Here is a 57671-nt window from a genome sequence, read left to right as displayed (position 1 = left end):
CCAGTTACACGCCCTGGACAGCACCGTGGGCAAACCCAAGGTCGAAGTGATGGCCGAACGCCTGCGCGCGATCAACCCGGAGTGCACGGTGCATGCGGTGGCGGATTTCGTCACACGCGACACCATGGCCGAGTACATCACCCCCACCATCGACTGCGTGATCGACTGCATCGACGCCGTCAACGCCAAGGCCGCGCTGATTGCCTGGTGCAAGCGCCGCAAGATCCAGATCATCACCACCGGCGGCGCGGGCGGGCAGATCGACCCGACGCTGATCCAGGTCTGTGACCTGAACCGCACCTTTAACGACCCGCTGGCCTCGAAAGTACGCTCCACCTTGCGCCGCGATTACGGTTTCTCGCGCACGGTGACCCGTCATTACAGCGTGCCGTGTGTGTTTTCCACCGAGCAACTGCGCTATCCCAAGCCGGACGGAAGCATCTGTTTGCAGAAGAGTTTTGTGGGCGATGGGGTAAAGCTGGACTGCGCCGGTGGGTTTGGCGCGGTGATGATGGTGACGGCCACGTTCGGTATGGTCGCGGCGACCAAGGCGGTGGACAAGATTGTGGCCGGGGTGCGCAGGCCGTCGGAGCGGGTTAAACCGACTTAGCGTTAACTGCCAAACATAGATCGAAATGTGGGAGCGGGCTTGCTCGCGAATGCGGTGGTTCAGTCAATGATGTATCGACTGACACTACGCTTTCGCGAGCAAGCCCGCTCCCACAGTTAGTTTTGAGCATGGCTCAGGTCTCGCATGCGCTGCAAGACTGCATTCAAGCCGTTGCTGCGCGATGGCGACAACTGGCGGGAAAGCCCCAGCTGGCTGAACCACTCCGGCAGGTCAACCGCCTGCAACTCAGCCGCCGACAGCCCATTGACCCGCGCCAGCAGCAACGCCACCAACCCGCGAATCATCCGCGCATCGCTGCTCGCGGCGAACTGCCAATGGCCGTTCTCCAAACGGCCGACCAGCCACACCAGGCTTTCACAGCCCTGCACCAGGTTGGCGTCGACCTTTTCCTCGTCCGCCAGGGCCGGCAGCCGCTCACCCCATTGCATCAGCATGCGGGCGCGTTGCTCCCAGCTGCCGACCGCCTGAAAGGCTTCCAGCGCAGCCACTGCCTCTGTCGGCAAGCTCATCGCAGCATATCCAGCGCCTGGTCCAATGCTTCAAAGAAGCGCTCCAGGTCCTCCGAATCGTTGTACAGCGCCAGGGACACGCGGATCGCCCCCGACAGGTGCATGCCCTTGAGCAGGGGCATTGCGCAATGGTGCCCGGCCCGCACGGCGATGCCCTGTTCGGTCAACAGGTGTGCGAGGTCAGCGTTGTGCACGCCCTCGACCACAAAGCTGACCAGCGCCACCTGCGGTGCGCCCAATACGCGCACGCCGTTGCGCGCTTTGAGGCCGCGCAGCAGGTACTCGTGCAGCGCGGCTTCGTGGGCGATCACGGCGCTTTGATCCAGCGAACTCAGGTAATCCAGGCTGGCGCCCAGGCCGATCACTCCGGCAATTGGCGGCGTGCCTGCTTCAAAACCCAGCGGCGCGGGGCGGAAGCTGGCGCTGTGGTAGTCCGCCTGCTGCACCATCTCCCCGCCGAACTGCCAGTGGCGCAGGTGATGCAGGGCCTCATTGCGGCCAAACAACACGCCCACGCCGTCCGGGCCGTAGAGCTTGTGGCTGGAAAATACATAAAAATCGCAGCCCAGCGCCTGCACATCGTGGCGGCCATGGACGATACCCTGGGCGCCATCGACTACGGTCAGCGCGCCGTGTGCCTTGGCGAGTGTCAGCAAGGCTTCCAGCGGTTGCCAGGCGCCAAGGACGTTGGACAGCTGGCTCACCGCCAGCAGGCGTGTGCGCGGGCCGATCAATTCGGCGGCGGCTTGCAGGTCGATCACGCCATCATCACCCAGCGGCAATACCACCAGCGTGAGTGCGCGACGCTTGGCCAGTTGCTGCCAGGGCAGCAGGTTGGCGTGGTGTTCCAGGGCGCTGATGACCAGCTCATCGCCCGCATTGAATAAGTGCTCAAGGCCATAGGCCAAGAGGTTCAGCGCAGAGGTTGCGCCGTGGGTAAACACAATTTGCCCGCTGTCACCTGCATTCAACCACTGCGCGACCTTGCTGCGACTGTCTTCAAAGGCCTGGGTCGCGTGGGCGCCCGGCAAATGCTGGGCACGGTGCACATTGGCTGCGCCATTGGCGTAGTAATGGCTGATCGCATCCAGCAGCGCTTGAGGTTTTTGCGTGGTAGCGGCGTTGTCCAGGTAGGTCTGGTCTTGCCGTTGCAGGGTGGCGATGGCCGGAAAATCCGCGCGCCAGGGGGAGGGCACAAGCATGGTAATCAAGACTCGTATAAGCGAGCCCCGGGGTCGGGGCCCGCTAGTGGCATCGAGTGGCTGCTTAGTTGTGAGCGTGCAGCGCTTCGTTCAGTTCGATGGCCGATTTGTGGGTTTTGCACTCCACGGCACCGGTCTCGGAGTTGCGGCGGAACAGCAGGTCCGGTTGGCCGGCCAGTTCACGCGCCTTGACCACTTTGACCAGCTGATTGTTCTCGTCCAGCAGCGCAACCTTGGTCCCGGCCGTCACGTACAGGCCCGACTCCACGGTGTTGCGGTCGCCCAACGGGATACCGATACCGGCGTTGGCGCCGATCAGGCAGCCTTCGCCGACCTTGATCACAATGTTGCCGCCGCCCGACAGGGTGCCCATGGTGGAGCAACCGCCGCCCAGGTCCGAACCCTTGCCGACGAATACGCCGGCCGATACGCGGCCTTCGATCATGCCCGGGCCTTCGGTGCCGGCATTGAAGTTGACGAAACCTTCGTGCATTACGGTGGTGCCTTCGCCCACGTAGGCACCCAGGCGGATACGTGCGGCGTCAGCGATACGCACGCCGCTCGGCACCACGTAGTCGGTCATTTTCGGGAACTTGTCCACCGAGAACACTTCCAGCAGCTCCCCACGCAGGCGGGCTTCCAGTTGGCGTTCGGCCAGTTCGTTGATGTCGATCGCGCCCTGGCTGGTCCACGCCACGTTCGGCAGTTGCGGGAACACGCCGGCCAGGCTCAGGCCGTGCGGCTTGACCAGGCGATGGGACAGCAGATGCAGCTTGAGGTAGGCCTCCGGCGTGGAGGTCAGTGCGGCGTCTTCGGCCAGCAGGGTGGCGACCAGCGGGGTGTGGCTTTCAGCCAGACGGCTGAGCAGCGCGGCCTGGGCGGTATCGACGCCTTTGAGCGCGTCCGCCAGTTGCAGGGCCTGGGTCACGGTGAAGGTGATGGCCTGGTTGCCTTCGCTGTAGCCGAGGATCGGTGCGATGGCCGCAACGATTTCAGCCGACGGGTTGAGCAAAGGTTGTGCGTAAAACACTTCCAGCCAAGCACCTTGGCGGTTCTGAGTGCCGACGCCGAAGCCCAGGCTGAACAGGGAATTGGACATGCTGTTACCTCTACAAAAATGGAAAGGCTGGCCTACTTGAGGGCCGCCGAATAACTATCTGGCTTGAAGCCAATCAGGGTTCTGTCACCGAGATCAAGCACCGGGCGCTTGATCATCGAAGGTTGTGCGAGCATCAATTCAATGGCTTTCGACTGATCGAGATCGGCTTTGCGTTCGTCTTCGAGTTTGCGAAAGGTGGTGCCCGCACGGTTCAAAACCACCTGCCAACCGTGCTCTTCGCACCATTGGGTCAAGTGTTCGCGGTCGATACCGGCCGTTTTGTAATCGTGGAACTCATAGCTCACGCCATGCTCATCGAGCCAGGTGCGCGCTTTTTTCATGGTGTCGCAGGCTTTGATGCCGAAAAGGTGCAACGTTTTGCTTGAAGCGGTCAAGGAATTGCCCCCTTTTGGATGAACAGGAAATGAAAGGTCACGGATTATGCCACGCCCAGAGATTTTGGGTGCCGCTCGTCAATACCGTGCGACTTTTGTGCAAAAGCCAGTGCGTAACATAGCCGGGTAATATGGCACTTCAACGGCCAGTTGTTGCCTGATGTGTGTCGTTGCAAGTCGATTGTCCGGGAAAACCGCGTTATGCAAACCGCCTACACCGTTCTTATCCTGCTGATGCTGGTCAGCGTGTCGCGTCTTGTCGGGCGTGTTATTCCTCTGCCGTTACCGTTGGTACAGATCGCCGCCGGTGCCCTGCTGGCCTGGCCGACATTGGGGTTGCACGTGGCGTTGGACCCGGAGTTGTTTCTGTTTCTGTTCCTGCCGCCTCTGTTGTTCTCCGATGGCTGGCGCATGCCCAAGCGCGAGTTGTGGCGCCTGCGCGGGCCGATCCTGACGTTGGCGGTGGGGTTGGTGCTGTTCACGGTGGTCGGCGCCGGCTACTTCATTCATTGGTTATTGCCTACGATCCCGCTGCCGGTGGCCTTCGCCCTGGCGGCTGTTTTATCACCGACGGACGCGGTGGCGGTGTCAGCCATTTCCCAGAATCGTTTGCCAACACCGCTGATGCATATGCTCCAGGGCGAAGCGTTGATGAATGATGCGTCGGGCCTGGTGACGTTCAAGTTTGCCCTGGCTGCGGCGCTGACCGGGGTGTTTTCGCTGGCAGATGCCAGCCTGACCTTTGTGCTGGTAGCCGTGGGTGGCCTGGCGGTGGGCGTGGCGCTGAGCTGGCTGGTTGGCCGCCTGCGCGCGTGGATGATCGACCGGGGTTGGGACGACCCGGCGACCCATGTGGTGTTCATGTTGCTGCTGCCGTTTGCCGCGTATGTACTGGCTGAACGCTTGGGCGCCTCGGGCATTTTGTCGGCCGTGGCCGCAGGCATGATGCAAAGCTGGCTCGATCTGTTGCCACGCCAGACCAGCACGCGCTTGCTCAATCGCAGTGTGTGGTCGCTGCTGGAATTTGCCTTCAATGGCCTGATCTTCTTGCTGCTGGGGCTGCAACTGCCGGACATCATCAAGGCCGTGGTCAGTCATGAGCCGACGCTTTGGCCAACTCTGTTGTATCGCTGCCTGGATGTGATCGCGATCTTCCTGGTGCTGGTGGTATTGCGCTTTATCTGGGTGCAGAGCATCTGGCGGCTGTCGGGCCTATTACGCAGGATTCGTGGGAAAAGTGAACTGACCATGGTACCGACGGCGCGCTCCTGCTGGCTGTTGACCGTCGGCGGTGTGCGCGGAGCGGTGACGCTGGCAGGTGTGATGTCGGTGCCGTTGCTGCTGGCGCCGGGGCAGGATTTCCCCGAGCGTGACCTGCTGATTTTCATCGCGGCCGGGGTGATCCTGTTGTCATTGATTTCGGCGTGTGTCGCCTTGCCATTGCTGTTGCGCGGTATCGAAAAGAGCCCTGACGAGAAACGCTACAACGAAGTGCGCGAAGCCTGGAAGAAGACCGCCGTGGCTGCCATCCATGCGCTTGAAGCGCAGGAGCCTGCTGAACTCGAGACCCAGGATGCGGCCCAGGCCGCACTGGCCACTGAGCTGAAGGCGCGGTTGATGTCGGAATATCGTCATCAGTTGGAAGTCTTCAACGACTCGGCCGAAGCCCAGGCGCTGGCGCAGCAGATGGACCTGCTTGAACGCAAACTGCGGCTCAAGGCCCTGCGCGCACAGCGCTTGGAGTTGTACAGCTTGAGCCGCCATCACCAGATCGGTGATGACGTGTTGCGGGAAGTATTGGCGGAGCTGGATATGAGTGAGGCTGGCTTGGGAAAAGCCAATTAGTGGCGGATGTACTCCTATGACTTTTCGAAAAGCACACCCGTTCCTGGGCGCGCCACTCTGAGTTTTTCGAATGTTATAAACTGCCAAGTTAGCGCTTAGGTAGAGGCCTTAGGAAGGGTTACGTTGGTAAAACCTAGCGCCTTGGCAAACATGTGTTTGATATCGCGTGCCGTGTTCTTTCTATTCGGGTCCCAGTGAATACCCATGGTCGGACTCGCCGGTTGCATATTTTTTGCATCTGTTCCTATTTCGGACCAGGACTTGCCATTGTCGGTTGGTGAAATTCGGATATCCCCGTCTGCCTCGTCGGTAAATTTAATAGATATGTTTATATGCGGTTGCAGTTTTTCGACGTTATGTTTTACAAACTTCTTTTGATCGTCATTCATGCCGAGCAGCGAGACGGTAACGGTTGATAGATCTGGCCAAAGTTTGGTTTTGGCTGCGGTAGCTTTTAGCTGCTCAATGCTCTGCTCCAGAGAAGGAAGGGGGCGTGGTGGATACATTTTTCGAAGTAGCGCTATATCACCTTCTGAAAGCTCATTGTTTTTTGGAATGGCAGGCGCACCGTCTAATTCTTTCGATGTGAATTCATAATGCATAATTGACTTGCTATCGTAATCAGTTATGAGTGGGCCTTTTTTATGCCGTTTTACTGTGTCCAGTACGGAAGTTTTCATGGCTGCTTGTGGGTCGCTAGCTCCTTCGAAACGCTTTATGAGTTCTTCTTCGTTGAATTTTATATCGCGGTCGGGGTGTTGATGCTCGTGAAGTACGCCGATTGCGTGCATGGCTTCGTGTGTGGCGGTAGCGATTACTTTTTCGGCGGAACGGTTGAAGTCCATGAAAAAAGTCGGCTGATCAGCGGGGGCGCGTAGTGCGTCCTTACCTACATATGACGCACCATTTTGACCTTTTACTGCAATAGGCCCTACGCGAATGTCTGCATCCGGTCCTGGGACATATTTGAACTTCAGGTTTACGTACGGGGCGACCTTGCTGAACCCTTTTTTTATAAGCGCCATCTGGTCTTCAGTGGCGCCTTGAAAAGCGATGGTCACGGTTGAGTTTTGTGGCCATTGTCGATAAGTTGCTCCTATGCCGCGCGCGCGTCTTTCACTGGGAGTGGAATCCGCTTGTGTATCTTCATTGGCAATGGGGTCGATTGACGTTGCCGGGTAAGCATTTTCTGGCAAGTGACCATTGTGAATGGGGTTCATTTAACGTGACTCCTGAATTGATGGGCGCGGGATGATATGTTTGCGGTTGTTGAGAACAAACACTATTAAGACGAAGAATTTATGATTTAATCTTCAGAGTGAGCGTATAAATTCTTACGTTGAGTGGTCCGCGCGTCTTGCAAGTTCCAGGGTTTAATTGACTAAGTGTTGCATTATTTGTCATGCGTGAAGCGGCGCTCAGGTTCAGTTTTTTGCTGAACAATCTGCAGGGCTGGAGTGGTACGGCTTAAGCCGCCATCATCAGGTCGATGATGACGTATTGCGGCAAGTATTGGCTGAGGCGAATCTGGAGGGCGTGAGGGGGAGTCGATGGCGCAGGGGTGGGAAGTCAGTCATGGCCTTGAAATCGGCCACGGGTGTATAGCTTGCGAGTGAACGCCTTATCGCCTTTGGACAATGAGTAGTTGACCGGGACCGATCTTCCGTCTTTTGTTTCGTCTGGGGTGATGAAGTAATGCATGACGGATTGGCTGTCGTAGTTTGTTACCAGTAGTTCCGCGCCTGTCGGCAGGTCAAAATAGTTGTCGTATGCATTTTTCTTGTCTTCGTGTTGGGCATAGATGGCTTCCTTATTCCAATTGATATCGTGTTCCGGATGTTGATGTTCATGCTCAAGACCTAGTGCATGGCCGAATTCGTGCAGCGCCGTTTGACGAAATGCTTTTGAGTCATCAGTTCTGTCCAGATGCATTGTTGGTTGACCCTGCGGTATTTTTCTGGCGGAGGAGCCGATCATGGACCAGTTCCCATGCAGGCCTTCGTCATCGGATATTCGGATATCGCCTTTTTTGCCGCTGACAATTCGAAATAGAAGCCCGGGGGTGTTATGAGCCCATTCCCTGATCACATCTATTACCAATGCTTTGCTTTTTTGATCGCCTAAGTCCAGAGCAACCGTAAGGGTGCCGTCTGGCCATCGATTGCGGGCATCTGCGATACCTCTTTTTCCTCGCGCTGCGCCGGCGGAGGCAGATGTTTCGCTATCGAAGGGGGACGGGAGAAGGGGGGGAGTTGCCAGTGGGGGAGTCAGTTTCATGCGCTTTACTCTGGGGGGAAGTGCCAGGTAGTGGCGAGCGCTATGGAGTTGGTTCCGGGTTCAAGCCAGCAAGGCACCTGCACTGCGTTGCACAGTGCGGGTGCCGAAGTGTTTACTGCCTGCGCTGAATGAAATCGCGAATCCGCTCAGCCGCTTCTACGCACTCGGCCAGCGGCGCAACCAGCGCCAGGCGCACACGCCCAGCTCCAGGATTTACGCCATCGGCTTCCCGCGACAGGTACGAACCCGGCACCACGGTCACGTGCTCTTCCACGAACAGATCACGGCAGAAGGCTGCATCGTCGCCCTTCACGTTCGGCCACAGGTAGAAGCCGCCGTCCGGGGCTTGTACATCGAGCACCGGCTTGAGAATGGCCAGCACCGCGTCGAATTTCTCGCGGTACAGGTCACGGTTGGCCTGCACGTGGGCCTCGTCCTGCCAGGCAGCAATGCTCGCCAGCTGGGTTTGCACCGGCATCGCGCAGCCGTGGTAGGTGCGGTACAGCAGAAAGCCCTTGAGGATGTCGGCATCGCCGGCCACAAAGCCCGAGCGCAGGCCCGGCAGGTTGGAACGCTTGGACAGGCTGTGGAACACCACGCAGCGCTTGAAGTCCTGGCGGCCGAGTTCGACGCAGGCGCTGAGCAAGCCTGGTGGCGGGGTTTGTTCGTCGAAGTAGAGTTCGCTGTAGCACTCGTCGGCGGCGATCACGAAGTCGTATTCGTCGGCCAGGGCGATCAGTTTTTTCAGGGTGTCGACCGGGATCAGCGCGCCGGTCGGGTTGCCTGGGGAGCACAGGAACAGGATCTGGCAGCGTTTCCAGATGTCCGGCGACACGGCGTCGAAGTCCGGGTTGAAGCCGTTTTCATCCAGGCACGGCAGGTAATGCGGCTTGGCCCCGGCCAGGAATGCGGCGCCTTCGTAGATCTGGTAGAACGGGTTCGGGCTGACCACCAGTGCATCGTCGCCCCGGTTGACCACGGTCTGGGTGAAGGCGAACAGCGCTTCACGGGTGCCGTTGACCGGCAGGATATTGCGCGCCGGGTCGAGCCAGCCCTTGGGCACATTGAAGCGGTGTTCGCACCAGGCGCCAATGGCCTCGCGCAGGGCCGGGATGCCCAGGGTGGTTGGGTACACCGCCATCTGGTCGAGGTTGTTGCTCAGCGCCTCGGCCACAAACTGCGGCGACGTGTGCTTGGGCTCGCCGATGGACAGCGCGATCGGGCGTTTGCTCGGGTTGGGCGTGACGCTGCCGAGCAGGGCGCGCAGTTTCTCGAATGGGTAGGGCTGCAGCTGGTTCAGGGCGTTGTTCATCGAAAGTCTCGTCAAATTCGGTTGAAAGCATTCGGTCTGCTAGGCAAAGCAATTCAAATGTGGGAGCGGGCTTGCTCGCGAAGACGGTTTGTCAGTTACACATACATTGACTGGCCCATCGCATTCGCGAGCAAGCCCGCTCCCACACAAGCCCGGCTCCACGGGAGGCGCCGGGTGTTCATCAAATGGTCAGGCGCGTCAGCTCGGGTTCCTGGCTCACGCTCAATTGCTGGACGATGGCTTCCTGCAAGCGGCGGCACAGTTCCGGGTCGGACAGCGGCTGGTTGTCCGCATCGGTAATAAAGAACACGTCTTCCACGCGCTCGCCGAGGGTCGCGATCTTGGCGTTCTGCAATGAGAGGTCGAACTCCAGGAAAATCCCGCCGATGCGTGCCAGCAGGCCCGGGCGGTCGGGGGCGCTGAGCTCCAGCACGGTCACCGGGCGCTGGGCGTCGTTGGAAATGGTCACCTGGGGCGCAAAGGCAAAGTGCTTGAGCTGGCGTGGTACGCGGCGCTGGATGATGGTCGGGTAGTCGTCGGGGTTGCGCAGGGCCTCGGTGAGCCCTTCGCGGATCTTTTTCACCCGCGCCGGGTTATCGCCGATGGACTCACCCTCGGTGTCGAGCACGATATAGGTGTCGAGGGTGAACTGGCTGCTGGAGGTAATCACCCGGGCGTCATGAATGTTCAGGTTGAGCTGGTCCATGGCCGCTACGGTCACGGCGAAGAAGTCGTGCTGGTCCGGCGCGTAGATGAAGATCTGCGTGCCGCCCTCGAATTCGCGCTGGGTGGTTTCCTTGATCAGCACCAACGGGCCACCATCGGCGGGCTGCTGCAGGATCGCGTCACTGTGCCAGGCCACGTCGCCGGCGGTATGGCGCAGGAAGTAGTCATCGCCCAGTTGCGACCACAGTTGCTCCACATCGTCCGGATCGTTGCCGCCGCGCACCAGGATATCCAGGGCCGCGCTTTGGGTGCGGCGGATCTGTTCTTCGCGGTCCACCGGGTTCTCCAGGCCACGGCGCAGGGCGCGCTTGGTCTCGGTATAGAGCTGGCGCAACAGGCTGGCACGCCAGGAGTTCCACAGCGTCGGGTTGGTGGCGTTGATGTCGGAGACGGTCAGCACGTAGAGATAGTCGAGGCGGGTTTCATCCTCCACGATCCCGGCGAAGTCATGGATCACCTGCGGGTCGGACAAGTCCTTGCGCTGGGCGGTGGTCGACATCACCAGGTGATTCTGTACCAGCCAGACGATCAGGCGGCTGTCCCACAGCGGCAACTGGTGGCGCTGGCAGAAGGCTTCGGCATCCACCGCGCCGATTTCCGAGTGGTCGCCATGGCGGCCCTTGCCGATGTCGTGGTACAGGCCGGCCAGGTAGATCAGCTCAGGCTTGGGCAGCTTGGCCATCAGCTTACTGGCCAGCGGGAATTTCTCTGACACCTGGGTGTACTGCAGCTTACGCAGGTGCTTGATCAGGTTCAGGGTGTGGGCGTCCACGGTATAGATGTGGAACAGGTCGTGCTGCATCTGCCCGACAATAAAGCCGAACTCCGGCAGGTAGCGCCCGAGGATGCCGTAACGGTTCATCCGCCGCAGGTTGCGGTGTATGCCGATCTTGCACTTGAACAGCTCGATAAACAGGCTGGTGTTACGGATGTCGTTGCGAAAGTCATCATCGATCAGGTGACGGTTTTCGCGCAGCAGGCGGATGGTGTCCGCGCGCACGCCTTTGATCTCCGGCTGTTGGGCCATCAACACGAAGATTTCCAGCATGGCGAACGGGGTACGGCGGAACACGTTGTCGTTGCGCGCCTCGATATAGCCGTCGTGCAGTTGGAAGCGCGAGTTGATCGGCTGGGGCGGCGCTTCGTCGTCGGGGGCCAGGATCACCTCTTCGAAGTGCTGGATGATCAGGTCGCTGAGCTGTGCAATGCTCATGACCACCCGGTAATACTGCTGCATGAAGCTTTCGATGCTGGTTTTCGCGTCTTCGCCTTCGAAACCCAGCAGGGTCGCGATGGAGCGCTGATGGTCGAACAGCAGGCGATCTTCGGAGCGCCCGGCGAGCATGTGCAGGGCGTAGCGCACCTTCCACAGAAACTCCTGGGACGAGGCCAGCAGGGCGTTTTCGCTCTCCACCAGGAAGCCCTCGCCAGCCAGGGCGCGCAGGTTCAGGGTGCCGTACTGGCGGCGCGCTACCCACAAAATCGTCTGGATGTCCCGCAGCCCGCCCGGCGAGCCTTTGACGTTGGGTTCCAGGTTGTATTCGGTGTCGTTGTACTTGTGGTGCCGGGCCTTCTGCTCGGCGCGCTTGGCCAGGAAGAACTCCTTGCTGGGCCACATGTGCGCGGTACTGGTGACCTCGAGCATGCGCTGGCGCAGGCGCTCGGGGCCGGCGATGGTGCGGCTTTCCATCAAGTTGGTGATCACGGTGAGGTCGGCGCGGGCCTCTTCGGCGCATTCGTCCACCGAGCGTACGCTCTGGCCGACTTCCAGGCCGATGTCCCACAGCAGCGTCAGAAAACGCTCGATGGAATCGCGAAAGATCTCATGATCGGCGCTGTCGAGCAGGATCAGCAGGTCGATGTCGGAGTAGGGGTGCAGCTCGCCGCGACCGTAGCCGCCGACCGCCACCAGGGCGATATCGGCGTCTTCACTCCAGCTGAATTGTTCCCAGGCCTTTTGCAGGATGTTATCGACGAACCAGGCGCGGTCCTCGATCAGCCGACGGATGTCCCGGCCACTGCGAAAGCGCTCATCGAGCACCTCGCGGGCCTGGCGGATCGCCTTCTTGAACGCGGCGATGGGGCTTGCCTTCAGGGCCAGTTCGGCCTGGAACTGGCCGCGGTCGAAGAGTTCGGGGTCCACCTGGGGCATCGATCGGCTTTCCTTCTATCTATCAGTCAGTCACAACACAGTGGGGGAAAACCTGGGTGATCCTTACGCGGAAACGCGGGGGATCGTGTCGTCCGCACGCAGGGTGAAGATCTCGTAGCCGGTGTCGGTGACCAGCAGGGTGTGTTCCCACTGGGCCGAGAGTTTGCGGTCCTTGGTGATGGCAGTCCAGCCGTCGCCCAGCACCTTGGTGTCGGCCTTGCCCTGGTTGATCATTGGCTCGATGGTGAAGGTCATGCCGGCCTTGAGTTCCATGCCGGTGCCGGCGCGGCCGTAGTGCAGGATCTGCGGTTCTTCGTGGAACACTGTGCCGATGCCATGGCCGCAGAATTCACGGACCACCGAGAAACCGTTCTTTTCGGCGTGTTTCTGGATCACTTCGCCGATGTCGCCCAGGCGGCAGCCGGGCTTGACTATTTCGATGGCCTTGTACATGCATTCCTGGGTGACTTGGGACAGGCGCTCGGCCCATACCGGCACGGTGCCGACGTGGAACATGCGGCTGGTGTCGCCGAAGTAGCCATCCTTGATCACGGTGACGTCGATGTTCAGGGTGTCGCCGTCCTTCAAAGGTTTGTCGCCCGGAATTCCGTGGCAGACCACGTGGTTGACCGAGGTGCAGATCGACTTGGGGAAGCCTTTGTAGTTCAGCGGGGCAGGGATGGCTTTTTGCACATCGACGATGTAGTCGTGGCAGATCTGGTTCAGGGTTTCGGTGGTGACGCCGGGCTTGACGTGTTCGGCGATCATTTCGAGCACGTCGGCAGCCAGTTTGCCGGCGATGCGCATGCCAGCGATGTCTTCGGCGGTTTTCAAGCTAACGGTCATACAGGCTCTCTCTAGCGCGACGCGCTGAAATCAATACGGTTTACGGGCGTGCGACAAAAGGTTATGGAATTCGCACAAGCCACAGAAAAACGCGATTCTAGCAGACGATGGGGGCAAGTCATGAGCTCCTGATCATCGCTTCTATCTATAGGGGCTTTAGGTGAGTGAGTGAATATCCGTTGCTGCGGTTATGGCGGCTTATGGTTCCGCTCTTACAGCGGGTCACTTTTGGAAAAGCGCCAAAAGTAACCAAAAACGCTTCGCCCCATCACTCGGCACCTCGCCTCCGGCTCGGTGTGCCCTCACTCCGGCTTTGGAGCGTGGGCCGCCGCGATGGGCCATCCATGGCCCAGCGCGGCTAACCCGGCGTCCTGCCGGGTTGCCCACGCTCCAAAGCCTGCGTTCGGCCATCGTGATTGACGGGGCGCCTGAGATCAAAAGCGCAGATCAAAAGATCGCTGACTTCGTCAGCGGTAAGGATGTAAGGGCCAGATCAAAAACAAAGCGAGGCGGCCTGACAGCCGACCTAATCATTAAAGCCTTCCTCGGTTCAAATGTGGGAGCTGGCTTGCCTGCGATGGCATCAACTCGGTATGCCTGATGTACCGAGGTGCCTGTATCGCAGCGATGCGGCGACCCGACAAGCCAGCTCTCACAGAAAAGCACCCCACTGCGCACGCCGAACCGCTTTTGATCTACACCACTCAGGTCGGCTACTAGGCCGCCGTGCTCTGCTTTTGATTTTGATCTTGATCCTAGGCGCCCCATTAACCACGCTGGCCGCACGCAGGCTTGAATCCGTGGGTAACCCGGCAGGACGCCGGGTTAGCCGCGCTGGGCCAAGGATGGCCCATCGCGGCGGCCCACGGATTCAAGTCTGCGTGCGGGCACACCGAGCCGGAGGCGAGGTGCCGAGTGGTGGGGCAAGAGCCCTTTGGTTACTTTGGGGCTCTTTTCCAAAGTGACTCGCTGTAAGAGCGAAACCAATATCCGCCGTGACCTAAACAACGGATATGTCCCCAGCAGACCAAACCCCCACGCCCCCCTACAAGCGAGCTTCTCAGCTCATTTCAACGGCTTACCCCACCCCACCCCACATCAACCGCGATTGCGTGTTTCGTTTTTCTCCTTCGTGTGGTATAAAATGCGCCGCTTTCCGGGGATACCCCGCAAAGCTTAAATCCACACACGTGTCGACACGATGACCTGGGTGCCGGAGGCGAATGCCGCTGGTTGGTCATTGGGATACGTGGAGGCCAAACCCGACTTATTAAGGAACTATCATGTCCCAAGTCAACATGCGCGATATGCTGAAGGCCGGTGTGCACTTCGGTCACCAGACCCGTTACTGGAACCCGAAAATGGGTAAATACATTTTCGGCGCGCGTAACAAGATCCACATCATCAACCTTGAAAAAACCCTGCCAATGTTCAACGAAGCTCTGACTTTCGTAGAGCGTCTGGCCCAGGGCAAAAACAAGATTCTGTTCGTCGGCACCAAGCGTTCCGCTGGCAAGATCGTTGCTGAAGAAGCAGCACGTTGCGGTTCGCCGTACGTCGATCACCGCTGGTTGGGCGGCATGCTGACCAACTTCAAAACCATCCGTGCTTCCATCAAGCGTCTGCGTGACCTTGAAGTGCAAGCCGAAGACGGTACTTTCGCCAAGCTGACCAAGAAAGAGGCGCTGATGCGCACTCGCGACCTGGAAAAGCTCGATCGTTCCCTGGGTGGTATCAAGGACATGGGCGGTCTGCCTGACGCACTGTTCGTTATCGACGTTGATCACGAGCGCATCGCGATCACCGAAGCCAACAAGCTGGGCATCCCTGTTATCGGCGTAGTCGATACCAACAGCAGCCCGGAAGGCGTTGACTACATCATCCCAGGCAACGATGACGCAATCCGCGCTATCCAGCTGTACATGGGTTCGATGGCTGACGCTGTAATCCGTGGTCGCAACCACGTTGCTGGTGGTACCGAGCAGTTCGTTGAAGAAGCTCCGGTAGCTGCCGCTGAGTAATTGACGCCCTGGCGTTGACTCAGTAAGCAAAAAGGGGGCTTGGCCCCCTTTTTGCCACCTCGAAAACCATTTGTTGGCGCCCGCTGTGGCAGCGCAACCTAGCGACTGTAACGTGCAGCAGCCTACAAGGGTGATTCGGGAAGAATTGATCGCCCGTTTGATCGGGTGGAATGGTTGAAAACCTATCCAAGAGGATTTTGAAATGGCAGAGATTACTGCAGCGTTGGTTAAAGAACTGCGTGAGCGCACCGGCGAAGGCATGATGGATTGCAAAAAGGCCTTGACCAAGGCCGGCGGCGACATCGAAAAAGCCATCGACGACATGCGTGCTTCGGGCGCCATCAAGGCTGCCAAGAAAGCAGGCAACGTGGCTGCTGAAGGCGCTATCGCTCTGGTTGAAGACGGCAAAGCCGCCGTTCTGCTGGAAGTGAACTCCCAGACCGACTTCCTGGCTCTGCAGGACGACTTCAAGGCGTTCGTTGCTGCCAGCGTCAAGAAAGCATTCGACGACAAGCTGACTACTGTTGAGCCGTTGATCGAAGCTCAAGAAGCTGCTCGCCTGGTACTGGTCGGCAAGGTTGGCGAAAACGTCAACATCCGTCGCCTGGCCCGCATCGAAGGTGATGTGGTTGGTGGCTACCTGCACGGCAACAAAATCGGCGTTGTGGTTGCCCTGAAAGGCGGCGACGTTGAACTGGCTAAAGACATCGCTATGCACGTAGCAGCCAGCAACCCTGAATTCCTGCTGCCATCTGAAGTCTCCGCTGACGCAATCGAACGCGAAAAAGCCGTGTTCCTGAGCCTCAACGCTGACAAGATCGCCGGCAAGCCGGAAAACATCGTTGAAAACATGATCAAAGGCCGTATCAGCAAGTTCCTGGCTGAAGCGAGCCTGGTTGAGCAGGCGTTCGTCAAGAACCCTGAAATCAAGGTTGGCGAACTGGCCAAGAAAGCCGGTGCTGAAATCGTTTCCTTCACCTACTACAAGGTAGGCGAAGGCATCGAGAAGCCGGTCGACAACTTCGCTGAAGAAGTTGCTGCCCAGCTGGCTGCCGCCAAGCAATAAGACAGTTTTTAACTGTCGCCCGAAAGAGGCTGCCCGCTCACGCGCGCAGCCTCTTTTCAAATGGGAAGGTCGATTTTATTTGGCTTCCCCTCGGAACTGGCTTACAAAGCCGTGTTCCGATGGCGCTGTGACAGCGTCCAGCTAGAGTGAACGCAAGCCGTAAACGGCTCGCCAAGAATTTTTAAAAAATACGCCGCAGGAGAGATTCGCAATGGCTCAGCAGGGCAGTGGTTATCAGGCTCGCTATAAACGCATTCTACTCAAGCTTAGCGGCGAGGCCCTGATGGGCTCGGAAGAGTTCGGGATCGATCCCAAGGTACTCGACCGCATGGCGCTGGAAGTCGGCCAACTGGTCGGTATCGGCGTACAGGTCGGCCTGGTGATTGGTGGTGGCAACCTGTTCCGCGGCGCGGCACTGAGTGCTGCCGGCATGGATCGGGTTACCGGCGACCACATGGGCATGCTGGCCACTGTGATGAACGCCCTGGCCATGCGCGACGCCCTGGAGCGTGCCAATATCTCGGCTATCGTGATGTCGGCTATTTCCATGGTTGGCGTGACCGATCACTATGATCGCCGCAAAGCCATGCGCCACTTGAACTCCAAAGAAGTGGTGATCTTCGCGGCCGGTACCGGTAACCCGTTCTTCACCACCGATTCGGCGGCTTGCCTGCGTGCCATCGAAATCGATGCCGACGTGGTGCTCAAGGCCACCAAGGTGGATGGCGTGTACACCGCTGACCCATTCAAAGACCCGCATGCCGAGAAGTTCGATCATCTGACCTACGATGAAGTGCTGGATCGCAAGCTGGGTGTGATGGACCTGACGGCTATTTGCCTGTGCCGCGACCACAAGATGCCGCTGCGCGTATTTAACATGAACAAGCCCGGCGCCCTGCTGAATATCGTACACGGCGGCGCGGAAGGGACTCTGATCGAGGAAGGCCAACAATGATCAACGAAATCAAGAAAGACGCCCAAGCGCGTATGCAAAAATCCCTGGAGTCTCTGAGCCATGCATTCGGCCAGATTCGTACCGGTAAAGCGCACCCGAGCATCCTGGGCAGCGTGATGGTGCCTTACTACGGCGCCGACACCCCGCTGAGCGGTGTGGCCAACGTCACCGTAAAAGACTCGCGCACCCTGCAAGTCGTGGCCTTCGAGCGCAATATGCTCGCCGCCGTCGACAAAGCCATCCAGAGCGCGGGCCTGAACCTCAACCCGACCAACCTGGGTGAGTTGCTGCTGATCTCCATGCCGGCCCTGACCGAAGAGACCCGCAAGGGCTTCACCAAGCAGGCGCGCAGCGCAGCTGAAGATGCGCGTGTTGCCGTGCGCAACATCCGTCGTGATGCCTTGGGTGACCTGAAGAAGCTGGTCAAGGACAAGGAAATCAGCGAAGACGAAGAGCGTCGTGCCGTCGCCGATATCGATAAGCTGACCAAAGACGCCGAGGCGCAGATCACCAAAGCGACCGAAGAAAAAGAAAAGGACCTGATGGCCGTATAAGGGGTCAGGACGCCTTCATGGAAAAGACCAAGCAGACTGTACCCTCTGTGGTGCCGCGCCATGTCGCGATCATCATGGATGGGAATAATCGCTGGGCGAAGAAACGCTTTATGCCGGGTGTCGCCGGGCATAAAGCGGGTGTCGATGCGGTGCGGGCTGTTATCGAGGTGTGCGCTGAGGCCAAGGTCGAGGTGTTGACCCTGTTCGCCTTTTCCAGTGAGAACTGGCAGCGTCCGGCCGAAGAAGTCAGTGCCCTGATGGACCTGTTCTTCAAGGCCCTGCGCCGTGAGGCCAAGCGCCTCAATGACAACAACATCAGCCTGCGAATCATTGGTGATCGCTCGCGGTTCCATCCGGAGCTGCAAGCGGCCATGCGCGAGGCCGAAGCCATCACCGCGGGCAGCGATCGTTTTGTGTTGCAGATTGCAGCCAACTACGGCGGCCAGTGGGATATCGCCCAGGCCGCACAGCGGCTGGCTCGCGAAGTACAGGCCGGCCATCTGCGCCCCGAAGACATCACGCCCGAACTGTTGCAAACCTGCCTGGTCACCGGCGACCTGCCGTTGCCGGACTTGTGCATCCGCACCGGTGGCGAGCACCGCATCAGCAATTTCCTGCTGTGGCAACTGGCCTATACCGAGTTGTACTTCTCCGACCTGTTCTGGCCGGACTTCAAACACGATGCCATGCGCACTGCGCTGGCCGATTTCGCTTCCCGTCAGCGTCGCTTCGGTAAAACGAGCGAGCAGATCGAAGCTGGAGCCCGGGTTTAAATGCTTAAACAACGAATCATCACCGCACTGATCCTGTTGCCGATCGCCTTGTGCGGGTTTTTCCTGCTCGAAGGTTCCGGCTTTGCGCTGTTTATTGGCCTGGTGGTGACCCTCGGCGCCTGGGAATGGGCGCGCCTGGCGGGCTTCAATGCGCAATTGCCACGTGTGGTGTATGCCGCTCTCGTGGCGCTGTTGCTGTTCCTGATGCATACCTTGTCCAGCATCGTAGTGCCATGGGTATTGGGCGCGGCGGTGCTGTGGTGGGCGCTTGCAACCTTCCTGGTGCTGACCTATCCGCGCACCAGCGGCCACTGGTCCAGCGTGGCCAGTAAATTGGTGATTGGTTTGTTGGTTCTGCTGCCGGCCTGGCAAGGCTTGGTAGAAATCAAAAACGCTCCGATGGGCAACTGGCTGATCATGGCGGTGATGGTGCTGGTCTGGGGGGCTGATATTGGCGCCTACTTCTCCGGTCGGGCCTTCGGCAAGCGCAAGCTGGCGCCGGCCGTGAGCCCGGGCAAGAGCTGGGAAGGTGTATACGGCGGCCTGGCGCTGACATTGCTGATCACCCTGGTGGTCGGTGTGGTGCGTGACTGGGCGGTGGCGGACATCCTCCTGGCCCTCTTGGGTACAGCCATCGTCGTATTTATTTCGGTAGTGGGTGACCTCACCGAAAGCATGTTCAAGCGCCAGGCCGGGATCAAGGACAGCAGCAACTTGCTGCCGGGCCATGGGGGCGTGCTGGATCGCATCGACAGCCTGACGGCGGCTATCCCGATCTTCGCCGTGCTGTTGTGGATGACCGCTCCGTGAGCCGCCTGCAACAAGTGACCGTGCTGGGCGCAACCGGCTCGGTAGGGCTGAGCGCCCTGGATGTGATCGCTCGCCACCCGGATCGCTACCAGGTGTTCGCCTTGACCGGCTTCAGCCGCCTGAGCGAGTTGCTGGCCTTGTGTGTGCGTCACACGCCGCGCTTTGCCGTGGTGCCTGAGGCCGGCGCGGCGCGGGGGCTGCAGGATGATCTGCGGGCTGCCGGGCTGGCCACTCAGGTGCTGGTGGGGGAGGAGGGGCTGTGTCAGGTCTCGGCCGATGCCGAAGTGGATACCGTGGTCGCCGCCATCGTCGGCGCCGCCGGCCTGCGCCCGACCTTGGCCGCCGTCGACGCCGGCAAGAAGATCCTGCTGGCCAATAAGGAAGCGCTGGTCATGTCCGGCGCGCTCTTTATGCAGGCAGTGCGCAAAAGCGGCGCCGTGCTGCTGCCTCTCGACAGTGAGCACAATGCAATTTTCCAGTGCATGCCCGGTGATTTTGCCCGTGGCCTGAGCCAGGTGGGCGTACGCAGGATTCTTCTCACGGCGTCCGGCGGCCCGTTCCGCCAAACTCCGCTGGCCGAGCTTGCACACGTGTCGCCTGACCAGGCCTGCGCGCATCCTAACTGGTCGATGGGGCGCAAGATCTCCGTCGACTCGGCGAGCATGATGAACAAAGGCCTGGAGCTGATCGAGGCGTGCTGGTTGTTCGACGCCCGGCCCGATCAGGTTGAGGTGGTGATTCACCCGCAAAGTGTGATTCATTCCCTGGTCGACTATGTGGATGGTTCGGTTTTGGCGCAGTTGGGCAATCCCGATATGCGCACCCCGATCGCCAATGCCCTGGCCTGGCCTGAGCGTATTGATTCCGGCGTGGCGCCACTGGACCTGTTCGCTATTGCGCGGCTGGACTTCGAGGCACCGGACGAGCAGCGTTTTCCCTGCCTGCGCCTGGCGCGGCAAGCGGCAGAAGCGGGCAACAGTGCGCCGGCGATGCTCAATGCGGCCAACGAAGTGGCGGTGGCGGCGTTTCTCGAGCGGCGTATTCGTTTTCCGCAGATCGCGAGTATCATCGAGGACGTCCTGGGTCTTGAGCCCGTAGTGGCGGTGAGTGATCTGGGGGCGGTATTCGAGGCGGATACCAAGGCTCGGGCCCTGGCCGAACAATGGTTGAGCCGCAACGCGCGTTAGCCTGACCTTCAGGCACTGGATTGGAATGCGGAGAAATTAGATGAGTGCGCTTTACATGATTGTCGGCACCCTGGTTGCTCTGGGTGTGCTGGTTACCTTCCACGAATTCGGCCACTTCTGGGTGGCGCGTCGTTGCGGCGTCAAGGTACTGCGCTTTTCCGTCGGTTTCGGCATGCCGCTGGTGCGCTGGCACGACCGTCGCGGCACCGAGTTCGTGATTGCGGCCATCCCGTTGGGTGGCTACGTCAAGATGCTGGATGAGCGCGAAGGCGAGGTTCCGGCAGATCAGCTCGACCAGTCGTTCAATCGCAAGACCGTTCGTCAGCGCATCGCGATTGTTGCCGCCGGTCCGATCGCCAACTTCCTGCTGGCGATGGTGTTCTTCTGGGTCCTGGCCATGCTGGGCAGCCAGCAGGTACGCCCGGTCATCGGCGCGGTCGAAGCGGACAGCATGGCGGCCAAGGCCGGTTTGGTTGCCGGGCAGGAAATTGTTTCCATTGATGGCGAGCCCACCACCGGCTGGGGCGCGGTCAACTTGCAGCTGGTTCGTCGCCTGGGCGAAAGCGGCACCGTCAATGTGGTGGTGCGCGAGCAGGACTCCAGCGCCGAAACGCCGCGAGAGCTGGCATTGGACCATTGGCTGAAGGGCGCCGACGAGCCTGATCCGATCAAGTCTCTGGGGATTCGTCCGTGGCGTCCTTCGCTGCCGCCGGTACTCGCCGAGCTGGATCCGAAGGGGCCGGCCCAGGCCGCAGGTCTGAAAACCGGCGACCGCCTACTGGCCCTTGATGGTCAGCCGTTGGGTGACTGGCAGCAAGTGGTCGACCTGGTGCGCGTACGTCCTGATACCAAAATTGTGCTGAAAGTTGAGCGCGACGGTGCTCAAATCGACGTCCCCGTGACCTTGTCGGTTCGGGGCGAAGCCAAGGCGGCCGGGGGTTACCTGGGGGCTGGCGTCAAGAGTCCCGAGTGGCCGCCGTCAATGGTGCGCGAGGTCAGCTTCGGGCCGTTGGCGGCAATTGGCGAGGGTGCAAAACGCACTTGGACCATGAGTGTGCTGACCCTCGAATCGCTCAAGAAAATGTTGTTCGGTGAGCTCTCGGTAAAAAACTTGAGTGGACCGATAACCATTGCTAAAGTGGCGGGCGCTTCTGCCCAGTCGGGTGTCGCGGATTTCCTGAATTTCCTGGCTTATCTGAGTATTAGCCTGGGTGTTCTGAATTTGCTGCCCATTCCAGTATTGGACGGGGGGCATCTGTTGTTTTATCTGGTCGAGTGGGTGCGTGGTCGCCCCTTGTCAGATCGGGTGCAGGGTTGGGGGATACAGATCGGTATCAGTTTGGTGGTCGGGGTGATGTTGTTAGCCCTTGTCAACGATCTGGGTCGACTGTAACGCTTCGCTGAATTGCGAATCTGCCGCATTTTGCGGCAGTTTGTTTATTGCCAGTTGGAATAAGAAAGGACTTCATGAAACGTCTGCTGCTAACTGCGGTTCTCACCGTATTGATGATCGCCGAAGTTCACGCCGAGTCCTTCACCATCTCCGATATTCGCGTCAACGGCCTCCAGCGGGTTTCCGCGGGTAGCGTCTTTGGTGCCTTGCCGTTGAACGTTGGGGAACAGGCTGATGACCGTCGCCTGGTGGAATCCACTCGTGCGCTGTTCAAAACCGGTTTCTTTCAAGACATCCAACTGGGTCGCGAAGGCAACGTCCTGGTCATCACGGTCGTCGAACGACCGTCCGTCGCCAGTATCGAGATCGAAGGTAACAAGGCGATCTCGACTGAAGACCTGATGAAAGGCTTGAAACAATCCGGCCTGGCCGAAGGCGAGATCTTCCAGCGCGCCACCCTTGAAGGTGTGCGTAACGAGCTGCAACGCCAGTACGTTGCCCAGGGCCGCTACTCCGCGACCGTGGAAACCGAAGTGGTACCGCAGCCTCGCAACCGTGTTGGCCTCAAGGTCAACATCAACGAAGGCACTGTGGCGGCGATTCAGCACATCAACGTGGTGGGCAATACCAAGTTCGCTGATGAAGACCTGATCGACCTGTTCGAACTCAAGACCACCAACTGGCTGTCGTTCTTCAAGAACGATGACAAGTACGCCCGTGAAAAACTCTCCGGTGACCTGGAACGTCTGCGTTCCTACTACCTGGACCGTGGCTACATCAACATGGATATCGCTTCGACCCAGGTGTCCATCACCCCGGACAAGAAGCACGTCTACATCACCGTCAACGTTAACGAAGGCGAGAAGTACAAGGTTCGCGACGTTAAGCTGAGCGGCGACCTGAAAGTACCTGAAGACCAGGTCAAGGCCTTGCTGCTGGTGCAGAAAGACCAGGTGTTCTCGCGCAAGCTGATGACCACCACCTCCGAGCTGATCACCCGCCGCCTGGGTAACGAGGGCTACACCTTCGCCAACGTCAACGGCGTGCCGACCCCGCATGATGATGACCACACTGTGGACATCACCTTTGTGGTCGACCCGGGCAAGCGTGCCTACGTGAACCGCATCAACTTCCGCGGCAACACCAAGTCTGCGGACGAAGTGCTGCGCCGTGAAATGCGCCAGATGGAAGGTGGCTGGGCGTCGACTTACCTGATCGACCAGTCCAAGACCCGTCTTGAGCGTCTGGGCTTCTTCAAGGAAGTCAACGTGGAAACTCCGGCCGTGCCGGGTGTGGATGACCAGGTTGACGTGAACTACGCCGTGGAAGAGCAAGCGTCGGGTTCGATCACCGCCAGCGTCGGTTTCGCACAGAGTGCCGGCCTGATCCTCGGTGGTTCGATCACCCAGAACAACTTCCTCGGTACCGGTAACCGTGTATCCATCGGCCTGACCCGAAGCGAATACCAGAGCCGATATAACTTCGGTTATACCGACCCCTACTGGACTGCAGACGGTGTGAGCCTGGGCTATAACGCCTTCTACCGCACCACCGACTACAAAGACCTCGACGTTGACGTTGCAAGCTATGCGATCGACAGCCTCGGTGCCGGTGTCAACATCGGTTACCCGATCAGCGAGACCTCGCGCCTGACGTTCGGCTTGACCGCGCAACAGGATGAGATCAAGACCGGTGTGTACACCGTGGATGAGATCTTCGACTTCACCCGTCGTGAAGGCGACAAGTTCCTGAACTTCAAGGCGTCTGCCGGCTGGTCCGAGTCGACCCTGAACAAAGGGGTACTGGCGACACGTGGCCATTCCCAGAGCCTGACCCTGGAAACCACCACGCCGGGCAGTGACCTGTCGTTCTTCAAGCTCGACTATCGTGGCCAGTTGTTCACGCCGTTGAGCGACAACTACACCATGCGTCTGCACACTGAGCTGGGCTATGGCGACGGTTATGGTTCGACCAACGGTCTGCCGTTCTACGAGAACTACTATGCGGGTGGCTTCAACTCCGTACGTGGCTTTAAAGACAGCACCTTGGGCCCGCGTGGTACGCCGAGCCGTGGTGTCGGTGTAACCGGTAACCAGGGTACTGTGGCTGACTCCGACAACGACCCGCTGCCATTCGGTGGTAACGTGTTGATCCAGGGTGGTGCGGAGATTCTGTTCCCGCTGCCGTTCGTCAAGGATCAGCGTTCGCTGCGTACCTCGGTATTCTGGGACGTGGGTAACGTGTTTGACTCCAAGTGCGAGCAGATCCGCAACCCGAGCGGCGTGAAGTCCGACACTCAGTGCAACGACGTGAGCCTCAGCAACCTGGCAAGCTCCGTGGGTGTGGGTGTGACTTGGGTGACTGCGCTTGGCCCATTGAGCTTTGCTCTGGCCATGCCGATCAAGAAACCGGATAACGCTGAAACCCAGATTTTCCAATTCTCCCTCGGCCAGACGTTCTAAGCGTCTGACCCAAGATAACGACAACGGATTCTGTAGGAGTGCATCGTGCGTAAGTTGACTCAATTGGTTCTGCTGGCAACTGTGCTGGTAACCACCCCGGCCTTCGCCGAAATGAAAATCGCCGTCCTGAACTATCAGATGGCGCTGTTGGAATCCGACGCGGCCAAGAAGTACGCGGTAGATGCCGAGAAGAAATTTGGTCCACAACTGACCAAACTCAAGACATTGGAAAGCAGCGCCAAGGGTATCCAGGACCGTCTGGTAGCCGGTGGCGACAAGATGCAGCAAGGCGAGCGCGAGCGTCTGGAGCTTGAATTCAAGCAAAAGGCCCGTGACTACCAGTTCCAGTCCAAAGAACTGAACGAAGCCAAGGCTGTTGCCGACCGTGAAATGCTGAAACAGCTGAAGCCGAAACTCGACAGCGCCGTGGAAGAAGTCATCAAGAAAGGTGCCTTTGACCTGGTGTTCGAGCGTGGCGCTGTAATCGACGTCAAGCCTCAATACGACATCACCCGTCAGGTGATCGAGCGCATGAACCAGCTGAAGTAAGCCATGACCGCGACTATCAAGCTCGGCGAGTTGGCCGAGTTCCTGGGGGCCACCTTGCGTGGCTCCAAGGAGAAAGAAATTACTGGGCTAGCCACCTTGCAGGAGGCTGGCCCAGCTCAGTTGAGCTTCCTCGCAAACCCCCAATACCGTAAATACCTCGTCGACAGCCAGGCTGCAGCCGTGTTGCTGAAAGCCGCTGATGCCGAAGGGTTTGCTGGGGATGCGCTGGTGGTGGCTGACCCGTACCTGGCGTATGCCCGGGTGTCTCACCTGTTCGATCCGAAACCCAAGGCAGCTGCGGGCATTCATCCCTCGGCGGTCATCGCCGATGATGCGCAGGTTGACCCTGCGGCCAGCATCGGTGCGTTTGCGGTGATCGAGAGCGGTGCGCGCATCGCGGCAGGTGTAACGGTCGGTGCGCATTGCTTTATCGGCGCACGCTGCGAAATCGGTGCCGGTGGTTGGTTGGCGCCCCGCGTGACCCTTTACCACGATGTGCGTATCGGTGAGCGTGTGGTCATTCAGTCAGGTGCCGTAATCGGCGGCGAAGGCTTCGGCTTTGCCAACGCCAAAGGTATCTGGAACAAGATTGCCCAGGTCGGCGGCGTATTGATCGGCAACGATGTGGAAATCGGTGTGAACACGGCAGTCGATCGCGGGGCCCTGGCCGATACCGTTATTGGCAATGGCGTGAAACTCGACAACCAGATCCAGATCGCCCACAACGTACAGATTGGCGATCACACCGCGATGGCTGCGTGCGTGGGGATCTCCGGCAGCACCAAAATCGGCAAGCATTGCATGCTCGCCGGTGGCGTAGGTCTGGTGGGGCATATCGATATTTGCGACAACGTATTTATCACCGGCATGACCATGGTGACCCACTCGATTACCGAGCCGGGTGCCTATTCTTCCGGTACCGCCATGCAGCCCGCAGCTGAATGGCGCAAGAGTGCAGCGCGGTTGAGGCAGCTCGACGACATGGCTCGACGCCTCAAACAGCTGGAAAAGCGTGTTGGAGACGTGACCCCTGGCGGTAATGCTTCATCAGAAGGCTGATACCATTTCCATATCAAGTGTGCACAGCCGCTAGACTGCCTCCTTGATTTGCTAGCGGGGCGTGCGTTTAGTTCGCCCGCCCCCAATCTTTATTACAGGCTTCCCCCCGAAATGATGGACATCAACGAGATTCGCGAATACCTGCCTCACCGTTACCCGTTCCTGCTGGTAGACCGCGTGGTGGACCTCAATGTTGAGGAAAAGCGCATTCGTGCCTACAAGAATGTCAGCATCAACGAACCGTTCTTCAATGGTCACTTTCCTGCGCATCCAATCATGCCGGGCGTGTTGATCATCGAAGCGATGGCCCAGGCTGCCGGTATCCTTGGTTTCAAAATGCTCGACCTCAAGCCTGCCGATGGCACGCTTTATTATTTCGTGGGCTCCGACAAGTTGCGTTTCCGCAACCCGGTCACCCCGGGTGACCAGTTGATCCTGGAAGCCAAGTTCATCAGCTGCAAACGCCAGATCTGGAAGTTCGAGTGCCAGGCTTCGGTAGACGGCAAGCCGGTGTGCTCCGCTGAGATCATCTGTGCGGAACGCAAACTATGAGTTTGATTGACCCTCGCGCAATCATCGATCCGTCGGCCGTTCTGGCCGCCGACGTTGAGGTCGGCCCCTGGTCGATCATCGGCGCAGGTGTTGAAATCGGCGAGGGGACTGTCATCGGGCCGCATGTGATCCTCAAAGGTCCGACCCGTATTGGCAAACACAATCGTATCTACCAGTTCTCCTCGGTAGGCGAAGACACCCCGGACATGAAGTACAAGGGTGAAGAAACACGCCTGGTCATCGGTGATCACAACATCATCCGTGAGGGCGTGACCATTCACCGCGGCACCGTGCAGGATCGTGCCGAGACCACCTTGGGTGATCACAACCTGGTCATGGCCTATGCCCATATCGGCCACGACAGTGTGATCGGCAACCACTGCATCCTGGTCAACAACACGGCGTTGGCCGGCCATGTGCACGTTGACGATTGGGCCATTCTGTCCGGGTTCACCCTGGTGCATCAGTATTGCCATATCGGCGCCCACAGCTTTTCCGGCATGGGCACGGCCATAGGCAAGGATGTTCCGGCGTTCGTCACGGTGTTCGGTAACCCTGCCGAAGCCCGTAGCATGAACTTCGAAGGCATGCGCCGGCGTGGTTTCAGCGAAGAGGCTATCCACGCCCTGCGCCGTGCCTACAAGGTGGTTTACCGTCAGGGGCTGACGGTTGACCAGGCATTGACCCAACTGGCCGAGCCGGCAGCGCTGTTCCCGGAAGTCGCGGTGTTCCGTGACTCTATCCAGGCGTCGACTCGCGGCATCACCCGCTGATCATGGCCACTGTGCGTATCGCGCTGGTGGCCGGAGAAGCTTCTGGCGATATTCTGGGCGCAGGGCTTATGCGGGCGCTCAAGGCCCAACACCCGGCGATAGAGTTTATCGGCGTGGGTGGCCCGCTGATGCAGGCCGAAGGCCTCACTTCCTACTTCCCCATGGAGCGTCTGTCGGTCATGGGGCTGGTTGAGGTGCTAGGCCGCCTGCGTGAGCTGTTGGCTCGCCGCAAGCTGCTGATTCAGACTCTTATCGAAGAAAAGCCTGACGTCTTTATCGGAATCGACGCGCCGGATTTCACCCTCAATATCGAACTCAAGTTGCGTCAGGCCGGGATCAAGACCGTGCACTATGTCAGCCCGTCCGTATGGGCCTGGCGGCAGAAGCGCGTGCTGAAGATCCGTGAAGGTTGCGACCTGATGTTGACCCTGCTGCCGTTCGAGGCCAGGTTCTACGAAGAGAAGGGCGTGCCGGTGCGGTTTGTCGGGCATACCCTGGCCGATACCATTCCGTTGCAGGCTGACCGCGCCGCTGCGCGTGCCGAGCTGGGCTTGCTCGATGGCCCGCTGGTTGCGTTGATGCCGGGCAGTCGAGGCGGTGAAGTCGGGCGTCTGGCCAGCGTGTTTTTCGACGCCGCCGAGCGCCTGCAGGCCTTGAAACCGGGTGTGCGTTTCGTGCTGCCGTGTGCCAGCCCGCAACGCCGCGCACAGATCGAAGCCCTGCTGGCAGGCCGCAACTTGCCGCTGACCCTGCTCGACGGCCAGTCGCACCTGGCGCTGGCGGCCTGTGACGCAGTGCTGATCGCGTCGGGCACTGCCACGCTGGAGGCGTTGCTCTACAAGCGCCCTATGGTCGTGGCCTATCGCTTGGCGCCGCTGACGTTCTGGATTCTCAAGCGCATGGTCAAAAGCCCTTATATCTCCTTGCCCAACCTGCTGGCCCAGCGCCTGTTGGTGCCGGAGTTGTTGCAGGACGATGCAACGCCCGAGGCTCTCGCGCAAACCCTACTACCCTTGATCGACGGCGGCGAAGAACAGACCCGCGGTTTTGACGACATCCACCGCACCCTGCGTCGCGATGCATCGAACCAGGCGGCTGACGCCGTATTGACCTTGATCGGCCACAAACAGGACGCTTTATGACCCTACAAATGGGCCTGGATTTCAGTCTGGTAGCCGAAGCCCACGCACTGGTGGCCGGCGTTGACGAGGTAGGGCGTGGCCCCTTGTGTGGCGCAGTCGTCACGGCGGCGGTGATCCTTGACCCGAACCGCCCGATCCTCGGCCTCAATGACTCGAAAAAACTCACCGAAGCCCGTCGCGAAAAGCTCTACGACGAGATTTGTGAAAAGGCCCTGAGCTGGCATATCGCCCGGGCCGAAGTCGAAGAAATCGACCAACTGAACATCCTGCACGCCACCATGCTGGCCATGCAGCGCGCAGTGGAGGGGCTGCACATCACCCCGAAACTGGCGATGATTGACGGCAACCGTTGCCCGAAACTGGCGATGCCGGCGGAAGCGGTGGTCAAGGGGGATAGCAAGGTGCCATCTATCGCCGCCGCCTCGATTCTGGCCAAGGTCAGCCGCGACCGTGAAATGGCCGCGTTCGAATTGATCTACCCCGGTTACGGTATTGGCGGGCATAAAGGCTACCCGACGCCCGTTCATCTGGAAGCGCTGGCTCGTCTTGGCCCGACGCCTATCCACCGTCGCTCGTTCGCCCCGGTGCGCCAGGCTTACGAGCTGCGCGAGAACCTCAGCGAGGTTTAGTCGCGAGGCTGATGTTTTTGCCAAGGCCCGGTACAATCCCGGGCCTTGTTGTTTCCATGTATCAAGACAGGATCACTATGCCGGCTTCATTCGTTCACCTGCGCCTGCACACTGAATACTCCTGGTCGACGGCCTGGTACGGATCAAACCGCTGGTCAAAACCCTGGTGGGCATGAATATGCCTGCGGTCGCGGTGACCGATCAGAACAACATGTGTTCCCTGGTCAAGTTCTACAAGAACGCCATGGGCGCCGGCATCAAGCCGATCTGCGGCGCCGACCTGTGGCTGTCCAACAAAGACCCGGATAACCCCCTGAGCCGTATCAGCCTGCTGGCGATGAATGGCGTGGGTTATCGCAACCTCACCGAACTGATTTCCCGTGGCTTTATCGACGGCCAGCGCAATGGCTCGATCATCATCGAGCGCGAATGGGTCGCCGAGGCGAGCGAAGGCTTGATCATGCTGTCGGCGGCCAAAGAGGGCGAGATCGGTATTGCGCTGCTTGGCGGTAACCCGCATGAGGCTGAAGTGCTGGCGAGCGAGTGGATGCAGGTCTTCCCGGGCCGCTTTTACCTTGAGGTCCAGCGCACCAACCGCCCCAACGACGAAGAGCATCTGCACGCCGCCGTGGCCCTGGCCGACAAGCTGGGCGCGCCGCTGGTCGCCACCAACGATGTGCGCTTTATCAAGAAAGAAGATTTCGAGGCCCACGAAACCCGCGTGTGCATCGGCGAAGGTCGGGCCCTGGATGACCCGCGCCGTTCCAAGAATTACAGCGAAGAGCAGTACCTCAAAAGTGCCGACGAGATGGCCGAGCTGTTCAGCGACCTGCCTGAGGCTCTGGAAAACTCTGTCGAGATCGCCAAGCGCTGCAATATCGAAGTGAAGCTGGGCAAGCACTTTTTGCCCAACTTCCCGATTCCCGATGGCATGACCATCGATGAGTATTTCCGCAAGGTCTCGTTCGATGGCCTGGAAGAACGCCTCAGCGTCCTGTTGCCCAAGGACACCACCGAAGACTACGACGCCAAGCGCCAGGTGTATGTCGACCGGCTGAATTTCGAGCTGGATATCATTATCCAGATGGGGTTCCCCGGTTACTTCCTGATCGTAATGGACTTTATCCAGTGGGCCAAAAGCAACGGCGTGCCGGTAGGTCCGGGCCGGGGGTCAGGTGCCGGTTCGCTGGTGGCCTATGTGCAGAAAATCACCGACCTCGACCCGCTGGAATATGACCTGCTGTTCGAACGGTTCCTGAACCCGGAACGGGTTTCCATGCCCGACTTCGACGTCGACTTCTGCATGGACGGTCGCGACCGCGTGATCGAATACGTGGCCGAGAAATACGGCCGCAACGCCGTGAGCCAGATCATCACCTTCGGTTCCATGGCGGCCAAGGCGGTAATCCGTGATGTGGCGCGGGTGCAGGGCAAGTCCTACGGCTTGGCGGATCGCCTGTCGAAGATGATCCCGTTCGAAGTCGGCATGACTCTTGAGAAGGCTTATGAGCAGGAAGAAATCCTGCGCGACTTCATCAAGGTGGATGAAGAAGCCGCCGAAATCTGGGACATGGCGCGCAAGCTTGAAGGCGTGGTGCGTAACGTCGGTAAACACGCCGGTGGGGTGGTCATTGCGCCGACCAAGCTGACCGACTTTTCGCCGATCTATTGCGATGAGGAAGGCGGCGGCCTGGTCACCCAGTTCGACAAGGACGACGTGGAGGCGGCCGGCCTGGTGAAGTTCGACTTCCTCGGCCTGCGGACCCTGACAATCATCGACTGGGCACTCAAGACGATTAACCGCGACCGCGCCAAGGTCGACGAAGCGCCACTGGATATCGCGTTTATCCCTCTGGACGATAAGCCGACCTACGCCTTGCTGCAAAAAGCCGAAACCACGGCGGTGTTCCAGCTTGAGTCACGTGGCATGAAAGAGCTGATCAAAAAGCTCAAGCCCGACTGCCTGGAAGACTTGATCGCACTGGTGGCGCTGTTCCGTCCGGGCCCGCTGCAATCAGGCATGGTGGATGACTTCATCAACCGTAAGCACGGGCGTGCCGAGCTGGCGTACCCGCACTCGGACTACCAGTACGAGGGCCTCAAGCCGGTACTGGCGCCGACTTACGGCATCATCCTGTATCAGGAACAGGTGATGCAGATCGCTCAGGTCATGGCCGGTTACACCCTCGGCGGTGCGGACATGCTGCGTCGCGCCATGGGTAAGAAAAAGCCCGAGGAAATGGCCAAGCAGCGCGGCGGTTTCATTGAAGGTTGCGCCACCAACAATATCGACGCCGACCTCGCCGGTAACATCTTCGACCTGGTGGAAAAGTTCGCCGGTTACGGCTTCAACAAATCCCACTCCGCCGCTTATGGCCTGGTGTCGTACCAGACCGCCTGGCTGAAAGCCCATTACCCGGCGCCGTTCATGGCGGCGGTACTCTCGGCGGACATGCACAACACCGACAAGGTCGTGACCTTGATCGAGGAAGTGCGCACCATGAAGCTGCGCCTCGACGCGCCGGATGTGAACGCCTCGGAGTTCAAGTTCACGGTGAATGACGAGGGTCGCATCATCTATGGCCTGGGCGCGATCAAGGGCGTGGGTGAGGGGCCGGTGGAAGCCATCACCGAGGCGCGCCAGGATGGGCCATTCAAGGACCTGTTCGACTTCTGTGCGCGGGTTGACCTCAAGCGCATCAACAAGCGCACCCTCGATGGTTTGATCCGCAGCGGTGCGCTTGATCGCCTCGGCCCGTATTTTCATGATGAGCCCAAGGCTTACCAGGCCAATATCGACCGCAACCGGGCGGTGCTGCTGACCGCCATGGAAGAAGCGATCAAGGCCGCCGAACAGACTGCCCGCACCCACGACAGCGGCCACGCCGACCTGTTTGGCGGGCTGTTTGTCGAGGAAGACGCCGATGTTTACGCCAACCATCGCAAGGCCAAGGAGCTGACTCTCAAGGAACGTCTCAAGGGTGAGAAAGACACCCTGGGCCTGTACCTGACCGGTCACCCGATTGACGAATACGAAGGCGAAATCCGCCGTTTCGCCCGCCAGCGCATCATCGACCTGAAACCGGCGCGGGACACCCAGACCGTCGCTGGCATGATCATCGCCCTGCGGGTGATGAAAAATAAAAAGGGCGACAAGATGGGCTTTATCACTCTGGATGACCGTTCGGGGCGGATCGAAGCCTCGCTGTTTGCCGACGCATTCCACTCCGCGCAGTCGCTGTTGCAGACGGACGCCATGGTGGTGGTGGAAGGGGAGGTCAGCAACGATGACTTCTCCGGCGGCCTGCGCCTGCGGATCAAGCGGGTGATGAGCATGGAAGATGCGCGCACCAATTTGGCCGAAAGCCTGCGCCTCAAGGTCAAGACCGAAGCCCTCAAGGGCGATCAGCTACGCTGGTTGGGTGACCTGCTCAAGCGTCACCGTGGCGCATGCCCGGTGACCATGGAGTACACCGGCAACGACGCCAAGGCCATGTTGCAGTTTGGCGAGACCTGGCGAATTGATCCCGCTGATGGCTTGATTCAAGCATTGCGTGACCAGTTCGGGCGAGACAACGTCTTCCTCCAATACCGTTGACGGTCAGATATGTCTGACCTCGACTGAACATTTAATCTCGACCTAACCGCGCCTCTCACTTAATGTAGGGCGCGAATAGACAACCGGCTGGCCAGGGGCTCCCTGGCCGTCGACCCAAGACGGACGCTTATGAACCCGAATTTTCTTGATTTCGAACAGCCGATCGCTGACCTGCAAGCCAAGATTGAAGAATTGCGCCTGGTCGGCAATGACAATTCGCTGAATATCGGCGATGAGATCGCTCGCCTGCAAGACAAGAGCAGCACGCTCACCGAAGACATCTTCGGCAAGCTGACCAGCTGGCAGATTGCGCGCCTGGCTCGCCATCCGCGCCGTCCGTACACCCTGGACTACATTCAGCACATCTTCACCGAGTTCGACGAGCTGCATGGCGACCGCCACTTTTCCGACGACGCGGCCATCGTGGGCGGTATCGCTCGCCTGGACGACCAGCCGGTGATGGTGATCGGTCACCAGAAAGGCCGTGAAGTGCGCGAGAAAGTGCGCCGCAACTTCGGCATGCCGCGTCCGGAAGGCTACCGCAAGGCCTGCCGCCTGATGGAAATGGCCGAACGCTTCAAAATGCCGATTCTGACCTTCATCGACACCCCGGGTGCCTACCCGGGTATCGACGCCGAAGAACGCAACCAGAGCGAAGCGATTGCCTGGAACCTGCGCGTCATGTCCCGCCTGAAAACCCCGATCATCGCCACCGTGATTGGTGAAGGTGGTTCCGGCGGCGCACTGGCGATTGGCGTCTGTGACCAACTGAACATGCTGCAATATTCGACCTACGCGGTGATTTCGCCGGAAGGTTGCGCGTCGATCCTGTGGAAAACCGCCGAAAAGGCCCCGGACGCCGCTGAAGCCATGGGCATCACGGCCGATCGCCTCAAGGGCCTTGGGATCGTCGACAAAGTGATCGCCGAGCCACTGGGCGGCGCTCACCGCGACCCGGCTGCTGCTGCCGCGACTATCCGTGGTGAACTGGCCTCGCAACTGGCGATGCTCAAGAAGCTGGATAACGAAGCGCTGCTGGCCCGTCGTTATGAGCGCCTGATGAGCTACGGTCTCTGATCAAGCACTGATCTGGCAGACTATGCAGTACTAATGTGGGAGCGGGCTTGCTCGCGAATGCGGTGTATCAGTCAACATATCCAGTGACTGACACATCGCATTCGCGAGCAAGCCCGCTCCCACATTTGCTTTGTGTATGCTGGGTTTATCGCATTCCAGATTGATGGCGGTACTTTGTTATGAAGCCGGCTCTATCCGCCAAACTCCTGAAAAAGCTGGCCCCCTGGCGCAACGCCCCGGCCTGGCATATCGCCTTTTCTGGCGGTCTCGATTCCACCGTCCTGCTACACCTCCTGGCCACCCTGGCAAAAACCGAAACCCTCCCGCCACTCAGCGCGATCCATGTCCACCATGGCCTGCAAGCCGCCGCCGACGCCTGGCCTCACCATTGCCAAACCGTATGTGACGGCCTGGGCGTGCCCTTGCGGGTTATGCACGTGCAAGTGCAGTTCGGCGCAAGCCTTGAGCGCGCTGCCCGCGATGCGCGTTACCAGGCATTCAGTGAGGCGGTCGGGGCAGGGAGGTGATGCTCACCGGCCAGCATCGCGACGATCAAGCCGAAACCCTGTTGTTTCGCCTGTTGCGTGGCGCCGGGGTACGAGGGCTGGCGGCCATGCCAGTGCATCGCCCGTTGGCGGACGGGCACTTGGTGCGGCCGTTGCTGGGCGCCTCGCGGGGTGAATTGGAAGCCTATGCCCATGAACATCGGTTGCAGTGGATTGAAGACCCGTCCAATGCCGATCCCCGGTTCTCGCGTAATTACTTGCGCCATCGCGTGCTCCCGGCGCTGACCGAGCGCTGGCCTCAAGTGCTCTCAAGCCTGGCGCGCAGCGCCGAACACCTGAGCGAGGCCCAAGGGTTGCTCGACGAATTGGCTGTGTTGGACCTCAAGGCCGCCAATCAGCCTTCGCCGCTTCCGTGGTTGCCTTTGCCGTCATTGGCCCTTGTTGCATTGCGCGAACTTTCCGACGCTCGTCAGCGTAATGCCCTGCGCCACTGGCTGACCCCCTGACCCGTTTACCCGACAGCGACCACTGGGCCGGCTGGTATTCCCTGCGCGATGCCAAGGGCGACGCGCAGCCCGTATGGCGCCTGGCGGATGGCGAGTTACACCGCTGTGGCGAACGTATCTGGTGGCTGCCCTTCAGTTGGTCGGAATATTCCGACGCAACGCTGAGCTGGCCCGATCCGCAAAACCCACTAGAGTTACCCGGCAATGGGCAGCTGAGATTTATCGGCAAGGCCCCGGAAGGCCCGCTGGTGGTCGGTTATCGACAAGGCGGTGAAATCATCGAAGTGCCAGGCCGAGGCCGGCGCGACCTGAAGCGCCTGCTTAATGAAAGTGGGTTGCCGGGCTTCGTCCGTGGCAGATTGCCGCTGCTGTATCAGGGCGAGCAATTGCTGGCTGTCCCAAGCCTTGCAGGGCCATGGGCCAAGTCGCCCGGCGACTGGCAATTGGATTGGATGCCACAGACTTGCGATCAAGGTTTGAGCTGATAGAGCCTTTCCGGTAGACTACGCTCCCTTCTTGATACAACTTCTGTGGATTCGACTGAATCGCAGCAGTTGCCGATTACCAAGCAGTCTTTGCTGGGCGATTCCAAAAAATGTGTAGCGATCAACGTACCGGTGTTTCATTACTGGTCTGTCACCACGCGGCGGTTTTTTTGAAAGGTGCACTGTGATTAATGCAGGTGATCGGGGGCTTCGGCCTTCCTTCGCTTTCCCCGGCGGCTCGGACCGCTTTAACGCAGACTTCTAGGGTTTTTCATGACGCGCTACATATTCGTCACGGGCGGTGTTGTTTCTTCATTGGGGAAAGGCATTGCCTCCGCTTCATTGGCGGCCATCCTGGAGGCGCGGGGACTTAAGGTCACCATGCTCAAGCTGGACCCGTACATCAACGTTGACCCGGGCACCATGAGCCCGTTCCAGCACGGTGAAGTGTTCGTCACCCACGACGGCGCCGAGACTGACCTGGACCTGGGCCACTACGAGCGGTTCATCCGCACGACCATGACCCAGAACAACAACTTCACCACCGGCCGTGTCTACGAGCACGTGCTGCGCAAAGAGCGCCGTGGTGACTATCTGGGTGCAACCATCCAGGTGATCCCGCACATCACCGACGAAATCAAGCGCCGCATCATCAAGGGTGCAGGCGATGCCGACGTGGCGATGGTCGAGATCGGTGGCACCGTGGGTGACATCGAATCCCAACCGTTTCTCGAAGCCATCCGCCAGCTGCGTTTCGAAGTCGGCGCCAAGCGCGCGATGCTGATGCACCTGACGCTGGTGCCGTACATCGCCACCGCCGGTGAAACCAAAACCAAGCCTACCCAGCACTCGGTCAAGGAACTGCGTTCCATCGGCCTGCAGCCGGACGTGCTGGTGTGCCGCTCGGATCACCCGATCGATATCTCGTCGCGTCGCAAGATCGCGCAGTTCACCAACGTTGAAGAACGTGCGGTGATCGCCCTGGAAGACGCCGACACCATCTACAAGATCCCGGGCATCCTGCACTCGCAAGGCCTGGACGATTTTGTGGTCGAGCGTTTCGGCCTGCAGTGCAACGGCGCGGACCTGTCCGAGTGGGAAGCCGTGGTCGATGCCAAGCTCAACCCTGAGCATGAAGTCACCATCGCCATGGTCGGCAAGTACATGGAGCTGCTGGACGCGTACAAGTCGCTGATCGAAGCGATGAGCCACGCCGGTATCAGCAACCGTACCAAGGTCAACCTGCGCTACATCGATTCCGAAGACATCGAGAACCAGGGCACCGCGCTGCTCGAAGGTGTTGACGCGATCCTCGTCCCAGGCGGTTTCGGCCTGCGTGGCGTGGAAGGCAAGATCACGGCCGTGCAGTACGCCCGTGAGAACAAAGTGCCGTACCTGGGCATCTGCCTGGGCATGCAAGTGGCCGTTATCGAGTTCGCCCGTAACGTGCTGGGCTGGAAAGACGCCAACTCCACCGAGTTCGACAGCAAGAGCGGCCACCCGGTCGTGGGCTTGATCACTGAGTGGGAAGATGCCACCGGTGCCGTTGAAACCCGTACCGAAGCCTCCGACCTGGGCGGCACCATGCGCCTTGGCGCACAGGATTGCCTGCTGGAGCCGGGCTCGCTGGTTCACGACTGCTACGGCAAGGACGTGATCGTCGAGCGTCACCGTCACCGCTACGAAGTGAACAACAACCTGCTGCCGCAAATCAAAGAGGCCGGCCTGAAAATCTCCGGTCGCTCCGGTGATGGCGCGCTGGTTGAAGTGGTCGAGGCGCCGGACCATCCGTGGTTCGTGGCGTGCCAGTTCCACCCTGAGTTCACCTCGACGCCGCGCGACGGTCACCCGTTGTTCAGCGGCTTCGTCAAAGCTGCACTGACGCAACATCAGAAGAAGGCGTAACCCTGATGGCCCAGAAGATCATTCGCGTAGGCGACATCGAGATTGCCAACGACAAGCCCATGGTGCTGTTCGGTGGCATGAACGTGCTGGAAAGCCGTGACATGGCGATGCAGGTCTGTGAAGAGTACGTCAAGGTCACCCAGAAACTGGGTATCCCTTATGTGTTCAAGGCCAGCTTCGACAAGGCCAACCGTTCGTCGGTGACCTCCTATCGCGGCCCGGGCCTTGAAGAAGGCATGCGGATCTTCCAGGACATCAAGCAAGCCTTCGGCGTGCCGATCATCACCGACGTCCACGAGCCTGAACAGGCTGCGGTGGTCGCCGAGGTGTGCGACATCATCCAGTTGCCGGCCTTCCTGTCGCGCCAGACCGACCTTGTGGTCGCCATGGCCAAGACCGGCGCTGTGATCAATATCAAGAAAGCCCAGTTCCTCGCGCCCCAGGAAATGAAACACATCCTGAACAAGTGCGTGGAAGCGGGTAACGACCAGTTGATCCTCTGCGAGCGTGGTTCGAGCTTCGGCTATAACAACCTCGTGGTGGACATGCTCGGTTTCGGCATCATGAAACAGTTCGAATACCCGGTGTTCTTCGACGTGACCCACGCGCTGCAAATGCCCGGTGGTCGTGCCGATTCCGCTGGCGGGCGTCGTGCCCAGGTGCTGGACCTGGCCAAGGCTGGCATCAGCCAGTCCCTGGCCGGCCTGTTCCTGGAAGCCCACCCGGACCCGGACAACGCCAAATGCGACGGCCCCTGCGCCCTGCGCCTGGACAAGCTGGAGCCTTTTCTGGCCCAGCTCAAACAGTTGGATGAACTGGTCAAGAGTTTTCCGACGGTAGAGACCGCGTAACGGCCGTTTCTCCGGTAGACTTTCCCTCGCTTTACGCTCAGGCCCACGGGCCTGGGCCTTGTCGCCTGCAAGCCTGCCCCGTTGTTCCACCCTTGCGGTCGGTCAAAAGATTTCCTTCAGCTGCGTCGTTTTCGTCAACTTTGGAGTGTTTACAACAATGGCAAAAATCGTCGACATCAAAGGTCGTGAAGTTCTCGACTCCCGTGGCAACCCCACCGTCGAAGCCGACGTGCTTCTCGATAACGGCATCATCGGCAGCGCCTGCGCGCCGTCCGGTGCTTCCACAGGTTCGCGCGAAGCGCTGGAACTGCGTGATGGCGACAAGAGCCGTTACCTGGGCAAAGGTGTACTCAAGGCTGTAGCCAACATCAACGGCCCGATCCGTGACTTGTTGCTGGGCAAGGACCCGCTGGACCAGAAAGCCCTGGACCACGCGATGATCAAGCTCGACGGCACCGAAAACAAAGGCAGCCTGGGTGCCAACGCCATCCTCGCCGTGTCGCTGGCTGCTGCCAAGGCCGCCGCACAGGACCAGGACCTGCCGCTGTACGCCCACATCGCCAACCTGAACGGTACTCCGGGTGTGTACTCGATGCCGGTTCCGATGATGAACATCATCAACGGTGGCGAGCACGCCGATAACAACGTCGACATCCAGGAATTCATGGTGCAGCCGGTTGGCGCCAAGACCTTCTCCGAAGGCCTGCGCATGGGCACCGAGATTTTCCATCACCTCAAGGCTGTCCTGAAGGCCCGTGGCCTGAGCACTGCTGTGGGTGACGAAGGGGGGTTCGCACCGAACCTGGCGTCCAACGAAGATGCACTCAAAGTGATCTCCGAAGCCGTGGCCAATGCAGGCTACAAGCTAGGCACCGACGTGACTCTGGCCCTGGACTGCGCGGCCAGCGAGTTCTTCGATGACGGTAAATACAACCTGTCCGGTGAAGGCCACGTGTTCACCTCCGAAGGTTTTGCCGACTACCTGAAGGGCCTCACCGAGCGCTACCCGATCATCTCGATCGAAGACGGCCTGGACGAGTCCGACTGGGCAGGCTGGAAAGTCCTCACCGACAAGATCGGCGAGAAAATCCAGCTGGTGGGCGACGACTTGTTCGTGACCAACACCAAGATCCTGAAAGAAGGCATCGATAAAAAGATCGCCAACTCGATCCTGATCAAGTTCAACCAGATCGGCACCCTGACCGAAACCCTGGAAGCCATCCAGATGGCCAAGGCTGCGGGCTACACTGCCGTGATCTCCCACCGCTCCGGCGAAACCGAAGATTCGACCATCGCCGACCTGGCCGTGGGCACTTCGGCGGGTCAGATCAAAACCGGCTCCCTGTGCCGCTCCGACCGCGTTTCCAAGTACAACCAATTGCTGCGTATCGAAGAGCAACTGGCTGGCAAAGCCAAGTACAACGGTCGCAGCGAGTTTCGCGGCTGATCGCTACTTGATGGTAAAGCGTGGTAAAAAGTCGGCGGATTGCGTCGGAAAACTCACGACAGTGTAGATTTCGACGCTAATCTGATGGCTATCAAGCACAAGCCTGGTTTTTCCAGGCTTCGTGCTATCAGTTGCTGCAAAAGTTTTGCATGGCGGTCTTTTTTCACTGGATACCCGATATTCGATGCGCAGTCCCAATTGGTTGTTCCTCGTCTTGCTCTTGTTGCTGGCTGGCCTGCAGTACCGCCTATGGGTGGGTAATGGCAGCTTTGCGCAGGTAAAAGACCTGACCCAGCAAATTGCCGACCAGCACGCCGAAAACGAACGCCTGCTGGAGCGCAACCGCGTCCTCGATGCCGAAGTGCTTGAGCTGAAAAAAGGTACGGAGACCGTTGAAGAACGGGCTCGTCATGAACTGGGCATGGTCAAGGAGGGCGAAACCCTCTACCAGTTGGCCCAATGAGTATTTCTTCACCGGCCTTCTGGGCCGTGATTCCTGCCGCGGGTGTGGGTGCCCGTATGGCCGCGGACCGTCCCAAGCAATATCTGCAACTGGGCGGGCGCACAATTCTCGAACACAGCCTTGGCTGCTTCCTCGATCACCCGGGCCTTAAGGGCATGGTGGTCAGCCTTGCCGTGGATGATCCTTATTGGCCCAACCTGGCCTGCGCCACCGACCCGCGCATTGTGCGGGTGGACGGTGGCGACGAGCGCTCGGGTTCGGTGCTCAACGCGTTGCTGTACCTGCATGGCCAGGGCGCCAGCGATGAGGATTGGGTGCTGGTGCACGATGCTGCACGCCCCAACCTCAGCCGCGACGACCTCGACAAGCTGCTGGACGAACTGGCCGACGACGCCGTGGGCGGCCTGCTGGCGGTGCCGGCCAGGGACACGCTCAAGCGCGCTGACAAGCAGGGCCGGGTCACCGCAACCGTGGACCGCAGCGAAATCTGGCAGGCCTACACCCCGCAGATGTTCCGCCTGGGAGCACTGCATCGGGCGCTGGCCGACAGCCTGGTCTCGGATGTGGTGATCACCGACGAAGCCTCCGCCATGGAGTGGGCCGGGCACGCGCCGCGCCTGGTCGAAGGCCGCTCCGACAATATCAAGGTCACCCGCCCGGAAGACCTTGAGTGGCTGCGCCAGCGCCGGGCCAATCAGTCTGTTTGATTCAGTCGGTTACCTGCTCCACCCCGGGCCGGGTTTTCAAAGTGTCCACCAGGGCTTGCAGGGTATTGAAAGGTTTCTGATCAATCGACCAACCGGGCGCGTTGATGGAAAACCGTGTGTCGGCTTGATTGACCGTAATGCTTTGGATATTGCCCCGGCGCGATCGGTAGAGAATTTTCGCCGGCGTTGTAGCCGTGGCGGCCGACAGTAAAAACTGTCCGGGTTTACTCAGCTGTGACTCAGGCGTTTTCTGCAACACCAGGCTATGTGACGGGCCAGGTATTGCTTGCGCGGGCCTTTGCAGTGAGGTGGTATCAACCCGTAATACAAAGTCGGCCTTGACCGTCGCGTTACCTTTGCCAATTCCCATGCTTGAGGTTCGACCTGGGTCGGCCTCGATTCCCAGCCGTTGCCCGGCGCGTGCATCCTCTATTCGCAGGCCGATACTGCCGGTCAGCTCGGCCAGGCCGGGGACGCCCCGGTAATTGTTGGTGTGGCTGTCGCCCACCAGCGCGACCCATTTTCCCGGGTGGCGCTTGGTGGTCTGGATCCACTGGATCACCTCGGTCGCGTAGAAATTCATCATTCGCTGACGCAGCGTGCCATTGGCGTCGGTCATGTCCCTGATCATGTAGCTGGCGGTGCAGTCGATGGGTTGGATCTTGATCCCGGCCTCCCTGGCTTTGATCAGGATATTCAGAAACGAGTAATGGCTGTCGCTGCGGGGCGGATAAATGCCCCTCAGGTAGCTTCGCAATTCATTCGACATGGCTGCTGTCCTGGAGCGATAGAACAGCTTGATCAGCGGCGTGTGAACGTCCGTCAACAGATGCTCGAAATAGATCCGCTTGACCCCTTCGCGCGCCAGCGCCTGCATGTTGTCCATCAAAAAAGCCTTGCTCGACAGCGCCTCATGGCTTTCGCCCAGTACCAGGCCATCGCTGGCACTCAACAGTTTGTGGATGATGCTGGTTTGGGAATCGTCGAGGCTGAAGGTCGGCAACACCGGTCGTACCGGGGGCAGCGTGCGGTTGTTAAAAAAGGTTGTCGAGTCTTGGGCCAACTTGTTTCTTTTCTCAAAGAACAGGCTGCGAGCATTTCTGAGCGGCTGCTGCTCGCTTCCAAGCGGTTCGAAGTCTTCGGAAAACGAACTGCTGTCACTCATCATGCCTGCCACAGTTTCGCGTAGCGGGGTGGGCATTTCATAGGCGTTGAATAAGCTTGAATGGGCCGGGCCGCCAAAAAAACGGTAAATACGCTGCCAGCCGTTGCGAAACGCACCACCACCGTTCAGCCCCGCTATTCGCCATTTCAGGTCAGAACTCTGTATGGCGAAGAGTCCGGTAGCGTGGATTGTCAACGGGGTTGCCGGGTCGCTCATGAACAGTTCGAAAAAGCCGCTTTCGTCGGGGGTGAGGTAGGTAATAAACGATTCGCCGAGGATCCTCACCGTTTGCAAGCCGCTGGGTCTGGGCCTCGCATTCAGTATCCGGCCCGGCTCCTGCGCTGGCGTCGAACTGCTGGCGAGCAGACTGACCTTGATGTTGCCGCTCACTTGGCGGACAGCCTTGCCCAGTTGGCTGCGCAAGCTGTTGAGGGTGGCGGCGGCCTGGGTACCGATACCGTGGACGACCACGGGCATTGCATTCAGGGCACCGAAGATGATCCGTTCAGTGCCCATGGGCTTGTCTTTCAGTATGTCGTCGGTACCAATCGCCATCTCGGTGATGCCCTGAGTCAGGAAACAAAACTCGGCGAGCAGGGCTGATCGCATGGCAAGGGCGAGGGGAATTGCCAGCAGGCAGCCTTTTTCCAAGGCGTCGAGGGTGTTGGCCTTGTAGGTATCCAGTGGTGAAACAAGGGTGCGCGCCATCAGCTTGCTGATACGGGCCTTGACCTGTCGGGTTATATAGTCGAAAGGATTGCCGTTCAGCGCCGGGTACATGGCGTTGTTGATGTATTGCTCCGGGTCCCAGTAGGTGGCTGGCAGCAAGCTATTGAAAAAGCCTGACTTCGGGGCTGGGCCAGGAAAGGCCGTCATACCGACCAGGGCCTCCTCGACGCCGCTGTATATCAAGCCGGAGTCGACGGTTTCAGCTTCGAAGTGGTTGGTCAGCGCTTTACGTTGGTTTGCCGTTTTGGCCAGGCTCACCAGCCACGTACGCATGGCTGCCGGGTCAACAAAGCCGTGGAAGGGGGAAGAGTTGCCTGGAATGTAAAGCAGGGTGATCTGGCTCTGGTTGTCGGTGATGGTGAGAATGTCGGTGGCTTCGTTGGTATGGATGCGCAGCAGACGCATAGAAAGGTTTGTATCCGGAACATACGGGGCCTGCAGGTCTTGAAGGGACAAGTTGCTGAAGTCCTTGGTGTTGGCGACACCTGCCGCCCGCGCTGCCAGGCTGCGCTCCTCATCGGTCAGGGTGAATTCGTCGAATTGATTCAGATAGCCTTCGATAAAGGACATACGCATCAGGGTTTTGTAGTTCTCCTGGTGCTTGTCCCAGAACGCCGTGATTGCCTCGTTGTAAACCTGGTCGAAGTTGCTCGATTGCACGACATTGCGAAAGTTTTGCGGGGAGATGCCCAGTTGGGTGCTCGGCCCGTAAGCCTGCGGCTCGCTGCGCAGGTAAATCGCTTCATAGCGACGGGGCGCAATCCAGCCGGCGGCGATGAACTCTTCGTTGAACATTGCCGGAATCCGGTTATCCATCAGGCGTGGCAGCTCGGGGACAATATTGAAATACGGCGCGGTCATCGAGAACCCCGTGATGTTGACCAGGCCGCCTGGGGCCTCTGGGGCGTTGGCGATCATCGCTTCGGTCAACGTCATCGTCTGGATGATGGCGCCGGTAAAAGGCGCATCGGGATTGTCAGTGTTGTATTCGATAGTGGTCAGCAGGGTGTTGTCGGGGTCCAGCTCTTCGTTGCTGAACGGTTGGGCGTGCTTGCGAATCAACCGGGAAGCAATTTCGCCCGGCACCGGGAAGTCGGCCAGTACCTTGCGGATAAAGTGGTTGGTGCGTTGAATCTGTGGGGTATGTGGGCTCATCTGCTTGCCTTGGGGCAGTGGAAACTGCGTGTATTTGCAGGCAAACGGCCAAGGGCCGGGCGTTATCTATATGGTGGTGTAGACGACGTGCTGCGCCAGCCCCTCTTTGAGGAACTCCACCAGCTTGCGCACTTTTGGCGAGAGATGGCGCTGTTGCGGGTAGAGCGCCCACACGGCGGTGTTCGGCGGCTGGTGACCTTCCAGCAACGACACCAGGGTGCCGCTTTTCAAGTGCTCCAGCACGTAGTAGTCGGGTAGCTGGCACAGGCCGACGCCCTGAAGTGCCGCATCCAGCACGGCCTGCCCACTGTTGCAGCGCCAGTTTCCCTGTACTCGCTGGGAAAATTCCCGCCCGTCCTGTTCCAGTTGCCAGATATCCGAGCTGCCAATCAGGCAGTTGTGCCGGCTCAGCTCCGACAAGCTGTGTGGGCGGCCATACCGTGCAAGGTAGGAGGGCGACGCGCACAGGTACATGCGCCGTGGCGCCAGGCGAGTAGCAACCATGCGCGAGTCCGAGAGGCGCCCCAGACGAATGGCCAGGTCCAGGCCCTCATGCACCAGGTCCAGCTGGCGGTTGCTCAGTTCCACATCCACCCGCAATTGTGGGTACAACCCCATGAAGCGGGTCACCAGCGGCACGATAAATCGTTCGCCATACGCCACCGCGCAGGTCATGCGCAACATGCCCTTGGGCTCGCTGGCCAGGTCGCCCACGGCGCGCAGGGCTTCTTCGCGGCCGTCCTGCAGGCGCTGGCAGTGTTGTAAAAAGGTCTGCCCGGCCTCGGTCAGCGTGACGCGCCGGGTGCTGCGATACAGCAACCGCGTCTGCAAACGCTCTTCGAGCCGCGCCACCTGGCGGCTGATATGCGACGAGGAAACGCCTAAACGCTCCGCCGCTGCGGTGAATTGGCAGCATTCGGCCACGGCGACAAACTCGTCGATGCCTTCCCAGCGGTTCTCCTGCATGATAATTATCCCTGTACAGCAATAATGTTTTGCTTTTGGTTGGATTATTAATCAGTTGGCGTTGTTTTACACTGCCAGTCTCAGTTTTTTACTCCATGGAGAAACCCGGATGATCAAGTCTCGCGCTGCCGTAGCCTTCGAAGCCAAGAAGCCCCTTGAAATCGTCGAAGTGGATGTGGCCATGCCCAAGGCTGGCGAGGTGCTGCTGCGCGTGGTCGCGTCCGGCGTATGCCATACCGATGCCTACACCCTGTCGGGCGCCGACCCGGAAGGGATCTTCCCGTCGATCCTCGGCCATGAAGGCGGTGCGGTGGTTGAAGCCATCGGCGAAGGCGTAACGTCGGTAGCGGTCGGCGATCATGTGATCCCGCTGTACACCCCGGAATGCGGCAAGTGCAAGTTCTGCCTGTCGGGCAAGACCAACCTGTGCCAGGCCATCCGCTCCACCCAGGGCAAAGGCCTGATGCCCGACGGCACCACGCGTTTTTCCTACAAGGGCCAGCCGATTTTCCACTACATGGGTACTTCGACCTTCTCCGAGTACACCGTACTGCCGGAAATCTCGGTCGCCAAGATTCCTAAGGAAGCACCGCTGGAAAAAGTCTGCCTGCTCGGTTGTGGCGTCACCACTGGCATCGGTGCGGTGATCAATACCGCCAAGGTCAAGCCGGGCGACACCGTGGCCATCTTCGGCCTCGGCGGTATCGGCCTGTCGGCCATCATCGGTGCGGTCAAGGCCAAGGCCGGCCGCATCATCGCCATCGACATCAACCCGGCCAAGTTCGAAATCGCCAAGCAACTCGGCGCCACCGACTGCATCAACCCGAAAGACTACGATCGCCCGATCCAGGACGTGATCGTCGACTTGACCGACGGCGGCGTGGACTTTTCCTTCGAGTGCATCGGCAATGTGCAGCTGATGCGCGCCGCCCTTGAGTGCTGCCACAAAGGCTGGGGCGAGTCGGTGATCATCGGCGTGGCCGGTGCCGGCCAGGAAATCGCCACCCGTCCATTCCAGCTGGTGACCGGTCGCGTCTGGCGCGGTTCGGCATTCGGTGGCGTGCGCGGCCGCAGCGAACTGCCAAGCTACGTGGAAATGGCCCAGACCGGCGAAATCCCGCTGGACACCTTCATCACCCATACCATGGGCCTGGAAGACATCAACAAAGCGTTTGACCTGATGCATGAAGGCAAGAGCATTCGTACCGTCATTCATTTTTGAAGCAGCGGCGAGTTACGAGCTGCAAGCTGCAAGTGGGCGTACGCCTGACTTGTTGCTTGAGGCTTGCAACTTGTAGCTGGGAGCATTCCCATGACCCTGGAAAATATCTCGTGCCAAAAGAGTTTTGGCGGCTGGCACAAACGCTATAAACACAGCTCCCACGTGCTCGGTTGCGACATGACTTTCGCCGTCTACTTGCCGCCGCAAGCGGAGCAGGGCGGCAAGTTGCCGGTACTGTACTGGCTGTCCGGGCTGACCTGCACCGATGAGAATTTCATGCAGAAAGCCGGCGCCCAGCGCATGGCCGCCGAGCTGGGGTTGATCATCGTCGCGCCGGACACCAGCCCGCGTGGCCCCGGCGTGCCGGGCGACCCGGACAACGCCTGGGATTTTGGCCTGGGCGCCGGCTTCTACCTGAATGCCATTCAGGAACCGTGGGCCAAGCACTATCGGATGCACGACTACGTGGTGCAGGAATTGCCGGCTTTGGTTGAAGCGCATTTCCCGGCTTCGGATAAACGCGGCATCAGTGGCCACTCCATGGGCGGCCACGGTGCGCTGGTGTGTGCCTTGCGCAACCCCGGGCGTTACCTGTCGGTGTCGGCGTTTTCGCCGATCAACAACCCGATGGATTGCCCGTGGGGTCAGAAAGCCTTCTCCCGTTACCTGGGTGAAGAACGTTCGAAATGGCGCGAGTGGGACGCCTGCGTGCTGATCAGCGAAGCCTCGCAAAAGCTGCCGTTGCTGGTGGACCAGGGCGACCGCGACGACTTCCTGGCCGTTCAACTCAAGCCCGAAGCCCTGATGCAAGCGGCCAAGGCGGCTAACCACCCGCTGGAACTGCGCCTGCAGCCGGGCTACGACCACAGCTACTTCTTTATCGCCAGCTTCATCGAAGACCATTTGCGACACCATGGTCGTGCTTTGCTCGGTTAATGTGAGGCAAAAGTAGGTAGAATCACGCCCTGAATTAAATCGGGGCGTTTTTTTTATGCGTATTGGCCACGGCTACGATGTGCACCGTTTCGCTGAAGGCGATTTCATCACCCTGGGCGGCGTGCGCATTGCGCACCACCATGGGTTGCTGGCTCATTCTGACGGCGACGTTGTGCTGCACGCCTTGAGCGATGCCTTGCTCGGTGCGGCGGCATTGGGGGACATCGGCAAGCACTTTCCGGACACCGATCCCACCTTCAAGGGCGCGGACAGTCGTGTATTGCTGCGCCACGTGGTCGGCCTGATCCACGCCAAGGGCTGGAAGGTCGGTAACGTCGACAACACCATCGTGGCCCAGGCGCCGAAAATGGCACCGCATATCGAATCAATGCGTGCGCTGATTGCCGCAGACCTGCAAATTGAATTGGATCAAGTGAACGTGAAAGCCACTACCACCGAAAAGCTCGGGTTTACCGGTCGTGAAGAGGGCATTGCGGTGCACTCCGTCGCCTTGTTGCTGCGCGCATGAATGACCTGCAACTACTGGGCCCGCGGGCCTATGGCGAGGCGTTGGGCAGCGCAGTCCTGAAGGCCACCGCTGAAGACTTCCAGGTTGATGAAGTGCTGGACATCCCGCTGAGCGGCGAGGGTGAGCACCTGTGGTTGTGGGTGGAGAAGCGCGGCCTGAATACCGAAGAAGCGGCCCGCCGCATCGCCAAGGCGGCTGGCGTGCCTTTGCGCACCGTCAGCTATGCCGGGCTCAAGGACCGCCAGGCGTTGACCCGCCAATGGTTCAGCGTGCAGCTGCCGGGCAAGGCCGACCCGGACCTGAGTGGCGCGGAAAACGACACGCTCAAGATCCTCAAGACCGGCCGTCACAAACGCAAGTTGCAACGGGGTGCACACTCGGCGAATGGCTTCACCTTGCGCCTGACCCAGCTGGCAGGTGATACCGCCGCTATCGACGCGCGGTTGCAACTGATTGCACAACACGGCATTCCGAATTACTTCGGCGCCCAGCGTTTCGGCCACAACGGTGGCAACCTCACCGATGCCCGCGAATGGGCTGCACGCAAGGCTTTGCCGGAACAGCGCAATGTGCGTTCGCGGCTGCTGTCCACTGCGCGCAGCTACCTGTTCAACAAAGTGTTGGCGGCGCGTGTGGCTGATGGTTCCTGGCAGCGCGCCCAGGTCGGCGACCTGCTGGCCTTTACCGACAGCCGCAGTTTTTTCCCCGCCGGGGAGGCGGAGTGCAGCGACCCGCGCCTGGCGATTCTGGACCTGCACCCCACCGGGCCGCAGTGGGGCGAGGGCGACTCACCCGCCGCAGGTGCAACCCACGCGCTTGAGCAAACGATTGCCGCCGGTGAAGCCGAGCTGCGCGATTGGCTGGTGAATGCCGGAATGAGCCAGGAACGTCGCATTCTGCGACTGCCCATTGGCGGGTTGACGTGGCATTATCCTTCGCTGGACATTCTGCAATTGGAATTCGTCCTGCCGGCCGGATGCTTCGCCACTGTCTTGGTGCGCGAGCTTGTTTATCTGGTGCCGGTGGGGCAGACGGACAACCCATGCGTATTCTGATATCAAACGATGACGGTGCCACCGCACCCGGTCTTGCCGCGCTCTATGCTGCGCTGGAAGATTACGCCGAGTGCGTGGTGGTTGCCCCCGACCAGGACAAGAGCGGCGCCAGCAGTTCGCTGACGCTCGACCGTCCCCTGCACCCGCAGGTCCTGGCCAATGGCTTTATCAGCGTGAACGGCACCCCCACCGACTGCGTGCACCTGGCTATCAACAGCTTGTTGGAGCAGGAGCCGGACCTGGTGGTGTCCGGCATCAACCTCGGCGCAAACCTGGGGGATGACGTGTTGTATTCCGGCACCGTGGCGGCGGCCCTTGAAGGGCGCTTCCTGGGGCGTACCTCATTCGCTTTCTCCTTTGCTTCACGCCAGTTGGATAACCTGGCCACTGCCGCTTATTTCGCACGCAAACTGGTGGAGGCCCATGGTGATCTGGACCTGCCACCGCGCACGGTGCTCAACGTCAATATTCCCAATTTGCCCCTCGACCATATTCGCGGCATTCAGCTCACGCGCCTGGGCCATCGCGCTCGTGCTGCGGCGCCGTTGAAGATCGTCGACCCGCGTGGCAAGGAAGGTTATTGGATTGCTGCAGCGGGCGACGCGGAAGACGGCGGCCCGGGGACGGACTTTCACGCGGTGATGCAAGGTTATGTTTCGATTACCCCGTTGCAACTTGATCGCACCTTCAGTGATGCCTTCAGTAGTCTTGATGGATGGCTGGAGGGCCTGCGCTGATGGCTCGTGAACAAGACGACCTGCTGCGCCGCGGTATCGGGATGACCTCCCAGCGTACTCGCGAGCGTTTGATTCAGCGCCTGTACGAAGAGGGCTTGTCCAACGCCCAGGTGCTGGAAGTGATCCGGCGCACGCCTCGGCATCTGTTTGTCGATGAAGCCCTGGCCCACCGTGCCTATGAAGACACGGCGCTGCCCATCGGCCATAACCAGACCATCTCCCAGCCCTACATGGTGGCGCGCATGAGCGAGCTGCTGCTGGCGGCGGGGCCGTTGGACAAGGTACTGGAGATCGGCACCGGCTCGGGCTACCAGACCGCCGTGCTGGCGCAACTGGTGGAGCGGGTGTTTTCGGTGGAGCGCATCAAGGTGCTGCAAGACCGCGCCAAGGAACGCCTGGTGGAGTTGAACCTGCGCAACGTGGTGTTCCGCTGGGGTGATGGCTGGGAAGGCTGGCCGGCGCTGGCGCCCTACAACGGCATCATCGTTACCGCCGTGGCCACCGATGTCCCGCAAGCGTTGCTCGACCAACTGGCGCCCGGTGGCCGTCTGGTGATCCCGGTGGGTTCCGGCGAAGTGCAACAATTGATGCTCATTATCCGCGAGGACGAAGGCTTTTCCCGGCATGTGCTGGGGGCTGTCCGCTTTGTGCCGTTGCTGAACGGCCCGCTGGCCTGATCATTTGTTCACGGGCACTGAATTCTGCTGGTGGGGATGTGTCTTACGGCGGGGTCTATCGAGTCAACAGAGTTGGCGCCAGCATTCAACACGATGAATATTTCGTTTCAGTCGTGTGCCGGTAAAAATTCAATGCCCAGTTATACTTGCGTCATATTTCAAGCCTGATACAGGCGTTCATGTTCAGCCACCACAAAGGGAGCGGCGGGTGAGTCTCACAGGTCTTGCGCAGCGTATGAGTAAAACAAGCTTTCAGCGACTGGTGCTTGGCCTTGTCTTGAGTTCCCTGCTGGCGGCGTGCTCCAGTTCGCCAAGCAGTGGCGCGCGGGTGGTTGATCGCAATAATGCGGCGCCGCAAAAGCCGACGGTCACCACCGGGCAATATGTGGTGCGCAAGGGCGACACGATGTTCTCGATCGCCTTCCGTTATGGTTGGGACTACAAGGCGCTCGCAGCTCGTAACAATATTCCTGTGCCCTACACGATCCATCCGGGTCAGACCATTCGCTTCGACGGGCGCACCGGTTCAACACCTACGACAGTTGTGACAAACACCGGATCTTCGCCGTCGTCTTCGAGCAAAACCACCCTCATCACCCGGCCTGCAGGCACCGCTGCGCCTACTGTTGCCAGCAAGCCGGCAGCCGCGCCGTTGCCGCCTGCAGGGCCTGCGCCGACCGGTTGGGGGTGGCCTTCAAACGGCGTATTAATTGGAAAATTCTCTTCAAACGGTAGTTTGAATAAAGGCATTGATATCGCCGGGGATTTGGGACAGCCTGTTTTAGCTGCGTCTGATGGGACAGTGGTGTACGCCGGGAGTGGTTTACGGGGCTACGGCGAGCTGGTCATCATCAAACACAGCGATACCTACGTCAGTGCTTACGGTCACAACCGCAGGCTGTTGGTTCGGGAGGGGCAGCAAGTCAAGGTCGGACAGACAATTGCCGAAATGGGATCAACTGGCACAGACCGGGTGAAACTGCACTTTGAGATTCGCCGCCAAGGGAAGCCTGTAGATCCGCTGCAATTCCTACCCCGTCGTTGATGTGTTGCACAGCCTGTTCCCTCACGTAGAAGGAACAGGCTCCAGCGTTGCCAAGGATAAAGGCGTCGCTTGAGCTTGAGGTCGAACTCACCAAAGGACTATAACAATGGCTCTCAGTAAAGAAGCGCCGGAGTTTGACATCGACGATGAGGTTCTCCTTATGGAGACCGGTATCGCTACGGAATCGATGTCGAATGAGGGACCTGCTGTACCTTCAGTTCGCACCAAATCCAAGAACTCCACCGCGTTAAAGCAACACAAATACATTGATTACACACGGGCGCTCGATGCGACCCAGCTGTACCTCAATGAAATCGGCTTTTCCCCTCTGCTTACCCCCGAAGAAGAAGTCCATTTTGCGCGCTTGTCGCAAAAGGGTGATCCGGCTGGGCGCAAGCGCATGATTGAAAGTAACCTGCGCCTGGTGGTGAAAATCGCCCGACGCTACGTCAATCGTGGGCTATCGCTGCTGGACCTGATCGAGGAGGGCAACCTGGGCTTGATCCGGGCGGTGGAGAAGTTCGACCCTGAGCGGGGCTTCCGCTTTTCAACCTATGCCACCTGGTGGATCCGCCAGACCATCGAACGGGCGATCATGAATCAGACCCGCACGATCCGGTTGCCGATCCATGTGGTCAAGGAGCTCAACGTCTACCTGCGGGCAGCGCGTGAGCTGACACAAAAACTCGATCATGAACCTTCGCCCGAAGAAATCGCCAACCTGCTGGAAAAACCGGTAGGGGAGGTCAAGCGCATGCTTGGCCTGAACGAGCGGGTGTCTTCGGTTGACGTCTCGCTGGGTCCGGATTCGGATAAAACCCTGCTGGACACCCTGACGGATGATCGCCCGACAGATCCTTGCGAGCTGTTGCAGGACGATGATCTTTCCCAAAGTATTGACCAGTGGCTGTCTGAGCTCACGGACAAGCAGCGTGAGGTGGTGATTCGCCGCTTTGGTCTGCGCGGCCATGAGAGCAGTACCCTGGAGGACGTAGGCCTGGAGATCGGCCTGACCCGCGAACGGGTGCGGCAGATTCAGGTGGAGGGCCTCAAACGCTTGCGTGAGATCCTGGAGAAGAACGGCTTGTCGAGTGAGTCGTTGTTTCAGTAACAGCGGCTCACGAAATGTAGTCGCTGGCATGTGGGAGCGGGCTTGCTCGCGAATACGGTATTTCAGTCGGTATGTAGGGTGACTGATCCACTGCATTCGCGAGCAAGCCCGCTCCCACATTTTTTTTGCACCCGGCTTTTTATCCAGGTATCCCCAAACCACAGGCATAAAAAAACCCCGCTTTTAAGGGCGGGGTTTTTTCGACTAAGTCAGTACAAGTTAGATAACTTGAACTTCTTCAGCTTGCATGCCTTTCTGACCGCGGGTAGCGATGAAAGAAACCTGTTGGCCTTCTTTCAGGCTTTTGAAGCCGTCGGATTGGATAGCTTTGAAGTGAACGAACAGGTCGTCACCGGATTGTGGAGTGATGAAGCCGAAGCCTTTTTCATCGTTGAACCACTTAACGGTACCAGTTTGGCGATTAGACATGGTGTATCTCCTTGGACAAAGTTAACTGCGACTCAGGAAAAGCCCTGGCCGAGACTGAGTGCAAAGAGCAGGAAAAATTCTTGGAGATGGTTGGATCGAAATTCAACATATCGTGTAGAGATTCTCAGTGACACAAGCAGCACAGTGGCGCCACCTTAACCCTTTTTCCGGAACGTGCCAATGGTATTTCCGAAGGTTTCTCTATTTTCGTGACTGGCGGTGGTATTTACAGTCACTGGCGGCAGCGACGCGGGTCCCGGCCACGCTGGCTGTGGCTTATAGCGGCAGGTGCATTCGCCAGGGCATTCATCAACAAAAGCCCTACGCCCTTTGAACCCCAACGCCGGCCCCGGTAAGATGCTCCACAGAATTTTTCCACCTCGCTATTCAGGACACCCGCCATGAGCATCAAATCGGACAAGTGGATTCGCCGCATGGCGCAAGAGCACGGCATGATCGAACCATTCGTTGAGCGCCAGATTCGGGGTGAAGGCGACGAGCGTGTGATCTCCTACGGGGTTTCCAGCTACGGCTACGACGTGCGCTGCGCCGATGAGTTCAAGGTGTTCACCAATATCAATTCGGCCATCGTCGATCCGAAGAACTTCGACGAAAAAAGCTTCGTCGACGTTAAAAGCGACGTGTGCATCATCCCGCCGAACTCCTTCGCCCTGGCGCGCACCGTGGAGTTCTTCCGTATCCCCCGTGACGTGCTGACCATCTGCCTCGGTAAAAGCACCTACGCTCGCTGCGGCATTATCGTCAACGTGACGCCGCTTGAGCCGGAGTGGGAAGGCCACGTGACCCTGGAGTTCTCCAACACCACCACATTGCCGGCGAAAATCTACGCCAACGAAGGCGTGGCGCAGATGCTGTTCCTGCAGTCTGACGAGGCGTGTGAAGTGTCGTACAAAGACCGCGCAGGCAAGTATCAGGGCCAGCGCGGTGTCACCCTCCCACGCGCTTGATCGAAAGCTCCTACATGCCAAGGGAATTAGTCTGCGGAAAGTGACTCTATTGGGTGTACTGCCTCGGCGCGTGCAAAACGCGCCGGGCCACGCTTGAGGAGTACCTTATGAAGATCGACCCCCGAATCAGCGCCGAACTTGCCCGGCTTGAACCCAACCAGATTGGCGTTCTGGCCTGGTCCCTGATGGCCGACCCCGCCTATGCGGGCGGCATCCCCGGCCAACCCGAGCCGGATTACCCCCAGCCTACCGAACCCGGTGAGCCGACCCTTCCGGACGAGCCGCCACCGGCGCCTGTCGCCTGATACCTGGCAGGCCGGTCAACCCACTGGCCACACCGTGTGATCGCCGATCACAAAGAGTCGGCGGTCATTGTCCTGTTCCACCGCATAACCTCCCGTGAACGCCCCGAACGCCGGTAGCAGGCTGACCCGCGTACCGATCTGGAAGCACGGCAGGCGCAAACGCTGCCGGCCTTTGCCGCGCAAGTGATACACCGGGTGCACATGCCCTGCCAGCACATGGTGGCTGGGATGGGCGTGCGGTTCGTGTTGCAGCGCAAACGGGCCCAGCAGCAGAGGCTCCGGCACCACCTCAATGTTCAAGTCCTCAGGTGGGTCGCCGGCGCGCTTGTCGTGATTGCCACGAATCAAGGTCATGCCAATATTCGAATACCGCTCACGCCAGCCCCGCAACGCGCTCAGCGTGCCACTGGCGTGTGAGCCGGGGCCGTGCAGGAAGTCGCCCAAAAAGATCACGCGCTCGCACGGCAGCGCCGTTAGCAATCGCTCCAGCCGCGCAAGGTTCTCGGTGGTGGTGCCCTGCGGCACCGGCTGCCCCAGACTGCGATACGCCGAAGCCTTGCCGAAATGCGCATCGGCGATCAGCAAACACTGGCGTGCTGGCCAGTAAACGGCCTTGTCCGCCAGCAACAATAGCTCTTCGCCCTCAAGCGTCAGTGTGCAATGCATCAGCGCTTCCCGTTATCCGCGACTTTTTCCAGATCCTTGACCATCCGCGCAATGCGCTCCGAGAGTTTTTCCGAACTCATGCTTTCGCGCATGCGTTCCACCAGCAAGGGGAACGCCAAGGGTGTCGGCCGTTCAATCCTGTGCAAGTCGAGTTTCAGCGCCGACAGATGGCGCAATGTCTCCTCCAGCCGGCGAATATCCAACTCATCGCGCAGGACTTCTTCCCCGGCCTGGGTCAGCAATAGGTTCTGCGGGTCATATTGCTTGAACACTTCGAAGAACAACCCGCTGGATGCCTGCACCTGGCGCGTACTTTTCGGCGCGCCGGGGTAACCGGCAAATACCAGCCCGGCGATCCGTGCAATCTCGCGAAAGCGCCGCAGGGCCAGTTCCCCGGCATTCAGGCTGGCTATCACGTCCGGCAACAGGTTCTCCGGGCTCAGCAGCGCCTCATTCAGCAACAAGGGCCAATCCACCTCGGTGGCGCTGAGCAATTCCAACCCGTAGTCGTTGACGGCAATCGAGAAGGTTACCGGCTGACGCTGGCTGACCCGCCACGCCAGCAGGCTCGCGAGCCCCAGGTGCACCTGGCGCCCGGCAAACGGGTAGAGGAACAGGTGCCACCCCTCCTGCGACTTCAGGACTTCGGCCAACAAGCTCCCGCGTGTCGGCAACCCCGACCAGCGCAACTGCGTGTGCAGCAGGGGCTGCACCGCCTGCATTTCCGGGCCGTCGTAATGGCCGTGCGCCGCCGCATCAAAACGCTCGACCACGGCTTGCGCCAGCTCATTGGAGAGCGGCATGCGCCCGCCATTCCAGCGCGGCACGGCGGCTTTTTTGGCGCTGCTGCGGCGTACATAAGCGGTCATGTTTTCTACCCGCACCAACTCCAGCAGCCGCCCGGCGAACAAAAAGCCGTCACCGGGCTTGAGCCGCGCAATAAAGCCTTCCTCCACACTGCCGAGGTTCTTGCCGCCACCGCCCTTGCTCCAGAATTTGAGCTGGATACTCGCGTCACTGACGATGGTGCCCACGCTCATGCGGTGGCGGCGCGCCAAGCGCGCATCGGGGACGCGCCAGATGCCGTGCTCGTCCGGCTCCACGCGGCGGTAATCCGGGTAGGCGGTCAACGACAGGCCGCCATGCCGCACAAACCCCAGAACCCACGACCAGTCGGCCTCGCTGAGGTCGCGATAGGCCCAGGCGCCGCGCACTTCGGCCAGCAATGCATCCGGGGTAAAGCCGCCGCCCAGGGCCATGCTCACCAGGTGTTGTACGAGCACATCCAAAGGCTTGTGGGGCGATTCCCGTGCTTCGATGCGCCGCTGGGCAATCGCATCCTGTGCAGCGGCAGCCTCCACCAGTTCCAGGCTATGGGTCGGCACCAGCGTCACCCGTGATGGCCGCCCCGGCGCATGCCCCGAACGCCCGGCGCGTTGCATCAGGCGCGCCACGCCCTTGGCCGAGCCGATCTGCAACACCCGCTCCACCGGCAAAAAATCCACCCCCAGGTCCAGGCTGGAGGTGCATACCACCGCCTTGAGCTGGCCGTCTTTCAAGGCCCGCTCCACCCAATCGCGGGTTTCCCGGGACAGTGAGCCGTGGTGCAGCGCAATCAGCCCGGCCCAGTCCGGACGCGCCTCGAGCAACGCCTGGTACCAGATTTCCGATTGTGCCCGCGTATTGGTGAACACCAGGCAACTGCTGCTGCTTGCCACCTCGGCCACCACTTGGGGCAGCATCTTCAAACCGATATGCCCGGCCCAGGGAAAACGCTCGGCGACAGGCGGCAGCAAGGTATCGACCTTCAGCTGTTTGGCGGTTTGCCCCTGCACATTGATCCCGCCACCTTGTGGGACCAAGACCTCCAAGGCGTGAGACTGATTGCCCAAGGTTGCCGAAATCCCCCACACCATCAGTTCGGGATGCCAACGCCGCAGCCGCGCCAGCGCCAGTTGCAACTGCACGCCGCGCTTATTGCCGATCAGTTCATGCCACTCATCTACCACCACCATGCGCAGGTGCGCCAGGCTCACTTCGCTGTCGGCGCGTGCGAGCATCAGGGTCAGGCTTTCGGGGGTGGTGACCAGTGCGGTGGGCTGGCGGCGGGTCTGGCGGGCGCGCTCGCTGCTGCTGGTGTCGCCAGTTCGCAAACCGACATTCCAGGGAATCTGCAACGCCTCAAGCGGCGCTTCAAGGGCGCGTGCGGTGTCGGCGGCCAAGGCACGCATGGGCGTGATCCACAGCACCGTCAGCGGCTCAGGTGGGGCCTTGCGTTTGCCGGTGGCGGGCGGTCGGGTGAGGGCGAAGCGATTGAGCGCGGCAAACCACAGGGCATAGGTTTTACCCGCGCCGGTGCTGGCATGCAGCAGGCCCGATTGGCCGTTGCGCACGGCGGCCCACACGTCTTTCTGGAAGGCAAACGGCTTCCAGCCCTTGGCGGCAAACCACTGTTTGGCGAAATCGAGGGGTTTTGCCATGCGGCTGGGAACACTCTGGAGGGCCTATTCCACAGACCCTCCAGGTGCTGCAAAGGTTTACTTCAAATTGCCACTCAAGAACTGCTGCAGTCGCTCGCTCTTCGGGTTGCCCAGCACATCTTCCGGCGTGCCTTGCTCTTCCACCAGGCCCTTGTGCAGGAACAGCACCTGGCTCGACACTTTGCGCGCAAAGCTCATCTCGTGGGTCACCATGATCATGGTGCGGCCTTCCTCGGCCAGGCCCTGGATCACTTTCAACACTTCGCCTACCAGTTCCGGGTCGAGGGCCGAGGTGGGCTCATCGAACAGCATCACCTCCGGCTCCATCGCCAGGGCGCGGGCGATGGCTACCCGCTGCTGCTGGCCGCCGGACAGGAACGCCGGGTATTGATCGGCCACCCGCGCCGGCAGCCCGACTTTGTCCAGGTAGCGACGGGCGCGGTCTTCGGCGTCCTTCTTGCTGCAACCCAGCACCCGGCGCGGGGCCATGGTGATGTTTTCCAGCACGCTCATGTGGCTCCATAGGTTGAAATGCTGGAACACCATCGCCAGCCGGGTGCGCAGGCGCTGCAGCTCGGCGTCGTCGGCCACGCGCATGCCGTGGCGGTCGCTGACCATGCGGATCTGCTGGCCGTCGAGGGTCATGGCGCCGTCGTTGGGGGTTTCCAGGAAGTTGATGCAGCGCAAAAAGGTGCTCTTGCCCGAGCCGCTGGCGCCGATCAGGCTGATCACGTCACCGGTCTTGGCTTTGAGCGAGACACCTTTGAGCACCTCATTGTCGCCATAGCTTTTATGCAGGCCTTCAACGGTCAATTTGTACATGGGGGCGTGCATCCTCAAGGCGAAAGTAGGTAGCCGCTGCGGTAGGCTTCGGTGCCTGCGACATGGCCGATGACCATCCCCGCAGTGGCCATGCGGCGCAGCGAACGGGCGTAAAGCAGGCCGGCCTGGCGGCAGTGCACGGGCGTTACGCGGTCGGTAATGGGGTCGATGATTTCGGCGATCAGTTGCCCGGCTTCCAGGTATTCACCC

Annotated in this window: 49 protein-coding genes and 2 pseudogenes (2 of these 51 cut by a window edge); 35 read left to right on the top strand and 16 right to left on the bottom strand. The window is 59.8% G+C overall.

The window, feature by feature from the left end; genetic code table 11:
* On the top strand, window positions 1–610 hold the 3' portion of the coding sequence (tcdA, locus tag LRS56_20120) for a tRNA cyclic N6-threonylcarbamoyladenosine(37) synthase TcdA (protein WDU61138.1). It extends 206 nt beyond the left edge of the window; the window shows 610 of its 816 coding nt (coding positions 207–816); the start codon falls outside the window, past its left edge; the stop codon is at window positions 608–610.
* Window positions 611–726: 116 nt separating this feature from the next.
* Here the strand turns inward: tcdA and LRS56_20115 are convergent, their stop codons facing one another.
* The 4 genes from LRS56_20115 to LRS56_20100 form a co-directional block, all read right to left on the bottom strand.
* The gene (locus LRS56_20115; protein ID WDU61137.1) at window positions 727–1140 is read right to left on the bottom strand and encodes a SufE family protein; all 414 of its coding nucleotides are present in this window, start codon (window positions 1138–1140) and stop codon (window positions 727–729) included.
* On the bottom strand, window positions 1137–2342 hold the full coding sequence (locus LRS56_20110; GenBank protein WDU61136.1) for a cysteine desulfurase: 1206 nt from the start codon (window positions 2340–2342) through the stop codon (window positions 1137–1139). The genes LRS56_20115 and LRS56_20110 overlap by 4 nt, the downstream gene beginning before the upstream one ends.
* Window positions 2343–2406: 64 nt before the next feature.
* Complete coding sequence (dapD, locus tag LRS56_20105; protein WDU61135.1) at window positions 2407–3441, bottom strand: 2,3,4,5-tetrahydropyridine-2,6-dicarboxylate N-succinyltransferase; 1035 nt, start codon at window positions 3439–3441, stop codon at window positions 2407–2409.
* Window positions 3442–3473: 32 nt separating this feature from the next.
* Complete coding sequence (locus tag LRS56_20100) at window positions 3474–3836, bottom strand: ArsC family reductase (GenBank protein ID WDU61134.1); 363 nt, start codon at window positions 3834–3836, stop codon at window positions 3474–3476.
* A 201-nt stretch (window positions 3837–4037) separates the two neighbouring features.
* On the opposite strand from LRS56_20100, the gene LRS56_20095 reads away from it, so the two are divergent.
* Complete coding sequence (locus LRS56_20095) at window positions 4038–5681, top strand: Na+/H+ antiporter (GenBank protein WDU61133.1); 1644 nt, start codon at window positions 4038–4040, stop codon at window positions 5679–5681.
* A 95-nt stretch (window positions 5682–5776) separates the two neighbouring features.
* Here LRS56_20095 and LRS56_20090 read toward each other — a convergent pair whose 3' ends face one another.
* The 5 genes from LRS56_20090 to map all read right to left on the bottom strand — a co-directional run bounded on the left by LRS56_20090 (window position 5777) and on the right by map (window position 12994).
* Window positions 5777–6901, bottom strand: a complete 1125-nt coding sequence (locus LRS56_20090; GenBank protein ID WDU61132.1) for a M12 family metallopeptidase — start codon at window positions 6899–6901, stop codon at window positions 5777–5779.
* A gap of 349 nt (window positions 6902–7250) precedes the next feature.
* Entirely contained in the window at window positions 7251–7958 is a 708-nt protein-coding gene (locus LRS56_20085) for a M12 family metallopeptidase (protein WDU61131.1), read from the bottom strand.
* Window positions 7959–8070: 112 nt separating this feature from the next.
* Window positions 8071–9270, bottom strand: coding sequence for a succinyldiaminopimelate transaminase (gene dapC, locus LRS56_20080; GenBank protein WDU61130.1), 1200 nt, complete (start codon window positions 9268–9270; stop codon window positions 8071–8073).
* A gap of 181 nt (window positions 9271–9451) precedes the next feature.
* On the bottom strand, window positions 9452–12148 hold the full coding sequence (locus tag LRS56_20075; GenBank protein WDU61129.1) for a [protein-PII] uridylyltransferase: 2697 nt from the start codon (window positions 12146–12148) through the stop codon (window positions 9452–9454).
* Between the two features lie 63 nt (window positions 12149–12211).
* On the bottom strand, window positions 12212–12994 hold the full coding sequence (gene map, locus LRS56_20070) for a type I methionyl aminopeptidase (protein WDU61128.1): 783 nt from the start codon (window positions 12992–12994) through the stop codon (window positions 12212–12214).
* Window positions 12995–14277: 1283 nt separating this feature from the next.
* Between map and rpsB the strand changes: the two genes are divergently transcribed.
* The 23 genes and pseudogenes from rpsB (at window position 14278) to ispD (ending at window position 40464) form a co-directional block, all read left to right on the top strand.
* Window positions 14278–15015 carry a 30S ribosomal protein S2 gene (gene rpsB, locus LRS56_20065; GenBank protein ID WDU61127.1) on the top strand — a complete coding sequence of 246 codons (738 nt, stop codon included), beginning with the start codon at window positions 14278–14280 and terminating at the stop codon, window positions 15013–15015.
* A gap of 202 nt (window positions 15016–15217) precedes the next feature.
* The gene (gene tsf, locus LRS56_20060) at window positions 15218–16081 is read left to right on the top strand and encodes a translation elongation factor Ts (GenBank protein ID WDU61126.1); all 864 of its coding nucleotides are present in this window, start codon (window positions 15218–15220) and stop codon (window positions 16079–16081) included.
* A gap of 211 nt (window positions 16082–16292) precedes the next feature.
* On the top strand, window positions 16293–17036 hold the full coding sequence (gene pyrH, locus LRS56_20055) for a UMP kinase (GenBank protein ID WDU61125.1): 744 nt from the start codon (window positions 16293–16295) through the stop codon (window positions 17034–17036).
* Window positions 17033–17590, top strand: a complete 558-nt coding sequence (gene frr / locus LRS56_20050) for a ribosome recycling factor (protein WDU61124.1) — start codon at window positions 17033–17035, stop codon at window positions 17588–17590. The genes pyrH and frr overlap by 4 nt, the downstream gene beginning before the upstream one ends.
* 17 nt (window positions 17591–17607) lie before the next feature.
* Window positions 17608–18363: a polyprenyl diphosphate synthase gene (gene uppS, locus LRS56_20045; protein WDU61123.1), complete on the top strand. Its 756-nt coding sequence runs from the start codon at window positions 17608–17610 to the stop codon at window positions 18361–18363.
* Window positions 18364–19173, top strand: a complete 810-nt coding sequence (locus LRS56_20040) for a phosphatidate cytidylyltransferase (protein WDU61122.1) — start codon at window positions 18364–18366, stop codon at window positions 19171–19173. It abuts the gene before it with no gap.
* A complete protein-coding gene (gene ispC / locus LRS56_20035; protein ID WDU61121.1) occupies window positions 19170–20360 on the top strand; it encodes a 1-deoxy-D-xylulose-5-phosphate reductoisomerase in 1191 nt (396 codons plus the stop codon). The genes LRS56_20040 and ispC overlap by 4 nt, the downstream gene beginning before the upstream one ends.
* A 40-nt stretch (window positions 20361–20400) precedes the next feature.
* A complete protein-coding gene (rseP, locus tag LRS56_20030; protein WDU61120.1) occupies window positions 20401–21753 on the top strand; it encodes a sigma E protease regulator RseP in 1353 nt (450 codons plus the stop codon).
* Window positions 21754–21827: 74 nt separating this feature from the next.
* Complete coding sequence (bamA, locus tag LRS56_20025) at window positions 21828–24215, top strand: outer membrane protein assembly factor BamA (GenBank protein WDU61119.1); 2388 nt, start codon at window positions 21828–21830, stop codon at window positions 24213–24215.
* A gap of 45 nt (window positions 24216–24260) precedes the next feature.
* Complete coding sequence (locus LRS56_20020) at window positions 24261–24764, top strand: OmpH family outer membrane protein (protein WDU61118.1); 504 nt, start codon at window positions 24261–24263, stop codon at window positions 24762–24764.
* A 3-nt stretch (window positions 24765–24767) separates the two neighbouring features.
* A complete protein-coding gene (lpxD, locus tag LRS56_20015; protein ID WDU61117.1) occupies window positions 24768–25823 on the top strand; it encodes a UDP-3-O-(3-hydroxymyristoyl)glucosamine N-acyltransferase in 1056 nt (351 codons plus the stop codon).
* 111 nt (window positions 25824–25934) lie between these two features.
* A complete protein-coding gene (fabZ, locus tag LRS56_20010) occupies window positions 25935–26375 on the top strand; it encodes a 3-hydroxyacyl-ACP dehydratase FabZ (protein ID WDU61116.1) in 441 nt (146 codons plus the stop codon).
* Window positions 26372–27148, top strand: a complete 777-nt coding sequence (gene lpxA, locus LRS56_20005) for an acyl-ACP--UDP-N-acetylglucosamine O-acyltransferase (protein WDU61115.1) — start codon at window positions 26372–26374, stop codon at window positions 27146–27148. Before fabZ ends, lpxA begins: the two co-directional genes overlap by 4 nt.
* 2 nt (window positions 27149–27150) lie before the next feature.
* The gene (gene lpxB, locus LRS56_20000) at window positions 27151–28290 is read left to right on the top strand and encodes a lipid-A-disaccharide synthase (protein ID WDU61114.1); all 1140 of its coding nucleotides are present in this window, start codon (window positions 27151–27153) and stop codon (window positions 28288–28290) included.
* Complete coding sequence (gene rnhB, locus LRS56_19995; GenBank protein WDU61113.1) at window positions 28287–28919, top strand: ribonuclease HII; 633 nt, start codon at window positions 28287–28289, stop codon at window positions 28917–28919. Before lpxB ends, rnhB begins: the two co-directional genes overlap by 4 nt.
* A gap of 77 nt (window positions 28920–28996) precedes the next feature.
* Window positions 28997–32517, top strand: a pseudogene (dnaE, locus tag LRS56_19990) (DNA polymerase III subunit alpha).
* Between the two features lie 129 nt (window positions 32518–32646).
* Window positions 32647–33594, top strand: a complete 948-nt coding sequence (locus LRS56_19985) for an acetyl-CoA carboxylase carboxyltransferase subunit alpha (GenBank protein ID WDU61112.1) — start codon at window positions 32647–32649, stop codon at window positions 33592–33594.
* A gap of 179 nt (window positions 33595–33773) precedes the next feature.
* Window positions 33774–35091, top strand: a pseudogene (tilS, locus tag LRS56_19980) (tRNA lysidine(34) synthetase TilS).
* Window positions 35092–35364: 273 nt separating this feature from the next.
* Entirely contained in the window at window positions 35365–36996 is a 1632-nt protein-coding gene (locus LRS56_19975; GenBank protein ID WDU61111.1) for a CTP synthase, read from the top strand.
* Between the two features lie 5 nt (window positions 36997–37001).
* A complete protein-coding gene (kdsA, locus tag LRS56_19970; GenBank protein WDU61110.1) occupies window positions 37002–37847 on the top strand; it encodes a 3-deoxy-8-phosphooctulonate synthase in 846 nt (281 codons plus the stop codon).
* A gap of 157 nt (window positions 37848–38004) precedes the next feature.
* Entirely contained in the window at window positions 38005–39294 is a 1290-nt protein-coding gene (gene eno, locus LRS56_19965) for a phosphopyruvate hydratase (protein WDU61109.1), read from the top strand.
* Window positions 39295–39478: 184 nt separating this feature from the next.
* Complete coding sequence (gene ftsB, locus LRS56_19960) at window positions 39479–39757, top strand: cell division protein FtsB (GenBank protein WDU61108.1); 279 nt, start codon at window positions 39479–39481, stop codon at window positions 39755–39757.
* Window positions 39754–40464 (top strand): 2-C-methyl-D-erythritol 4-phosphate cytidylyltransferase, encoded by a 711-nt coding sequence (gene ispD / locus LRS56_19955; GenBank protein ID WDU61107.1) that lies wholly within the window; start codon window positions 39754–39756, stop codon window positions 40462–40464. The genes ftsB and ispD overlap by 4 nt, the downstream gene beginning before the upstream one ends.
* 1 nt (window position 40465) lies before the next feature.
* Here the strand turns inward: ispD and LRS56_19950 are convergent, their stop codons facing one another.
* Window positions 40466–43444 carry a membrane-targeted effector domain-containing toxin gene (locus tag LRS56_19950; GenBank protein WDU61106.1) on the bottom strand — a complete coding sequence of 993 codons (2979 nt, stop codon included), beginning with the start codon at window positions 43442–43444 and terminating at the stop codon, window positions 40466–40468.
* Between the two features lie 135 nt (window positions 43445–43579).
* Window positions 43580–44479 (bottom strand): LysR substrate-binding domain-containing protein, encoded by a 900-nt coding sequence (locus LRS56_19945; GenBank protein ID WDU61105.1) that lies wholly within the window; start codon window positions 44477–44479, stop codon window positions 43580–43582.
* Between the two features lie 109 nt (window positions 44480–44588).
* On the opposite strand from LRS56_19945, the gene LRS56_19940 reads away from it, so the two are divergent.
* The 8 genes from LRS56_19940 (at window position 44589) to rpoS (ending at window position 51791) form a co-directional block, all read left to right on the top strand.
* A complete protein-coding gene (locus LRS56_19940) occupies window positions 44589–45701 on the top strand; it encodes an S-(hydroxymethyl)glutathione dehydrogenase/class III alcohol dehydrogenase (GenBank protein ID WDU61104.1) in 1113 nt (370 codons plus the stop codon).
* 84 nt (window positions 45702–45785) lie between these two features.
* The gene (gene fghA, locus LRS56_19935) at window positions 45786–46637 is read left to right on the top strand and encodes an S-formylglutathione hydrolase (GenBank protein WDU65783.1); all 852 of its coding nucleotides are present in this window, start codon (window positions 45786–45788) and stop codon (window positions 46635–46637) included.
* Window positions 46638–46692: 55 nt separating this feature from the next.
* On the top strand, window positions 46693–47166 hold the full coding sequence (ispF, locus tag LRS56_19930; protein WDU61103.1) for a 2-C-methyl-D-erythritol 2,4-cyclodiphosphate synthase: 474 nt from the start codon (window positions 46693–46695) through the stop codon (window positions 47164–47166).
* Window positions 47163–48221: a tRNA pseudouridine(13) synthase TruD gene (gene truD, locus LRS56_19925; GenBank protein ID WDU61102.1), complete on the top strand. Its 1059-nt coding sequence runs from the start codon at window positions 47163–47165 to the stop codon at window positions 48219–48221. Before ispF ends, truD begins: the two co-directional genes overlap by 4 nt.
* Window positions 48209–48958 carry a 5'/3'-nucleotidase SurE gene (surE, locus tag LRS56_19920; protein ID WDU61101.1) on the top strand — a complete coding sequence of 250 codons (750 nt, stop codon included), beginning with the start codon at window positions 48209–48211 and terminating at the stop codon, window positions 48956–48958. The genes truD and surE overlap by 13 nt, the downstream gene beginning before the upstream one ends.
* Window positions 48959–48999: 41 nt before the next feature.
* Entirely contained in the window at window positions 49000–49635 is a 636-nt protein-coding gene (locus LRS56_19915) for a protein-L-isoaspartate(D-aspartate) O-methyltransferase (GenBank protein ID WDU65782.1), read from the top strand.
* Window positions 49636–49843: 208 nt separating this feature from the next.
* Window positions 49844–50680: a peptidoglycan DD-metalloendopeptidase family protein gene (locus tag LRS56_19910; protein WDU61100.1), complete on the top strand. Its 837-nt coding sequence runs from the start codon at window positions 49844–49846 to the stop codon at window positions 50678–50680.
* A 106-nt stretch (window positions 50681–50786) separates the two neighbouring features.
* Entirely contained in the window at window positions 50787–51791 is a 1005-nt protein-coding gene (gene rpoS / locus LRS56_19905; protein ID WDU61099.1) for an RNA polymerase sigma factor RpoS, read from the top strand.
* A 219-nt stretch (window positions 51792–52010) separates the two neighbouring features.
* Here the strand turns inward: rpoS and LRS56_19900 are convergent, their stop codons facing one another.
* Window positions 52011–52220 carry a cold-shock protein gene (locus LRS56_19900; GenBank protein WDU61098.1) on the bottom strand — a complete coding sequence of 70 codons (210 nt, stop codon included), beginning with the start codon at window positions 52218–52220 and terminating at the stop codon, window positions 52011–52013.
* 401 nt (window positions 52221–52621) lie between these two features.
* Between LRS56_19900 and dcd the strand changes: the two genes are divergently transcribed.
* Window positions 52622–53188 carry a dCTP deaminase gene (dcd, locus tag LRS56_19895; GenBank protein WDU61097.1) on the top strand — a complete coding sequence of 189 codons (567 nt, stop codon included), beginning with the start codon at window positions 52622–52624 and terminating at the stop codon, window positions 53186–53188.
* 107 nt (window positions 53189–53295) lie between these two features.
* Complete coding sequence (locus LRS56_19890; protein WDU61096.1) at window positions 53296–53493, top strand: hypothetical protein; 198 nt, start codon at window positions 53296–53298, stop codon at window positions 53491–53493.
* Window positions 53494–53508: 15 nt separating this feature from the next.
* Here LRS56_19890 and pdeM read toward each other — a convergent pair whose 3' ends face one another.
* The 4 genes in view from pdeM to LRS56_19870 are tightly spaced (at most 57 nt apart) and all read right to left on the bottom strand, a layout consistent with a single transcriptional unit that may run on beyond the window.
* Entirely contained in the window at window positions 53509–54159 is a 651-nt protein-coding gene (gene pdeM / locus LRS56_19885; protein ID WDU61095.1) for a ligase-associated DNA damage response endonuclease PdeM, read from the bottom strand.
* Entirely contained in the window at window positions 54159–56639 is a 2481-nt protein-coding gene (locus LRS56_19880; GenBank protein ID WDU61094.1) for a ligase-associated DNA damage response DEXH box helicase, read from the bottom strand. The genes pdeM and LRS56_19880 overlap by 1 nt, the downstream gene beginning before the upstream one ends.
* A gap of 57 nt (window positions 56640–56696) precedes the next feature.
* Complete coding sequence (locus LRS56_19875) at window positions 56697–57461, bottom strand: ATP-binding cassette domain-containing protein (GenBank protein ID WDU61093.1); 765 nt, start codon at window positions 57459–57461, stop codon at window positions 56697–56699.
* Between the two features lie 14 nt (window positions 57462–57475).
* Window positions 57476–57671: the 3' portion of a M14 family metallopeptidase gene (locus LRS56_19870; protein WDU61092.1), read on the bottom strand. 923 nt of this gene lie beyond the right edge of the window; 196 of the gene's 1119 nt are visible here — the last part of the coding sequence; its start codon lies off the right edge, out of view; its stop codon occupies window positions 57476–57478.

Origin of the sequence: Pseudomonas poae, assembly GCA_028869255.1 — a bacterium.
In the GTDB taxonomy this organism is placed as follows: Bacteria; Pseudomonadota; Gammaproteobacteria; order Pseudomonadales; family Pseudomonadaceae; genus Aquipseudomonas; species Aquipseudomonas poae_C.
The sequence above is the reverse complement of the archived record's forward strand: the minus strand, read 5'-3'. Positions and strand labels throughout refer to the sequence as shown.

Coding starts and splice junctions, on each gene's coding strand:
- LRS56_20115 (WDU61137.1), bottom strand. CDS start 1,140: ATGAGCTTGCCGACAGAGGCAGTGGCTGCGCTGGAAGCCTTTCAGGCG.
- LRS56_20110 (WDU61136.1), bottom strand. CDS start 2,342: ATGCTTGTGCCCTCCCCCTGGCGCGCGGATTTTCCGGCCATCGCCACC.
- dapD (WDU61135.1), bottom strand. CDS start 3,441: ATGTCCAATTCCCTGTTCAGCCTGGGCTTCGGCGTCGGCACTCAGAAC.
- LRS56_20095 (WDU61133.1), top strand. CDS start 4,038: ATGCAAACCGCCTACACCGTTCTTATCCTGCTGATGCTGGTCAGCGTG.
- LRS56_20090 (WDU61132.1), bottom strand. CDS start 6,901: ATGAACCCCATTCACAATGGTCACTTGCCAGAAAATGCTTACCCGGCA.
- LRS56_20085 (WDU61131.1), bottom strand. CDS start 7,958: ATGAAACTGACTCCCCCACTGGCAACTCCCCCCCTTCTCCCGTCCCCC.
- dapC (WDU61130.1), bottom strand. CDS start 9,270: ATGAACAACGCCCTGAACCAGCTGCAGCCCTACCCATTCGAGAAACTG.
- LRS56_20075 (WDU61129.1), bottom strand. CDS start 12,148: ATGCCCCAGGTGGACCCCGAACTCTTCGACCGCGGCCAGTTCCAGGCC.
- map (WDU61128.1), bottom strand. CDS start 12,994: ATGACCGTTAGCTTGAAAACCGCCGAAGACATCGCTGGCATGCGCATC.
- rpsB (WDU61127.1), top strand. CDS start 14,278: ATGTCCCAAGTCAACATGCGCGATATGCTGAAGGCCGGTGTGCACTTC.
- tsf (WDU61126.1), top strand. CDS start 15,218: ATGGCAGAGATTACTGCAGCGTTGGTTAAAGAACTGCGTGAGCGCACC.
- pyrH (WDU61125.1), top strand. CDS start 16,293: ATGGCTCAGCAGGGCAGTGGTTATCAGGCTCGCTATAAACGCATTCTA.
- frr (WDU61124.1), top strand. CDS start 17,033: ATGATCAACGAAATCAAGAAAGACGCCCAAGCGCGTATGCAAAAATCC.
- uppS (WDU61123.1), top strand. CDS start 17,608: ATGGAAAAGACCAAGCAGACTGTACCCTCTGTGGTGCCGCGCCATGTC.
- LRS56_20040 (WDU61122.1), top strand. CDS start 18,364: ATGCTTAAACAACGAATCATCACCGCACTGATCCTGTTGCCGATCGCC.
- rseP (WDU61120.1), top strand. CDS start 20,401: ATGAGTGCGCTTTACATGATTGTCGGCACCCTGGTTGCTCTGGGTGTG.
- bamA (WDU61119.1), top strand. CDS start 21,828: ATGAAACGTCTGCTGCTAACTGCGGTTCTCACCGTATTGATGATCGCC.
- lpxD (WDU61117.1), top strand. CDS start 24,768: ATGACCGCGACTATCAAGCTCGGCGAGTTGGCCGAGTTCCTGGGGGCC.
- fabZ (WDU61116.1), top strand. CDS start 25,935: ATGATGGACATCAACGAGATTCGCGAATACCTGCCTCACCGTTACCCG.
- lpxA (WDU61115.1), top strand. CDS start 26,372: ATGAGTTTGATTGACCCTCGCGCAATCATCGATCCGTCGGCCGTTCTG.
- lpxB (WDU61114.1), top strand. CDS start 27,151: ATGGCCACTGTGCGTATCGCGCTGGTGGCCGGAGAAGCTTCTGGCGAT.
- rnhB (WDU61113.1), top strand. CDS start 28,287: ATGACCCTACAAATGGGCCTGGATTTCAGTCTGGTAGCCGAAGCCCAC.
- LRS56_19985 (WDU61112.1), top strand. CDS start 32,647: ATGAACCCGAATTTTCTTGATTTCGAACAGCCGATCGCTGACCTGCAA.
- LRS56_19975 (WDU61111.1), top strand. CDS start 35,365: ATGACGCGCTACATATTCGTCACGGGCGGTGTTGTTTCTTCATTGGGG.
- kdsA (WDU61110.1), top strand. CDS start 37,002: ATGGCCCAGAAGATCATTCGCGTAGGCGACATCGAGATTGCCAACGAC.
- eno (WDU61109.1), top strand. CDS start 38,005: ATGGCAAAAATCGTCGACATCAAAGGTCGTGAAGTTCTCGACTCCCGT.
- ftsB (WDU61108.1), top strand. CDS start 39,479: ATGCGCAGTCCCAATTGGTTGTTCCTCGTCTTGCTCTTGTTGCTGGCT.
- ispD (WDU61107.1), top strand. CDS start 39,754: ATGAGTATTTCTTCACCGGCCTTCTGGGCCGTGATTCCTGCCGCGGGT.
- LRS56_19945 (WDU61105.1), bottom strand. CDS start 44,479: ATGCAGGAGAACCGCTGGGAAGGCATCGACGAGTTTGTCGCCGTGGCC.
- LRS56_19940 (WDU61104.1), top strand. CDS start 44,589: ATGATCAAGTCTCGCGCTGCCGTAGCCTTCGAAGCCAAGAAGCCCCTT.
- ispF (WDU61103.1), top strand. CDS start 46,693: ATGCGTATTGGCCACGGCTACGATGTGCACCGTTTCGCTGAAGGCGAT.
- truD (WDU61102.1), top strand. CDS start 47,163: ATGAATGACCTGCAACTACTGGGCCCGCGGGCCTATGGCGAGGCGTTG.
- surE (WDU61101.1), top strand. CDS start 48,209: ATGCGTATTCTGATATCAAACGATGACGGTGCCACCGCACCCGGTCTT.
- LRS56_19915 (WDU65782.1), top strand. CDS start 49,000: ATGACCTCCCAGCGTACTCGCGAGCGTTTGATTCAGCGCCTGTACGAA.
- rpoS (WDU61099.1), top strand. CDS start 50,787: ATGGCTCTCAGTAAAGAAGCGCCGGAGTTTGACATCGACGATGAGGTT.
- LRS56_19900 (WDU61098.1), bottom strand. CDS start 52,220: ATGTCTAATCGCCAAACTGGTACCGTTAAGTGGTTCAACGATGAAAAA.
- dcd (WDU61097.1), top strand. CDS start 52,622: ATGAGCATCAAATCGGACAAGTGGATTCGCCGCATGGCGCAAGAGCAC.
- LRS56_19890 (WDU61096.1), top strand. CDS start 53,296: ATGAAGATCGACCCCCGAATCAGCGCCGAACTTGCCCGGCTTGAACCC.
- pdeM (WDU61095.1), bottom strand. CDS start 54,159: ATGCATTGCACACTGACGCTTGAGGGCGAAGAGCTATTGTTGCTGGCG.
- LRS56_19880 (WDU61094.1), bottom strand. CDS start 56,639: ATGGCAAAACCCCTCGATTTCGCCAAACAGTGGTTTGCCGCCAAGGGC.
- LRS56_19875 (WDU61093.1), bottom strand. CDS start 57,461: ATGTACAAATTGACCGTTGAAGGCCTGCATAAAAGCTATGGCGACAAT.